The organism is Achromobacter sp. (assembly GCF_032102605.1).
Taxonomy (GTDB): domain Bacteria; phylum Pseudomonadota; class Gammaproteobacteria; order Burkholderiales; family Burkholderiaceae_B; genus Achromobacter.
Genome location: NZ_DAMDGT010000005.1, coordinates 171,453 through 229,123 on the forward strand (window position 1 = coordinate 171,453; position 57,671 = coordinate 229,123).

44 protein-coding genes (2 of these 44 cut by a window edge) are annotated in these 57,671 nt (G+C 65.7%); 28 read left to right on the top strand and 16 right to left on the bottom strand.

The window, feature by feature from the left end; genetic code table 11:
- From RT614_RS13590 to RT614_RS13610, 5 genes are all read right to left on the bottom strand, one after another.
- A protein-coding gene (locus tag RT614_RS13590) for an ABC transporter permease (RefSeq protein WP_313622634.1) crosses the window boundary here: on the bottom strand, nt 1-516 show its 5' portion. 462 nt of this gene lie to the left of the window's left edge; only the first 516 of its 978 coding nucleotides appear in the window; the start codon lies at nt 514-516; the stop codon falls past the left edge of the window.
- Nucleotides 513-2,750, bottom strand: coding sequence for an ABC transporter substrate-binding protein (locus tag RT614_RS13595; RefSeq protein WP_313622635.1), 2,238 nt, complete (start codon nt 2,748-2,750; stop codon nt 513-515). The genes RT614_RS13590 and RT614_RS13595 overlap by 4 nt, the downstream gene beginning before the upstream one ends.
- A 100-nt stretch (nt 2,751-2,850) precedes the next feature.
- Nucleotides 2,851-3,516: a thermonuclease family protein gene (locus RT614_RS13600; protein WP_313622636.1), complete on the bottom strand. Its 666-nt coding sequence runs from the start codon at nt 3,514-3,516 to the stop codon at nt 2,851-2,853.
- A gap of 112 nt (nt 3,517-3,628) precedes the next feature.
- Nucleotides 3,629-4,639: a magnesium and cobalt transport protein CorA gene (locus RT614_RS13605; RefSeq protein WP_313622637.1), complete on the bottom strand. Its 1,011-nt coding sequence runs from the start codon at nt 4,637-4,639 to the stop codon at nt 3,629-3,631.
- 84 nt (nt 4,640-4,723) lie between these two features.
- Complete coding sequence (locus RT614_RS13610; protein ID WP_313622638.1) at nt 4,724-6,865, bottom strand: ATP-dependent helicase; 2,142 nt, start codon at nt 6,863-6,865, stop codon at nt 4,724-4,726.
- Nucleotides 6,866-6,982: 117 nt separating this feature from the next.
- Between RT614_RS13610 and RT614_RS13615 the strand changes: the two genes are divergently transcribed.
- Nucleotides 6,983-7,897 (top strand): DUF72 domain-containing protein, encoded by a 915-nt coding sequence (locus tag RT614_RS13615; protein ID WP_313622639.1) that lies wholly within the window; start codon nt 6,983-6,985, stop codon nt 7,895-7,897.
- 17 nt (nt 7,898-7,914) lie between these two features.
- Here the strand turns inward: RT614_RS13615 and RT614_RS13620 are convergent, their stop codons facing one another.
- Entirely contained in the window at nt 7,915-9,447 is a 1,533-nt protein-coding gene (locus RT614_RS13620; RefSeq protein WP_409558465.1) for a PLP-dependent aminotransferase family protein, read from the bottom strand.
- 99 nt (nt 9,448-9,546) lie between these two features.
- On the opposite strand from RT614_RS13620, the gene RT614_RS13625 reads away from it, so the two are divergent.
- From RT614_RS13625 to RT614_RS13635, 3 genes are all read left to right on the top strand, one after another.
- Nucleotides 9,547-10,809: a 4-aminobutyrate--2-oxoglutarate transaminase gene (locus RT614_RS13625; RefSeq protein ID WP_313622640.1), complete on the top strand. Its 1,263-nt coding sequence runs from the start codon at nt 9,547-9,549 to the stop codon at nt 10,807-10,809.
- Between the two features lie 145 nt (nt 10,810-10,954).
- Nucleotides 10,955-12,424: an NAD-dependent succinate-semialdehyde dehydrogenase gene (locus RT614_RS13630; RefSeq protein ID WP_313622641.1), complete on the top strand. Its 1,470-nt coding sequence runs from the start codon at nt 10,955-10,957 to the stop codon at nt 12,422-12,424.
- A gap of 195 nt (nt 12,425-12,619) precedes the next feature.
- A complete protein-coding gene (locus RT614_RS13635; RefSeq protein ID WP_313622642.1) occupies nt 12,620-13,474 on the top strand; it encodes an inositol monophosphatase family protein in 855 nt (284 codons plus the stop codon).
- Nucleotides 13,475-13,635: 161 nt separating this feature from the next.
- Here the strand turns inward: RT614_RS13635 and RT614_RS13640 are convergent, their stop codons facing one another.
- From RT614_RS13640 to RT614_RS13670, 7 genes are all read right to left on the bottom strand, one after another.
- Complete coding sequence (locus tag RT614_RS13640) at nt 13,636-14,454, bottom strand: NAD-dependent protein deacetylase (protein WP_313622643.1); 819 nt, start codon at nt 14,452-14,454, stop codon at nt 13,636-13,638.
- 31 nt (nt 14,455-14,485) lie between these two features.
- Nucleotides 14,486-15,433, bottom strand: coding sequence for a serine O-acetyltransferase EpsC (epsC, locus tag RT614_RS13645; protein WP_313622644.1), 948 nt, complete (start codon nt 15,431-15,433; stop codon nt 14,486-14,488).
- 181 nt (nt 15,434-15,614) lie between these two features.
- Nucleotides 15,615-16,667, bottom strand: a complete 1,053-nt coding sequence (galE, locus tag RT614_RS13650) for a UDP-glucose 4-epimerase GalE (protein ID WP_313622645.1) — start codon at nt 16,665-16,667, stop codon at nt 15,615-15,617.
- Nucleotides 16,668-16,679: 12 nt separating this feature from the next.
- On the bottom strand, nt 16,680-18,347 hold the full coding sequence (gene pgi, locus RT614_RS13655) for a glucose-6-phosphate isomerase (RefSeq protein ID WP_313622646.1): 1,668 nt from the start codon (nt 18,345-18,347) through the stop codon (nt 16,680-16,682).
- A gap of 13 nt (nt 18,348-18,360) precedes the next feature.
- Nucleotides 18,361-19,764: a phosphomannomutase/phosphoglucomutase gene (locus RT614_RS13660; protein ID WP_313622647.1), complete on the bottom strand. Its 1,404-nt coding sequence runs from the start codon at nt 19,762-19,764 to the stop codon at nt 18,361-18,363.
- Between the two features lie 21 nt (nt 19,765-19,785).
- On the bottom strand, nt 19,786-22,047 hold the full coding sequence (locus RT614_RS13665) for a GNVR domain-containing protein (RefSeq protein ID WP_313622648.1): 2,262 nt from the start codon (nt 22,045-22,047) through the stop codon (nt 19,786-19,788).
- Between the two features lie 65 nt (nt 22,048-22,112).
- Nucleotides 22,113-23,249, bottom strand: a complete 1,137-nt coding sequence (locus RT614_RS13670; RefSeq protein ID WP_313622649.1) for a polysaccharide biosynthesis/export family protein — start codon at nt 23,247-23,249, stop codon at nt 22,113-22,115.
- Nucleotides 23,250-23,491: 242 nt separating this feature from the next.
- Between RT614_RS13670 and RT614_RS13675 the strand changes: the two genes are divergently transcribed.
- From RT614_RS13675 to RT614_RS13735, 13 genes are all read left to right on the top strand, one after another.
- Nucleotides 23,492-24,901 (top strand): undecaprenyl-phosphate glucose phosphotransferase, encoded by a 1,410-nt coding sequence (locus RT614_RS13675; protein ID WP_313622650.1) that lies wholly within the window; start codon nt 23,492-23,494, stop codon nt 24,899-24,901.
- A complete protein-coding gene (locus tag RT614_RS13680) occupies nt 24,891-25,400 on the top strand; it encodes an NUDIX domain-containing protein (protein ID WP_313622651.1) in 510 nt (169 codons plus the stop codon). The genes RT614_RS13675 and RT614_RS13680 overlap by 11 nt, the downstream gene beginning before the upstream one ends.
- A 5-nt stretch (nt 25,401-25,405) precedes the next feature.
- A complete protein-coding gene (locus tag RT614_RS13685) occupies nt 25,406-26,836 on the top strand; it encodes a mannose-1-phosphate guanylyltransferase/mannose-6-phosphate isomerase (RefSeq protein ID WP_313622652.1) in 1,431 nt (476 codons plus the stop codon).
- 118 nt (nt 26,837-26,954) lie between these two features.
- Entirely contained in the window at nt 26,955-27,317 is a 363-nt protein-coding gene (locus tag RT614_RS13690; RefSeq protein WP_313622653.1) for a VanZ family protein, read from the top strand.
- A 10-nt stretch (nt 27,318-27,327) separates the two neighbouring features.
- The gene (gene gmd / locus RT614_RS13695) at nt 27,328-28,437 is read left to right on the top strand and encodes a GDP-mannose 4,6-dehydratase (protein WP_313622654.1); all 1,110 of its coding nucleotides are present in this window, start codon (nt 27,328-27,330) and stop codon (nt 28,435-28,437) included.
- 6 nt (nt 28,438-28,443) lie between these two features.
- A complete protein-coding gene (locus tag RT614_RS13700) occupies nt 28,444-29,397 on the top strand; it encodes a GDP-L-fucose synthase (protein ID WP_313622655.1) in 954 nt (317 codons plus the stop codon).
- A gap of 32 nt (nt 29,398-29,429) precedes the next feature.
- Entirely contained in the window at nt 29,430-30,746 is a 1,317-nt protein-coding gene (locus RT614_RS13705) for a lipopolysaccharide biosynthesis protein (RefSeq protein WP_313622656.1), read from the top strand.
- Between the two features lie 20 nt (nt 30,747-30,766).
- Nucleotides 30,767-31,669 (top strand): glycosyltransferase family 2 protein, encoded by a 903-nt coding sequence (locus RT614_RS13710; RefSeq protein ID WP_313622657.1) that lies wholly within the window; start codon nt 30,767-30,769, stop codon nt 31,667-31,669.
- Nucleotides 31,670-31,699: 30 nt separating this feature from the next.
- The gene (locus RT614_RS13715) at nt 31,700-32,995 is read left to right on the top strand and encodes an O-antigen ligase family protein (protein WP_313622897.1); all 1,296 of its coding nucleotides are present in this window, start codon (nt 31,700-31,702) and stop codon (nt 32,993-32,995) included.
- Nucleotides 32,988-34,118, top strand: coding sequence for a glycosyltransferase (locus tag RT614_RS13720; RefSeq protein WP_313622658.1), 1,131 nt, complete (start codon nt 32,988-32,990; stop codon nt 34,116-34,118). Before RT614_RS13715 ends, RT614_RS13720 begins: the two co-directional genes overlap by 8 nt.
- A gap of 13 nt (nt 34,119-34,131) precedes the next feature.
- Nucleotides 34,132-35,019: a glycosyltransferase family 2 protein gene (locus tag RT614_RS13725; RefSeq protein ID WP_313622659.1), complete on the top strand. Its 888-nt coding sequence runs from the start codon at nt 34,132-34,134 to the stop codon at nt 35,017-35,019.
- Nucleotides 35,016-35,576, top strand: coding sequence for a putative colanic acid biosynthesis acetyltransferase (locus tag RT614_RS13730; protein ID WP_313622660.1), 561 nt, complete (start codon nt 35,016-35,018; stop codon nt 35,574-35,576). The genes RT614_RS13725 and RT614_RS13730 overlap by 4 nt, the downstream gene beginning before the upstream one ends.
- Nucleotides 35,573-36,844, top strand: a complete 1,272-nt coding sequence (locus tag RT614_RS13735) for a glycosyltransferase WbuB (protein ID WP_313622661.1) — start codon at nt 35,573-35,575, stop codon at nt 36,842-36,844. The genes RT614_RS13730 and RT614_RS13735 overlap by 4 nt, the downstream gene beginning before the upstream one ends.
- A 216-nt stretch (nt 36,845-37,060) precedes the next feature.
- On the opposite strand, the gene RT614_RS13740 is transcribed toward RT614_RS13735, so the two are convergent.
- The 3 genes from RT614_RS13740 to RT614_RS13750 form a co-directional block, all read right to left on the bottom strand.
- Entirely contained in the window at nt 37,061-37,723 is a 663-nt protein-coding gene (locus tag RT614_RS13740) for a response regulator transcription factor (protein ID WP_313622662.1), read from the bottom strand.
- Nucleotides 37,724-38,080: 357 nt separating this feature from the next.
- On the bottom strand, nt 38,081-38,830 hold the full coding sequence (locus tag RT614_RS13745; protein ID WP_313622663.1) for a response regulator transcription factor: 750 nt from the start codon (nt 38,828-38,830) through the stop codon (nt 38,081-38,083).
- Nucleotides 38,831-39,393: 563 nt separating this feature from the next.
- Complete coding sequence (locus RT614_RS13750) at nt 39,394-40,995, bottom strand: hypothetical protein (protein ID WP_313622664.1); 1,602 nt, start codon at nt 40,993-40,995, stop codon at nt 39,394-39,396.
- Between the two features lie 377 nt (nt 40,996-41,372).
- On the opposite strand from RT614_RS13750, the gene RT614_RS13755 reads away from it, so the two are divergent.
- The 11 genes from RT614_RS13755 to RT614_RS13805 form a co-directional block, all read left to right on the top strand.
- Nucleotides 41,373-42,056 carry a TetR/AcrR family transcriptional regulator gene (locus RT614_RS13755; protein WP_313622665.1) on the top strand — a complete coding sequence of 228 codons (684 nt, stop codon included), beginning with the start codon at nt 41,373-41,375 and terminating at the stop codon, nt 42,054-42,056.
- A 69-nt stretch (nt 42,057-42,125) separates the two neighbouring features.
- Nucleotides 42,126-44,471: an acyl-CoA dehydrogenase gene (locus tag RT614_RS13760; RefSeq protein ID WP_313622666.1), complete on the top strand. Its 2,346-nt coding sequence runs from the start codon at nt 42,126-42,128 to the stop codon at nt 44,469-44,471.
- A gap of 12 nt (nt 44,472-44,483) precedes the next feature.
- Nucleotides 44,484-45,776 (top strand): acetyl-CoA C-acetyltransferase, encoded by a 1,293-nt coding sequence (locus RT614_RS13765; RefSeq protein WP_313622667.1) that lies wholly within the window; start codon nt 44,484-44,486, stop codon nt 45,774-45,776.
- Entirely contained in the window at nt 45,773-47,740 is a 1,968-nt protein-coding gene (locus RT614_RS13770; protein ID WP_313622668.1) for a 3-hydroxyacyl-CoA dehydrogenase NAD-binding domain-containing protein, read from the top strand. Before RT614_RS13765 ends, RT614_RS13770 begins: the two co-directional genes overlap by 4 nt.
- Nucleotides 47,741-47,799: 59 nt before the next feature.
- Nucleotides 47,800-49,122, top strand: a complete 1,323-nt coding sequence (locus RT614_RS13775; protein ID WP_313622669.1) for an outer membrane protein transport protein — start codon at nt 47,800-47,802, stop codon at nt 49,120-49,122.
- Nucleotides 49,123-49,177: 55 nt separating this feature from the next.
- Nucleotides 49,178-51,568 carry a 3-hydroxyacyl-CoA dehydrogenase/enoyl-CoA hydratase family protein gene (locus tag RT614_RS13780; protein ID WP_313622670.1) on the top strand — a complete coding sequence of 797 codons (2,391 nt, stop codon included), beginning with the start codon at nt 49,178-49,180 and terminating at the stop codon, nt 51,566-51,568.
- A gap of 213 nt (nt 51,569-51,781) precedes the next feature.
- Nucleotides 51,782-52,981, top strand: coding sequence for an acetyl-CoA C-acyltransferase (locus RT614_RS13785; RefSeq protein WP_313622671.1), 1,200 nt, complete (start codon nt 51,782-51,784; stop codon nt 52,979-52,981).
- A 16-nt stretch (nt 52,982-52,997) separates the two neighbouring features.
- Entirely contained in the window at nt 52,998-53,543 is a 546-nt protein-coding gene (locus RT614_RS13790) for a PaaI family thioesterase (protein WP_313622672.1), read from the top strand.
- Nucleotides 53,507-54,097, top strand: a complete 591-nt coding sequence (locus RT614_RS13795) for a chalcone isomerase family protein (RefSeq protein ID WP_313622673.1) — start codon at nt 53,507-53,509, stop codon at nt 54,095-54,097. The genes RT614_RS13790 and RT614_RS13795 overlap by 37 nt, the downstream gene beginning before the upstream one ends.
- 23 nt (nt 54,098-54,120) lie before the next feature.
- A complete protein-coding gene (locus tag RT614_RS13800; RefSeq protein WP_313622674.1) occupies nt 54,121-55,830 on the top strand; it encodes an AMP-binding protein in 1,710 nt (569 codons plus the stop codon).
- Nucleotides 55,831-56,185: 355 nt separating this feature from the next.
- Nucleotides 56,186-57,671: the 5' portion of a TonB-dependent siderophore receptor gene (locus RT614_RS13805; protein WP_409558466.1), read on the top strand. 632 nt of this gene lie beyond the right edge of the window; only the first 1,486 of its 2,118 coding nucleotides appear in the window; its start codon is at nt 56,186-56,188; its stop codon lies off the right edge, out of view.

Here is a 57,671-nt window from a genome sequence, read left to right on the forward strand (position 1 = left end):
CTTGGCGAAGACCCATTGCCCGGCAATGATGTAGAACAGGCTGGATATCGACAGCAGCATCACGCAAAGCACCACGCCCCAGAAATCCAGCCGGGTGGCGCGGAAATAAACCAGCGTCAGCGAAAACACGATGCTGGCGAAAAGCCCCAGGAAGAATGTCGGCACGGCCAGCGCCAGGCTGGGCCCCATGCGCGTCTTGATTTCGCGGCCGATGTCGCGGCCGCCGTCGGACGCGCCGAAATCCATGACCAACAGCGGCACCGAGCGCCGATAGAACACGGTGTCGGTAAGCTGCGCCGTGCCCTGCGCCTGGGCATTGAAGAACAAGGGCTTGTCGTAGCCGCGCTCGGCCTTCCATTTTTCAACGGCGTCCTGGCTGACGCGCTGCCCGCCGATGGCCAGCCGCGCCATGTCGTCGGGCGTGTTCACCGCGAAGAACAGGATGAAGGTAAACAGATTCACGCCGATCAGAATCAGCACGCCATACAGCAGTCGGCGTATCACGTAGCCGATCATGATTGTTGCTCCTTGCGCTCGGGCGGCACGAACGCCGTCTGGCGTTCACGCCGCTTGAGCGCCACGTACGAAGGCCAGATCGCCAAACCCAGCAGCAGCACGAAGACGCCGATGGGCCACCAGATGGGCGAGTTCCATTCGTCGATCTTGCGCTGCCGCAGTTCCGGATCGATCTTCATGTATTGAAGGGTGTTGCGCACCATCTGCGTGGGCTTGGCGTTGCCCACCCACTGCTGGTAGGCGCCCCCGGACATCGGGAAATAGCCGAACATCCACGGCGCATCGCGCTGCACGACCGCGATCATCCGGGCGATCAGCTCGGCCTTTTCCGGGCCGTCGTCCAGGAACTTCATCTGTTCGAACAGCCGGTCGAATTCAGGGCTGGAATAGTTCGCGGCGTTCTCGCCGCCGCCCTTGGCCTTGGCGTTCGGGCCATAGAGCAGGAAAAGGAAGTTCTCGGCGTCGGGGTAGTCGGCGTTCCAGCCCCACAGGAAGATCTGCGCGGAGCCGCGCAGCATTTTGTCCTGGAAGCGGTTGTAGTCGGTGGCCCGCACGTCGAGCTGCACGCCGATCTTGGCAAGCTGGCGGCGCATCCAGTCGAACTGCGGATTGGATCCGCCCCCCGACATCGAGTCGTAGTACAGCACCAGCGGCGCCCCGGTCTGCGCATTGCGGCCGTCGGGATAGCCGGCTTCGGCCAAGAGGCGCTTGGCCACATCGATGGACTTGCGCACGGGCTTGCCGTCGACAACGTCGTAGACGACCGGATTGATGCCCTCGGGCGGATCGCGATAGCCCAGCACGCCGGGCGGCACCGGCCCGTAGGCCACGGAAGCCTGGCTGTTCTCGAACACCGCGACGTATTCTTCCCAGTCGAACGCGATGCTGATGGCCTGGCGCAGTTTGCGATTGCGCTCTTCCTGTTCGGGCGTATCGCCCTTGCCCACCACCGGGTCCAGCCAGTTGAAGCCCATGTACCAGTTGGCGGTTTCGACCGTGGTGGGCAGCTTGATGCCGTGCTCGCGGTACTTGCGCGCCTTGTCCTGGCTGTCGCCCGCGGCCACCAGCATGGCCACGCCGTATTCACCGCGTTCGATCTGCGGTACGTCGTAGTACCCCTGCATGAACTTGCCGGTCAGGGGAATGGCTTCTTTTTCGACGCTGAATTCCGCGCGATCGATGAAGGGCGTGGGCTTGCCGCAGTCGGCAAGAAGGCCGGCGGCCTGGTCGCCGGGCTCGCCTTCGCAGGGATAGGGCTCGCCATGGTAGTTGGGATTGCGACCCAGCACGTGGCGGCGGTTCTGCAGCGACTCCACCAGCATGTACGGGCCGGTGCCGACAGGCCAGGTGTTCAAGGACAGGTCATGCGCGGACATGCCGGGCTGGTTGTAGAAGCGGTCCGCCTCCCAGGGCACCGGCGCGGTGAAGGTCATGGCCAGCCAGTACTTGAACTGCGGATACTTGCCGTCGACGCGGATGCGCAGCGTGTGAAGATCCAGGGCTTCAACGCCCTTGAATTCATCGTCCTCGCGCAGGTCCAGCCAGGGCGCCGTGCCCGCGCCCCCAGGCATGTCGCGCCGCAGTTCCTGGTCGCGCTTGCGCAGGCGGTCGCCGTAGTCCTTCAGGCCCTGCACGTGCTCGGCCATCAGGGAATAGATGGGCGAGACCACCCGCGGGCTGGCAAGGCGGCGGAAGGCGTACACGTAGTCGTCGGCCGTGAGTTCGCGCGTGCCCGTCAGCGGGAAATCAGGAATGTAGAACTTGTCGTCCAGTTCGCCCGGCGCCAGCGGGAAGTACGCGTAGCTGCCGTCAGGCTTGCGGGCAAAGGCCGGATGCGGCGCAAAGCGGATGCCCGGCCGGATCTTGATGTCGTAGATGCTTTGTGCGATCTGGTCGCCGGGTGCGTCGGCAGGCAGCGTGTTGCCCTGGGCGTCCAGGTAGACCGGCGGGTCGATCGAAGCCGCGGCGCGCGGCACCAGTTCGTAGGGCCGCTTCAGGTAGTGATACCCGTAAAGCGGCTCATAGATGTTGTAGGTATAAGGGGTTTCGTCGCCGGAATAAGAGCTGGCGGGGTCCAGGTACTTGGGAGAGCGCTTGACGAAGGCGGAATACAGCGTGTTCTGGCTTTCGGCGCCGGATGGATAGGGGCTGTTGATGGGGCTTTCTTGCGAGCAGCCCGTCAATGCCAGCGACAGCAGCATGGCCGTCGCCCAGAGCCGCTTCAGTACACCCATGGAAACCTTCCCTTCGTTTCGTAGCGACAGAGGATAGCAAACGTGGGCCCGGGCCAGTACCCTGGCATCCACCTAGGGGGAGCGGGCCGGAACGCGCCGCTCAGCCGCACTGGCGCTGCCGCCAGCAGTCGTAGCGCCATTTCCAGGGTTGCGTGGGGTCCGGCCTGGCCCACAGGCCACGGCCGGCGGCCTTGGCCTGGCGTTGCAGGTCCGGCATGGCCTTGTCGCGCAGGTAATCACCCTTGCGGGCGGTGTAGGCCCAGGCATAGCCGGCTTCGACCTGCAGACGGTTGGCCGAGCGGCCGTCGTCCAGGATCAGCGCGCAGACGTCGCGGCCATATTGGTCCTGTTCATAACATTGGGCGGTGATCGTCTTGCCGGCGACCAGCCCCGCCAGGTGTTTGCGGGCCGCTTCGGCGTCAGGCTGACCGGGCTGGGCGTCGCCATGGCCCTCTTCCGGCGCGTCGATGCTGTCCATGCGGATACGCCGCTGGCCGTCCGGGGCGCGCAGGGTCACGGTGTCGCCGTCGGCCACGTTCACGATGGTGCCGGTAAGCGTGTAGCTGCCCGGCGGCACGCCCCCGGATGGGGCTTTGCTCCTGGCCGAGGGCGAGGACTCGGACGCTGCCGGGCGGTCGGGCTGGCGCGGCTCGTCCCGCCCCGACGGCTGCAGCCAGTTCACGATAGCGCCCGCCGCCGCGAGGATCAGGGCGACGATCAGGGCGGTCAGCTTGCTGCCGCCGCGAAAGGGAGGTTTGCTACGCACCGGCCGGGCTCCGGGATGAAAACGGGAGGAGTTTGCCACAAGCTGGCGTGCGGGAATGCGCGGAAACAGGCCGGGACAGGCGGGCGCAGGCCCGCCCAGGCCGCGCCGCGCGTCAGAGCCAGCCGGACTTGCGGAAGCGCCAGTAAAGCACCGAACAGGCGGATGCGATCACGCCCAGCGTGATCGGATAGCCCCAGGGCGACTTGAGTTCAGGCATGAATTCGAAGTTCATGCCATAGATGCCGGCGATGGCGGTGGGCACCGCCAAAATGGCGGCCCAGGACGCCAGTTTGCGCGTGGTGTCGTTCTGCGCCGCCTGGCCGATCATCAGGCTGGCTTCAAATGCGAACGCCAGCGACTCGCGCAGGGAATTGAACAGTTCGTCCACGCGCAGCACGCGATCGGCGACTTCGCCAAAGTACGGCCGGGCATGCTCGTCGACGGCGGACATCTCCACGCGCGCCAGACGGCGGCAGATCTCTGCCAGCGGCGACACGACGGTGTGGATGCGCAGCAGGTCCCGGCGTTGCCGGTACAGCCTGCGGATGTCGGAGTCCTTGGCGCCGCGGATCAGCAGTTTCTGCTCCGCGCCCTCCACCACCGATTCGATCTTGACGGCCGCCGCGACATAGCGGTCGACCAGCCAGTCCAGCAATTCGGACGCAACGTAGTCGCTGCCGCGCTTGAGCAGGTCAGGGGAGGCTTCCAGGCGTTCGCGCAACGGGCTGTGGCCGGCGGTGGCGCCGCGGCGCACCGTGACGAGAAATCCGTCGCCGATCAGGAACTGCGTCTCGCCGAAGATGGGACGCTCGGCTTCGACTTCGACCGTGACGGCGACGATCAGGATCATGTTGCCGTAGTCGATGATCTTGGGTCGCCGGTGGGTCTCCAGCATTTCTTCCTGGTTCTTGTCGCAGGCGCCCAGTTCGCTGGCCACCATGGCGACCGTCTCCGGGCGGGGATTGCGCAAGCCGATCCACAGCATGCTCTGGCCCTGGCGCTGGCTGACATACTGACCGGCTTCATTGATGGGGACCTCGCGATCCCGCCGTCCGTTCAAGTAGGCGATCGAGGCCACGACCTCGCTTTTGGGCGCGTCGGCGGCTTGTGCTTCAGTAGACATATACAACCTCGGACAAATCGATCCCTACCGGACAGCGTATGAATATCGACCGATGATAGCCCAGCCCGCGTGCCGCCCGCGCGGCTAGAACAGGCTGCGCACGCGCTTGGCCACGTCGATGCGCGGCGCCTGCGGCGCCTTGGGATCGCCGCGTCCGGCGGGCAGGTCGGGCAGCTTGGGCAGGTGGTCGAACAGCGGCAGCATGGCGTTGGTGATGTAGCGCGTGCGCGAGCCGTAGACGTGCCTGTCGCCCATGCCGGTCTGTTGATGCACGTAGAAGCGCTGCGGCACGATAAGCTGCAGCCGCTCTTTTGCGCGCGTCATGGCCACGTACAGCAGACGGCGCTCTTCCTCGATTTCTTCGGCGGTTCCGGTGCTCATGTCCGACGGAATGCAGCCGTCCACCACGTTCAGCACGTAGACCGCCTTCCATTCCTGGCCCTTCGCGGAATGGATGGTGGACAGGATCATGTAGTCCTCGTCGCGCAGCGGCGCGCCGGACTCGTCGCTGGTGGCGTCCGGCGGATCGAGCGTGAGCTCGGTCAGGAAGCGCTCGCGCGATGGATAACCTGCGGCGATGCGCACCAGCTGGTCCAGGTCGGTCTTGCGCACGCGCGCATCGTCGTACAGCCGTTCGATCTGGCCGCTGTACCAGCGCAACGCCAGATCCACGTCGGCAGGCCACTTGATGCCGGGATCGCACAAGGCGGCATAGGTGTCCGCGAAAGCGCCCCACTCTTCCTGCGCCGCCGCTCCCGGCTTGAATTCGCGCAGCGCGCGCAGGGGTTCGGCCGATGCCGACATGGCGTCCATCAGCTTGCCCGCCGTGGCCGGGCCGATGCCTGGCATCAGTTGCGCCACGCGAAAGCCCGCCATGCGGCTGCGCGGGTTTTCCGCCCACCGCAGCAGCGACAACAGATCCTTGACGTGCGCGGCCTCCAGAAAACGCAGACCGCCAAACTTCACGAAGGGAATATTGCGGCGAGTCAGTTCCAGTTCCAGCGCCGCACTGTGGCTGGCGGTGCGAAAAAGCGCCGCCTGGGACTTCAGCGTGGCTCCGCCCTCGCGTTGGGCCAACACCTGATCGGCCACCCAGCGCGCCTGCCCGGCTTCGTCGCTGACCGTCACCAGCTCGGGCAGCTGCGACGACTGACGGTCCGTCCAGAGGTCCTTGGCATAGCGTTCGGCCGCCAGCCCGATCACCGCATTGGACGCGTTCAGGATGGGTTGCGAAGACCGGTAGTTGCGGTCCAGCGTGATGACCCGGGCGGGCGCCGGAAACTGATTCGGAAAGTCCAGGATGTTGCGCACCGTGGCCGCCCGAAAGGAATAGATGGACTGGGCGTCGTCGCCCACCACCGTCAGGCCCCGGCCGTCGGGCTTCATCGCCAGCAAAATGGCCGACTGCAGGCGGTTCGTGTCCTGGTATTCGTCCACCAGCACGTGGTCAAAGCGCGCGCCCACGTCCGCGGCGATTTCCTCATCCGACATCATTTCCGACCAGTACAACAGCAGGTCGTCGTAGTCCAACACCTGCTGGTCCTGCTTGGCCGCCACATAGGCGCGGAAAAGATTCTTCAGTTCGTCTTCCCATTGCAGACACCACGGGAACGAAGTCTTGAGCACGTCGGCCACCGGGGTCTGGCTGTTGACCACCCGCGAATAAATGGCCAGGCAGGTGCCCTTGAGCGGAAAACGCGACTTGGTCGAAGACAGTCCCAACTCGTGGCGCACCATGCCCATCAGGTCCTCGGCATCGCCCCGGTCGTGGATGGTAAAGGCCTCGGACAACCCGATACGCTGCGCACAGTCGCGCAACAGGCGCGCCCCGATGGCATGAAAGGTGCCCGCCCACGGCAGCGACGGCGCCTGCTGCGACGAATGCAGGTTCATCACCCGCTGCAACACCGACCCCACGCGACGGTCCATCTCTTGCGCGGCGCGGCGCGAAAAAGTCAGCAGCAGCATGCGCTGCGGGTCCGCCCCGTTCAGAATCAGATGCGCAACCCGGTGCGCCAGCGTATTCGTCTTGCCCGACCCCGCCCCCGCGATCACCAGCAAAGGACCGTCATCCCCCGCCGCGCCGGCCACGCCAAATTCGGCCGCCTCGCGCTGCGCAGGATTCAGGTCGGCCAGCGGATCGGGCCGGCCAGCAGGACGCCCGGACGGATCGCCGTCGGAACGGGGTTGGTCAGGGGGAGACGAAAGATTGGTTTGATCGGACATGGAGCGCTGCCGCCGGGCTGCGGCCGCAAAAAAAGAGGGAGCCACGTCTGGCTCCGGATGAACACTGTATATTTATACAGAATTTTTTGACTTCCGTCTGAACTGCCCCCCGGCGCCATGCCCGAACCCACCCGCATCCTGACCGGCACCGCCTCCTGGACCGACCCCACCCTGCTCGCCTGCGGACGCTTCTACCCACCCGAGGCCCGCAGCGCCGAATCCCGGCTGCGCTTCTATGCCTCGCGCTTTTCGCTGGCCGAAGTCGATTCCAGCTTCTACGCCATGCCCACCCCGGAAAACGCCTACCTGTGGGCCTCGCGCACGCCGGATGACTTCATCTTCAACATCAAGGCCTTCCGCCTCTTCACCGGCCACCAGACCCCCCTATCCGCCCTGCCCGGCGACATCCGGCGCGAACTCCAGGACTGGCCGGAACCCATCATCTACCACGACCGCATGCCCGCCGACCTGCGCGACGAACTCTGGCGGCGCTACCAGCTTGCGCTGGAACCCCTGCGACTGCCCGGCAAGCTGGGCGCCGTGCACTTCCAGTTTCCGCCCTGGATCCGCCGCGACGCCCGCGGCAAAGCACGCGTCGCCGACTGCGCCCGACGCATGGAAGAACACCTGGTGTCCGTCGAATTCCGCCACAAAAGCTGGTTCGACGGCCCCACCGCCACCGCCGACACGCTGGCCTTCCAGCGCGACCTGCGCGTCGCGCATACCGTCGTAGACGCGCCGCAAGGCTTCGACAACACCGTGCCCCCCGTGTGGGAAAGCACCCATCCCGACCTGACGCTACTGCGCCTGCACGGCCGCAACACGGCCACCTGGAACGCCTCGGGCCCGGCGTCCTCCGGACGCTTCCAATACGAATACTCCGAACAGGAACTGGCCGACCTCGTGGCGCGCTTCACCCGCCTGGCCGAAAAGACCACGCAAGCACACGCGGTGTTCAATACCAATTTCGAAGACCAAGGCATGCGCAACGCAGCCGCCTTCGCATCCGCGCTACGGCTGCCCGGCTTGTAGAGGACAGCGCGACGGCATCAAATGCCTGGCGCTTCTCCAACCACCTGCCGCGCAACGCCCGCCGGCGCCGAACTCCGCGCCACCTCCGACAGACTTTCCAACAACACCTCAAACTTCCGCGCGATATCGTGCTCGGGCACACAGGCATATCCCAGCAGCAGCCCCGGCCGACGCCCCTCTTCATTCACGTAATACCGCGACAGCGCCCGCGTCAGCACACCCTTGCTGCGCGCCACCTCCACCACCCGCAGATCGTCCATATGCTCCGGCATCGTCAGCACCAGATGCAAACCCGCCATGCTAGCGTCGCGATGCAGCCAATCCGGGCCCAGCCGCCGTTCGATCAAGTTGACCAGCATCGCGCGCCGACGCCCGTACAGCATGCGCATGCGGCGGATATGCGCCGCGTAATGGCCCTCAGAGATAAACGTAGCCAGCGCCGCATGCGTCATCAGATGACCCTCCCGGTACAGCTCCGCATGCGCCGCCTGAAATGCCGCCGTCAGCGTCTTCGGCAGCACCAGGTACCCCACCCGTAACCCCGGGTACAGCGTCTTGCTGAACGTCCCCATGTAGATCACCGGCGCATCCGGCTCCAACCCCAGCAACGACGCAATCGGCCTGCCCGAAAAGCGGAACTCGCTGTCGTAGTCGTCCTCGATGATCCAGCTTCCGCACTGCCGCGCCACCGCCAGCAACTGGCGCCGACGCGCCAGCGACATGACCGGCCCGAGTGGATACTGGTGCGACGGCGTGACGAAGATGAACCGAGGCGGCGTGCCCACGCTCTCCGGCAGGCGCATGCCCTCTTCGTCCACCGGCAGGTGCACCGTATTCAGGCCGTTCGCCTGAAGGATCGTGCGCGCGCCCCAATAGCCCGGATCCTCGACCCAGGCCGTCTCGCCGACCTCGCCCAGGATGCGCGTCGTCAGGTCAATGGCCTGATGCGAACCTTCCGTGATGATGATCTGCTCGGGATCGCAGTCGATGGAACGCGTCAGCGCCAGATGCTGGGCCAGCGCCTCGCGCAGCGCCGGCAAACCGCCGCCATACGAATAAGTCAGCAGGTCCGGCGACGGATTGCGCCACAGCGCGCTGAAAATGCGCCCAAACTTCTTGTGCGGGAATTCCGTCAGGTCCGGCACGCCCGGCATGAAGGCGCCCCATTGATAGGGCGACGCCGACACGCTGTCCACGATCGCCGCGCCGCGCGGCGACAGGGCCGGACGGGATTGGGCGTGCTGGGCCTGGCGCGCGCGGCGGCCGCTGGCCAGGTAGGAATCCGGCACCGACGCATTGACGAACGTGCCATTCCCCTGCCGGCTGCGCGTATAGCCTTCGGCCAGAAGCTGGCTGTAGACATGGACCACCGTATTGCGGGCAATGCCCAGCTCGGCCGCCAGGTCGCGTGTTGCGGGCAGGCGCGAGTCCGCGGCAATGGATCCATCCAGGATGGCTTCACGTATGCCGCGGTAGAGCCGCTTGTTCATGGGATCGCCGGACCCGTCGGCCAGACGCAGCAGCAGCAAGTCACCTACGATGGACCGCAATTGGTTCTACCTGATTTATCAAAGTGGTTCCCACAAGTGGGGCCATCGTAGCATTAAATAGGACTTTTACCGCCCCCCCTCACGCCCTGCGAGACCGAGATGAAAAATCAGGACCTGAATACCCGCCGTTCCCTGGCCACGCCGCGCGGCGTCGGCGTCATGTGCGACTTCTACGCCGTGCGCGCGGAAAACGCCACGCTGTGGGATGCCGAAGGGAAGGAATACATCGATTTCGCGGGCGGCATCGCCGTCCTGAACACCGGCCACCTGCACCCGAAGATCAAGGCCGCCGTCGCCGCCCAGCTCGACAATTTCACGCACACGGCCTACCAGATCGTGCCCTATGAAGGCTACATCTCGCTGGCCGAGCGCATCAACCGCCTGGCGCCCATCGACGGCCTGAAGAAGACCGCTTTCTTCACCACCGGCGTCGAAGCCGTCGAAAACGCCGTGAAGGTCGCCCGTTCGGCCACCGGCCGCTCCGGCGTCATCGCCTTCTCGGGCTCGTTCCATGGCCGCACCATGCTCGGCATGGCGCTGACCGGCAAGGTCGCTCCCTACAAGCTGTCGTTCGGCCCCATGCCGGGCGACATCTATCACGTGCCGTTCCCCAACGCCACGCAGTCCATCAGCGTGGCCGACTCGCTCAAGGCGCTGGACCTGCTGTTCAAGGTCGACATCGATCCGAAGCGCGTCGCGGCCATCATCATCGAGCCCGTGCAAGGCGAAGGCGGCTTCAACATCACGCCGCCTGAACTGATGACGGCCCTGCGCAAGGTGTGCGACGAGCACGGCATCCTGCTGATCGCCGACGAAGTCCAGACGGGCTTCGGCCGCACCGGCAAGCTGTTCGCCATGGAACACCACACCGTCCAGGCCGACATCATCACGATGGCAAAGAGCCTGGGCGGCGGCCTGCCCATTTCGGGCATCGTCGGCCGCGCCGACGTCATGGACGCGCCGGCCGCTGGCGGCCTGGGCGGCACCTATGCCGGCAACCCGCTGGCCGTCGCCGCCGCGCATGCCGTGCTGGACGTCATCGCCGAAGAGAAGCTGTGCGAGCGTGCCGTCGAATTGGGCGACAAGCTGCGCGCGCACCTCGAAGGCCTGCGCGCCAAGGTCCCGGGCATCGCCGACGTGCGCGGCCTGGGTTCGATGGTCGCGGTGGAACTGAACGACGCCGCCGGCAAGCCGGACGCCGAAGCCGTCAAGCGCGTGCAAAAACTCGCGATCGACAAAGGCCTGATTTTGCTAAGCTGCGGTGTGTACGGGAACGTCCTGCGCTTCCTGTATCCCTTGACCATTCCCGACGCCCAGTTCGCACGCGCGCTGGACATCCTGTCCGAGGCGCTCACTGCCTGAGGCTCAGGCCCCGCATAACCGGTTATCTGGCCGGCAGGCACAACGATTGCGGGCGTAGCAGGCATCGCGGCTTGGATTGCAAGCCCCGAGGCCTGCCGCGCCCGTCGTCGCTTGGCTTGCCGCACCCATCAAGGAGACTCCCGAAATGACAGCATTGACTCATCCCCTCGCCCGTCCCGACCTGCTGCGCGACGCCTGCTACATCGACGGCAAGTGGGTCGGCGCCGGCGAAGGCGCGTCGATTCCCGTCGACAACCCCTCCACCGGCAAGACCATCGTGTCCGTGCCCAAGCTGGGCCGCAAGGAAACCGAGCAGGCCATCGCCAGCGCGCAGGCCGCGCTGCCGGCCTGGAGCGCCAAGACGGGCAAGGAGCGCGCCGCGATCCTGCTGAAGTGGGCGCAACTGATGATGCAGAACCAGCAGGACCTGGCCGCCATCATGACGTCCGAACAGGGCAAGCCGGTGACCGAGGCCGCGGGCGAAATCGCCTACGCCGCGTCGTTCCTGGAGTGGTTCGCCGAAGAGGCCAAGCGCATCGATGGCGACATCCTGCAAAGCCCCAAGGCCGGCCAGCGCCTGATGGCGCTCAAGCAGCCCATCGGCGTCACCGCCGCGATTACGCCCTGGAACTTCCCCGCCGCCATGATCACCCGCAAGGTGGGCCCGGCGCTGGCCGCCGGCTGCACCATGGTGGTCAAGCCTGCCCAGCAGACGCCGCTGACCGCGCTGGCGCTGGCCGTTCTGGCTGAAGAAGCCGGCGTGCCGGCCGGCGTGTTCCACGTCATCACGGGCAGCTCGCGCGACATCGGCGCGGCGCTGTGCGAAAGCGACGTCGTGCGCAAGCTGAGCTTCACGGGTTCGACCGAAGTCGGCCGCACGCTGATGGAGCAATGCGCGCCCACCATCAAGAAGCTGTCGCTGGAACTGGGCGGCAACGCGCCCTTCATCGTGTTCGACGACGCCGACCTGGACCGCGCCGTCGACGGCATCCTCGCATCGAAGTATCGCAACGCCGGCCAGACCTGCGTGTGCGCCAACCGCATCTACGTGCAGGCCGGCGTGTACGAAGAAGTCGCCAAGCGCCTGGTCGCCAAGGTCAACGCCATGAAGGTGGGCGACGGCTTTGAAGACGGCGTGACGCAAGGTCCGCTGATCGACCGCAACGCCGTCGAAAAGGTGCAGGAGCACATCGCCGACGCCACCGCCAACGGCGCCAAGGTCATCGCTGGCGGCAAGCCGCACGCCAAGGGCGGCACGTTCTTCGAGCCGACCGTCGTGCGCGACGTCACGCAGTCGATGCGCTTCGCCAGCGAAGAGACCTTCGGCCCGGTGGCGCCGCTGTTCCGCTTCGAATCCGAAGACGAAGTCATCCGCATGGCCAACGACACCATCTTCGGCCTGGCCGCCTACTTCTTCACCCGCGACTACGCCCGCATCTGGCGTGTGTCCGAATCGCTGGAGTACGGCATCGTCGGCATCAACACCGGCCTGATCTCCAACGAAGTCGGTCCCTTCGGCGGCGTGAAGCAGTCGGGCCTGGGCCGCGAAGGCTCGAAGTACGGCATCGAAGAGTACCTGGAGATCAAGTATCTCTGCGTCGACCTGGGCGCCTGATGCCTGGGTGCGCGCGGCGCCCGCCGCGCGCCCGGGGATAGGCGGGTTGCGCCCCGCTTATCCCCAACAACTGTGGACAACCCCGCAGATAAGTCCTGCACTACCGGGAAAAGTCCTTTTAAACCAGTGACTTGAAAATCGCGATCAAATGCCGCCCAGGCATGATAGATTTGCGCGTTCCCTGGACGAGTCAGTATGAGCAGAACCTTTACCCTTGAGGACACCCGCAAGCTGGCGGCCATCCTGGCGGAAACCGCGCAGACCGAGGTCATGCCGCGCTTTCGCAACCTGCCCGAAGGGGCGGTGCGGGGCAAGACGTCGCCGCGCGATCTCGTCACGGACGCCGATGAAGCCGCCGAACGCCTGATCGCATCGCGCCTCGCCAAGCTGCATCCCGGCGCCGTGCTTATCGGCGAAGAGGCCTCTTCCCGCAATCCCGCCCTCTTGAACATGCTGGTCGACGCCGACCTGGCGTTTCTCATCGACCCCATCGACGGCACGCGCAACTACGTCGCGGGTTTGCCGCTGTTCGGCATGATGATCGCCGCCTGCCACAAGGGCGACGTGATTGCCGGCGTGATCTACGATCCGGTCAGCCGCGACAGCGCGCTGGCCGTGCGCGGCGAAGGCGCCTGGCTGGAATATGAAAACGGCCGCCGCGCGCCCCTGGTCGTCGCGCCCCCCGCTCCGCCCGAAGACATGGACGGGTTGATAGCCACCGGCGCCCTGCCCGAACCGCTGCGGTCCGCCGTCAACGGCAACCTGTCGCGTTTGGGCAGCACGGCGTCTTTGCGCTGCGCCGCTCATGAATACCGGATGCTTGCCGCCGGGCACTGCCATGTCGCGCTGTACAACCAGCTCACCGCCTGGGACCACGCTGCCGGCTGGCTGCTGCACCGGGAAGCCGGCGGCTATGCGGCGCACTTCGACGGCTCTCCGTACAAGCCCACCCACCGTACTGGCGGACTGCTCTACGCCCCCGACGCGGGAAGCTGGCACGCCGCGCGCAAAGTGTTGTTGGGGGACGCAACGGAGAGCGTTGAGACTTGACAGGCGGGCGCCAGCGGACCCCAAAAATATGGGGTTATCCCTAGGAGTTATCCCCAGTTCCTGTGGACAACCCTATGGAAAGGTCTGTAACAGCGCCAAAAAAACCTTGCCGGGCGGGCACTTGCTTAGACCGGTCAAAAATCGGCCGGCCCGCCGGCCTGTTACAAGGCTTCAAGCGCCACGGCGCAGGGCAGTTCCACTTTCAGGGTCAACAGGCTGTCGCCGCGGGTCCGTCCCAGATTTATGGCGGCGATGGGAGTTCCGCTGCGCGATGCCGCGGTGACGAAACGGTAGCCTGAATACACCATCAGCGACGATCCCACCACGAGCACGGCATCGGCGCTTTCAAGAGCCGCATTGGCGCGATCCACGCGGTCTCGCGGCACGGTTTCGCCAAAGAACACCACGTCCGGCTTGATGATGCCGCCACAGCGCGGACACGGAGGAACGGCAAACCGCGAAAAATCCACCCCGTCCAGGTCGGCGTCGCCATCGGGCGCGACCGAGGCTTCTATTTGCGCCCAGTCGGGATTGAGCTGATGCAGCGCCTCCTGCCAGTCGTGCCGGTCCCCGCGCCAGTCGCAGTTCATGCAGCGCACGCGGTCCAGCCGTCCGTGCAGGTCCACGACGTCCCGGCTGCCGGCCGCTTCGTGCAGCCCGTCCACGTTTTGCGTCACCAGGATGGCCACGTGGCCACGCGCTTCCAGCCGGGCCAGCGCCAGATGCGAGGCATTGGGCTGCACGTGGCCGAAGCGGCGCCAGCCCACCATGCTGCGCGCCCAATAGCGCGCCCGGGCCAGCTCGGCGCCCATGAAGGTCTGCAGCGTCATGGGCGGTTGACGTTTCCATTCGCCTTCGGTGTCGCGGTAGTCGGGGATGCCGGAATCGGTGCTGACACCCGCCCCCGTCAGCACGAACAGCCGCGGGTGGCGGTCGATGAAGCCGCGCAAGGCGGCGAGCTCCGAGACAGCTGTATCCATCCGATTTCCTTCGTCCCGACCCGCGCGGTGGTCAGCCGCCCAGGCCGCAGTCGGGCATGTCGCTGACCAGGCTGGCCTGCGTCACGTTGCTGCCCGGCGGCACGCTGCGCGTGAGCCAGACGTTGCCGCCGATGGTCGAACCCTTGCCGATGGTCACGCGGCCCAGGATCGTCGCGCCTGCGTAGATCACCACATCGTCCTCGATCAGGGGATGGCGCGCCAGGCCTTTCTTGAGTTCGCCGTTTTCGCCAGGCGGGAAGCGCTTGGCGCCCAGCGTGACCATCTGATAGAGCCGCACGCGGTCGCCGATGATGGCGGTCTCGCCGATCACCACGCCGGTTCCGTGGTCGATGAAGAAGCTGCGGCCGATGGTGGCGCCCGGGTGGATGTCGATGCCGGTGTCGGCGTGGGCGATTTCCGCCACGATGCGCGCCAGCATCGGCACGTTCAGCCGGTACAGGACGTTGGCCAGCCGGTGATGGATCATCGCGGCCACGCCGGGATAGCACAGCAGGACTTCGTCGACGCTGTGCGCGGCGGGATCGCCCTGGTAGGCGGCCATCACGTCCAGATCCAGCGCGGCGCGCACTCCCGGCAGCTCGGCGCCGAACTGGCGCACGATCTCGATCGCGCGCTGTTGCGTATCCGCCAGCAAAGCCGGGTCGTGCCGGTTCACGTACTGAAGTTCCAGGCCAACCTGGTGCAGCAGCGCATCCAGCGCGGCGCCGATGGTGTGGCCGACATAGAAGTCCTCGACCTCTTCACGCAGGTCGATGGGTCCCAGCCGCATCGGGAACAAGGCGCCACAGAGATTTTTGATGATCTGGCGCAGGCTTTCCTGCGAGGGAAACTCGCGCAGGCCAGCGTCATCGCGCAGGCGGCCGCGCGGGCCCCGCCAGGCGACACGCGCGTCGCGCAGGCCGGACACGATGCTGTCCAGGTTCCAGTGGGCGGTGGGAATGTGGATGGGGCCGCTCATTGCCGCGGCCCCGTCAAAAAGCCGGTGATGTCGGCAGGGGTGTGAATGACAGACATGGAAGTGCCTCGCTGACGGTGCGCAGCCCCGGCCGGACCGCCGAGGCAATGCTGCTTCGCAATATTTCCGTCAACTGTAACCGCTCCGGCTCCTGCTCTGGAAGTCATCCGATATGGCGTCGGGGTTATGCAGCCGCGGGCTCCGCCTCGTACCCCTGCGGATTGCCTTGCTGCCAGCGCCATCCGTCCGCGCACATGGACTCGACGTTCTGCGTGCTGCGCCAGCCCAGCAGGGATGCCGCCAACGCCGGATCTGCCCACATGCGCTCCACGTCGCCCGCCCGCCGGGGCAGCGTGCGCAGCGGAATCTTGCAGCCGTTGACCCGTTCGAATGCATGCACCAGTTCCAGCACGCTGGTGCCCTGCCCGGTGCCCAGGTTGACGGCGACAAAGCCGGGATGGGTCTCTGAATACGTCAGCGCCTGCACGTGGCCGCGCGCCAGGTCCATGACATGCAGGTAGTCCCGCACGCCGGTGCCATCCAGCGTGTCATAGTCGTCGCCAAACACCCGCAGGAAGGGCTGGCGCCCCACCGCCACCTGCGTGATGAAGGGAAAGAGGTTGTTGGGCAGGTCACGCGGACTCTCGCCGATCTGCCCGCTGGGGTGCGCGCCGATGGGATTGAAGTACCGCAGCGTGACGGCGCTGAAGGCAGGATCCGCCGTGCAGACGTCGCGCAGCATTTCCTCGATCATCAGCTTCGTGCGGCCATAGGGGTTGGTGGGCGCCAGCGGATGGGCTTCCGTGAACGGCAGGTATTGCGGCTCGCCATAGACGGTGGCGGACGAGCTAAACACCAGCCGCGAAACGCCTGCCTCGCGCATGGCGCGCAACAGCACGAGCGATCCCTGGACGTTGTTGTCGTAGTACTTCAGCGGATCGGCCACGGATTCGCCTACCGCCTTGCAGCCGGCCAGGTGCAGCACCGATTGCACCGGCGTGCCGCGGGCCGCTGCGTCGGCCAGCACCGAGGCCACGAGCCCCGGCGTGCGGATGTCGCCTTCGATCAACGCGATAGGCGCGTCGCAAAGCTGCTCGACGCGGCGCACGGCCTCGCGGCTGCCGTTGCTGAAGTTATCCAGCACCAGCGGCCGCAGGCCGGCGGCCAGCATCGCCACCAGGGTGTGCGTGCCGATGTAGCCTGCGCCCCCCGTCACCAGCACGTGCGCGTGTGGCATGTCCGTCCTCCGTCAAAGATGGGAGGCCATGCCCGGCACCCACGCGTGGCGGGGCCGCGGGGCCTGCGCATGGCTGCGGTAGCGGTCGATCCAGTACGACGTGGAAGCATCGTGCCCCCAGTCGACCACGCCCGCCGATACCGGCACAGCGAGCTCGCGCTCGATGCCGGCGGCCAGCCGCTTGCCCAGCTCCACGCCGTATTGGTCGAACGGGTTGATGCCCCAGACCACGCTTTGCACGAACACCTTGTGTTCGTACAGGGCCAGCAAGGCGCCGAGCGCGCGCGGATCGAGCTGGCGCATGACGATCATGGTGGACGGCCGTCCGCCCGGATGCACCATGTGCTGCGCCAGGCTCAACGCGCGTTCCTGGTCGTCGATATGCGCCACGTCCAGCAGCGCCTGCTCCAGGCTCTTGCCGCGCAGCAGCGCCTGCCGCTGCGCCAGGCAGTTGGCCAGCAGCATCCGATGCGCGTCGGGGCTGTCCGCATGCCCCTGCAGGCTGGCGATGAAGTCCACCGGCGCGCCCTCTTCGCTTTGATGCAGCCACTGGAAGAAGGTGTGCTGGCCGTCGGTGCCCGGCATGCCCCAGATGATGGGCGCCGTCGGCACGCCGACCGCCACGCCATCGCCCGCCACACGCTTGCCCAGCGATTCCATCTCGAGCTGCTGCAGGTAGGTGACCAGATGCAGCAGACGGCCGCTGTAGGCCGCGACGTTCAGCGAGTTGTAGCCCAGCACGCTGCAGTTGACCAGGCCGGCCAGCGCCAGCTGCACCGGCGCGTTGGACGCGAACGGAGCCTGCTGGAAATGCTGGTCCATGGCCTCGGCGCCGGCCCGCATGCCGATCAGCACGTCTGCGCCCACGGTCAGCGCAATCGACAGCCCGGCGACGGACCAGACGGAATAGCGGCCGCCCACCCAGTCGCACATCTTGAACACCTGGCTGGACGGCACGCCCAGCGCGCGCGCGGCCGGGGCGTTGGCGGTCACGGCGGCCAGGTGATCGGAAACGTCGGCCACGCCGCCCTGCTTGAGCCAGGCGATGGCGGCGCGAGCGTTGTGCAGGGTTTCGGACGTGGTGAAGGATTTGGAGGAAATGACCACCAGCGTACGGCGCGGATCCAGGCCGGACACGGCGTCATGGAAGGCGTGCCCGCAGATATTGGAAATGAACCGGATCTGGCGGCGCTGGAGCGGGCCGCCAAAGGCCTGAACCGCCAGGCGAGGCCCCCAGTCGCTGCCGCCGATGCCGATATGCAGGACGGTGGAGAAATCGGCCGTCTGGTCCACGCGCCGCACGAAGTCGGTCATGCGCGAATACTCGCAAACGGAATCTGCGTCCTGCCCTTCGGGCTGTTCGCGTGTGCGTCCCGCGCGCAGCGCGGTATGCCATGCGGCCCGATTCTCTGTCCAATTGACCGGTTCCCCGGCAAACAGCGCGCGCCGCGCTTCGTCCAGACCGCGCGCCTGCAGCAGCGTCTGCGCCGCGGTGTCCAACGCCGACGACTGGCGCTGCATGGTCAGGTCCACGCACAGCCCTGCCGCTTCGATCACCTTGAGCGCGCTGGCGTCCAGGTCGGCGCTTTGCGCAGACTGCGCGAAAGCCACCCACTCCGGGCTTTCCGCAAGCCCGGAATCTGCCCTTAATGCCTCAATCGCTTGTTGAGCCTTTCCCATCGCGTGATGCTCCTTAGAACGGTAAACGAATGTGAGGTGCAACGCGTTTGAACGCCTTGCGGAAGTCCTCCTCGATACGAGCCAGCGCGGCTACGTTGTCTCCTTCGAACCGGAGTACCACCGAGGGCGTGGTATTGGATGGACGCGCCAGGCCAAAGCCGTCTGCGTAGTCCACCCGTATCCCGTCGAGATCGTTGATCGACACTGCGCCGGGGAACTCCCCGTGCTCGCGCAGCGCGTTCACCAGTTCGACGTTTTCGCCTTCGGCGGTCTCCAGCTTTAATTCGGGGGTGGCGCAGGACTGAGGCAGGCTTTCCAGCAAAGCCGACGGATCCGGCGCCGACGACAGGATTTCCAGCAGGCGGGCGGCGGCGTAGATGCCGTCGTCAAAGCCGTACCAGCGCTCCTTGAAGAAAATGTGGCCGCTCATCTCCCCAGCAAGTAGCGCTCCCGACTCGCGCATCTTGGCCTTTATCAGGGAATGTCCGGTCTTCCACATGGTGGGCGTGCCCCCCGCTTCGGTGATGGCGCGGGCCACGTGGCGGCTGCACTTGACGTCATAGATGACCTCGCCGCCCGGGTTGCGCGCCAGCACGTCGCGGGCGAACAGGATGAGCTGGCGGTCCGGCCAGATGATCTGTCCCGATTTCGTGACCACCCCCAGCCGGTCGCCGTCGCCGTCGAAGGCCAGCCCGACCTCGCAATCCGAGTAGCGCAGGCAATAGATCAGGTCCTGCAGGTTGTGCGGGTCGGATGGATCGGGGTGATGCCCCGGGAAAGAGCCGTCGACCTCACAAAACAGCTCGGTCACCTCGCAGCCCAGGGCGCGGAATATCGCCGGCGCCACCGCACCGGCCACGCCGCTGCCGCAATCGATGGCGATCTTCATGGGCCGGGCCATGCGGATGTCGCCTACCAGGCGCGCCGCGTAGCACGGCATGATCTGCATTTGCGTGCGGCCGCCGGCCGTGGGCGCGGATTCGATGGGCAGGCGCATGGCGTCGCGCAGCGCCGTGAGGCCTTCGCCATGCAGCGCGCCGCCCTCCAGCACGATCTTGAAGCCGTTGTACGCGGGCGGATTGTGGCTGCCCGTCACCGCGATGCCGGTGCCCGTGTCCATGAGCCGGGCCGTGAAATACACCATCGGCGTGGTGGCCATGCCGATGTCGATCACGTGCATGCCGGCCGAGCGCAATCCGGCCTGCAGCGCCGCGGCCAGTTCGACGCTGCTCAGCCTGCCGTCCCGCCCCACCACGATCGACCGCGCGCCCTGGGCATGGGCCTTGGTCCCCACCGCCATGCCCAGGCTGTGCGCGAATCTTGCGTCCAACTCGTCCGGTACCGTGCCCCTTATGTCATAAGCCTTGAAAACCGCATCCAGAATTTGCGGCGTGTCCCAGCCAAAAGTTCCGTGCATGCCATTCTCTCCGGGTGGCGTTCACTTGGGGCCGTTCTGTTTGAAATCGCCGTAGTACGCCGCACGGGAGTATCGATAACCGCCGTACTTGGACCGGAAGCCGAAGCGTTCCGGAAGGAGCTTGAGACCATTGAAGAGCACGCCATCGACCGGGGCGCCCGCCTGGATCAGGCGCTTGGCCGTCTCGCGGATCTCACCCACGGTGTTCATGCCGGAACGCACCACCACCATGACCGCGGCCGCGTGCGTGCCCACCACCGCGGCGTCCGGCGACGACAGCACGGGCGCCGTGTCCAGGATCACCATGTCGTACTGCGTGGCGAGTTCGCGCAGGGTTTCGCCGAACACCGGCGACGCCAGCAGCTCGGAAGGATCGAAGGTGACCGCACCCGTGGCGATGAAATCGACGCCCTCGGACACGCTGTGCTTCCTGACGCGCGTCAGCGGGATGGTGCCCGACAGCACTTCGAACAGGCCGTCTTCCTTCGGCACGCCGAAGTAGCGGTTGAGCTGCCCTTTGCGGAAGTCGGCGTCGATCAGCAGCACGCGCTTTCCGACGCCGCCCTGGATGAAGGCAAAGTTCGCGGACAGGAAGGACTTGCCCACGCCCGCCACCGGGCCGGTGAACATGACCATGTTGTTGGCGGACTGGCGCAGCGACGCCTGCAGCACATTGCGGAACGACCGCAAACTTTCAATGGGTGGAGAGTTGCCCTGGCTTTGCGCAAGCAACGCCGGCACGGTGGCGTTCTTGCGCCGGCTGCGGCGCCACAACTTGTCCTGCATGTCGCTGTACGGAATGGCGGCCAGCACCGGCAGGCCGGTATGGCGCTCGACGTCCTCGGGTTCCGACAGGCCGCCGAACAGGGCGTTGCGCACGAACGCGCACAGGATGGCGAAGATCAGGCCGACCGCCGTGGCCACGCCGATGATGATCGCGCCCTTGGGACGGACCGGCTTGTCGGGCTGCACGGCGGCGTCCAGGATGCGCACGTTGCCGACCTTGCCCGCGCGGATCAGCTTGAGCTGCTGGGTGTTGTTGAGCAGCGCGGTGTAGAGCTCGGTGTTGACGCGCACGTCGCGCACCAGGCGCACCACGTCCTGCTCCAGGTCAGGCAGCTGCTTGATGTTGTTGCCCAGCCGATTCACGTCGCCGGTCAGGGAAGCGATCTGGCGATCGATACCCACGATGCTCGGGTGCGTCGGCGCAAAGCGCGTGATCAGCTCCTGGCGCTTCTGGCGCAGTTCCATCACACGGGTCTGCGCGTCGACAGACTGCGCAAGAATCAGCTTGGCTTCTTCGCTGAGGTCAATCGTGCCGCGCTTGTTGCGCAGCGCGTTGTACTTGGTTTCCGCGGCGTCCAGTTCGGCCTTCAACTGCGGAAGCTGCTGCTCCAGGAAGACCAGCGACTTCTCGGCCTGCGCCGACTTCCGGTTTACGTTCTGCTGCACGTATTCCTGGCCGATCTGGTTCAGCACCGCGGTCGTCAGCGCGGGATCGTTGCCTTCCAGCGTGACCCCGATCACGCCGGACGCGCGGCCGCGTTCGAAGATGCCCATGTGCGACTGCACGTTCTCGATGGCCGCCAGGCGCGAGCTGCGCGACACGGTGAATTCCGTGCCCGGCCGGCCCGACAGCGCGTCGACGTGCACGTCCATGGCGCCGCCGCCAGGCAGCAGGAAGCGCTCGGGTTTGCCGACCGTTCCGGTGAAGGTGGCGCCCGTCAGCTTGTCGCTGAGCGTGTAGCGGCCTTCACCCAGCGTCGTAAGCCGGAACGGCTTTCCCAGCCACTCGTTCGGCACGTCCAGCTGCGATATCGCAATGGACTCGCCGCCCCAGGCATAGCCCCCGCGCGGCAGGCTCGACGGATACGGCAGGCTTTCATAGCGCTGCGCCAGCCACTCGCCCACCACCGGGAAATAACGCGGCTTGGCGTGGATGTACAGCAGGAACTTGTCGACGGCCGGACCGACGACCATGCGCGAGCGCAGCACTTCCATTTCGCCCGACGTCTCCGCCTTCGTGTCGAACATGGACGAGACATCCCCGAGAAGGCTGCGAGACTGTCCGTTAGGTACTTCTTCCTCGACCTGGACAATGATGTCGGCCGAATAGACCGACGGCGTCACCATCACGTAAGCCAACGCGCCAATGAACGCGATCATGGTGATCGCGATGATCATCCAGCGGTTGGAGAAAATGGCGTCCACGTGTGACGACAAGGGGGTTTCCTGCTGACGGGCCGGAACGGACGGCTCGAACGATTCGATGGGCAACGACATGCAGCTCTCCAGGAGAGGGCGCCGCCTCGGTCGCGGCGCCCCCAAAGGCGGGGTTTTCAGGCGAACTAATCGATGGACCTGACGGTCTGAACGGTCTGCGCGCTCGGGAAGAGGTTGCTGATGAAGCGGTTCCACCGCACCAGGCCAGCCGAATCCACGAACACGACATCCTTGGGTTGCAATTCAAACTTGGCGCCCACCGCGAGCGCTTGTGGCGATGCGGCGTTCAGGTGATACACCAAAGGCTTTGCCTCCTCCGTGGCGCGCACGACGAAAATCTGCGAGGTATCGGCGGTGATCTGGTTGGGCCCACCAGCCAAACCCAATGCCTCGGTCAGCGACATGCGCCCATCTCGCATGACGGAAGAACCCGGGATGAACACTTCACCCATCACGAACACCTTGCTGTCCTCGCGCGGCGTGACTCTCACGATGTCCCCTGCCTTGAGCATCACTTGGTTCAAGTCCTGGCCGCGCTCGATCAGCGCGGGAAGGTTCACGCGAGTACGCCGTCCATCGCGGATCACATAGACCGCACTGCGGTCGCCCGTCGGTAGAATGCCGCCGGCCCTGTTGATCCCTTCCAACAGGGTCATGGGGACGTCGTTTATCGCAACCGTGCCCGGCGTCGTCACCTCGCCATCGACAAAGATGCGCTTGCTGCGAAATCCCAGAACGCGAACGGTGATCTGCGGGTCCTGTATGTACTTGCCTGAACTATTGACTATGAGATTGCGGGCCTGAAGTTCCGTCAACCCCGCCACTTTAAGCAGTCCTGTATAGGGAAATTGGATATATCCAGTGGATGAGACCGTATAGCCCGGAATGCCCGAGGCGGTATCCCCGATAGCTAGTTCAGTTGCCCCAGACCCAATGGCGTAGGTTTGCGTCGGAAGCACGAGCTCGGGGTGATCCCACACGACGATGGAAAGGATGTCCCCCGGCCCGATTATGTAGGGCCCGGGCTTGCCGATCAGGTGACCGATGCCCTCGTTGTCCAGCAGCGCCTGGCGCGCTTGCTGTTCTTCAAGAACGAGGGAAGGTGTGATTTCTTTGATGACCGCCTTGCTATTCGGGTCCAGCGGATCCGCGAGCTGGTTGGCGTTGAAGGTCATACCGGGAGACAGGGCGCAAGCGCTCAGCGAGGACACGAGCGCGATAGCTGCTATGGCTCGGCTCAACGTTCCGAAAAATGTCGTCATGGCAAATCCACTATGAATGACTTCGTTGCTTGGAAAGGAGCCCGATGCGTAACGGGTTGCGACATTCCACACTCTTTTCCTAGGCCCGCACATTCGACGGATGCCTTAAGCCTTCTCCTACATCGTTTGGAGGTTTCGGGTAAACCGCGCTCTCAATAAGATTTTGTCGGTAGCCACATGCTTTGCGGCACTGCACAGTCATTGCTTGCCGCAGGGCGCTCCCACCGAAACAGGAGTGCGCGATGGACCCGTCCCAAACGGACACGTCGGCAAGATTCAGCGGGGCAAGCTATATCTATCGCTTGCTCGACGCCGCGATCGTCATCACCTGCGGCCTGACTGCCACCGGCTTGAAATTCTCGGATGAAGCACTGACGGATCCTCCGCAGATTCATCTGTTTCTGATCTATCTGTGCGGTCTGGGCACGATCGCGATCTTCCCGGCCTTCCGGCTGTACGTGTCCTGGCGCGGCCGCCTCCTTACCGACCTGGTGGTCCGCAGCCTGGCGGCATGGGCCACGGTTTTCGCGTTGGGCATATTTGTCAGTTTTCTCATGCACCAGACTGGCGCGGTATCCCGCTTATGGGCGGCTACCTGGTTTGGCATGACGGCGCTCGCCCTTGCTGGCGTACGCATCGCGGTCTATGCGGTGCTGGGCGCCGCGCGCGATCGCGGCCTGAACAAGAAGCACGTCCTGCTGGTGGGCTTTGGCGCCCTGGGCCACGACATGTGGCGCCGGGTGGAGAAGTACCGCGAAGCGGGCTATGAGATTTCCGGCATCTACGCCGAGCCGCACGAGATCCTGCCTCCGCAAGTCCGCCGCCTGCATGACCTGGACAACCTGCATGAATTCGTGCGCGAGAACCATGTGCGCGAGATCTGGATCGTGCTGCCGATGGAGGCGGGCCAGGAACTGCGCGAGGTGCTCTATCACCTGCGCAACGACTTGGTGGACATCCGCTGGATCCCCGATGTGATGTCCATCCAGCTGCTGGGACACCGCATCGGCGAATTCCTGGGCCTGCCCGCCATCCAGCTGAACAGCCTGCCCGCCGCCGGCGTGCGCGGCTGGGCCAAAGAGGCCTTCGACCGCAGCTTCGCGCTGTGCGCGCTGATCGGCCTGTCGCCCGTCATGCTGACCGTGGCGGCGCTGGTCAAGCTGACGTCTCGCGGTCCTGTCTTTTTCACGCAACCGAGGCTGGGCGTGGATGGCAAGGTGTTCCACGTCTACAAGTTCCGCACGATGACCGTGCACCAGGAGCAAGGCGTCGTGACGCAGGCCACGCGCAACGACAACCGCGTCACCCGCATCGGCGGCTTCCTGCGCCGCACCAGCCTGGACGAGCTACCTCAATTCCTGAATGTGCTGATGGGCGACATGTCGGTGGTGGGCCCGCGCCCGCACGCCCTGGAGCACAACGAGATGTACAAGGACCTGGTGCAGCGCTACATGATGCGCCACCGCGTCAAGCCCGGCATTACGGGCTGGGCGCAGGTCAACGGCTATCGCGGGCAGACGGACACGCTGCGCAAGATGAGCGACCGTGTCGAGCACGACATCTACTACATCCAGCACTGGACGTTCAGGATGGACCTGCTGATCATCGCCCGCACGGCGGTGTCGGGATGGACGGGCCGCAATGTCTACTAAACCGTTGGGATGGCCTGTGCGCGAAGCGCCCGCTCCGCGCGGCGGCGTGCTTGCCCGATCGGACTTCCGCCAGGCGGTGGAGATGCTGCCGCTGGTGTCCATCGACCTGCTGCTGCGCGACGGCGCCGGCAACTACCTGACCGGGCTGCGCGCGAATCCGCCGGCCCAGGGCGCGTGGTTCGTGCCGGGTGGCCGTATCCGCAAGAACGAGTCCTTGCGTGACGCGCTGCGGCGCATCGTCCACGACGAACTGGGCCTGTCCCTGCCCGACCTGCAGTGGAAGCCGCGCGGCGTGTACGAGCACTTCTATGGCACCAATTTCGCGGGTGAAGCCGGCCGCTCCACCCACTACGTCGTCCTCGCCTACGAGGCCGAGCTTTCCCTGGATACCGCAAGCCTTCCCCTGACCCAGCACAGCGGCTACCGCTGGCTTGCGGGGGAAGAGATCGCCGCCGATCCCGGCGTGCATCCGTACACCCAGGCCTACTTCAAGGAGTGAGAGCCATGACCAACCCCCCTCCCCCGTACCGGGCAGTGATTCTTTGCGGCGGTTCAGGCTCGCGCCTGTGGCCGCTGTCGCGCGAACTGCTGCCGAAGCAGTTCATCCGTTTGACCGATGACCGCAGCCTGCTGCAGAACACGCTGCTGCGGCTGGGTTCGGCGGGCGCGCAGGCGCGGCCCATGCTCGTGTGCAACGAGGCCCACCGCTACATTGCCGCGGAGCAGGCGCAGGAGCTGGGCATCAAGGACGTCGAAGTCATCCTGGAACCGTTTGCGCGCAATACGGCACCCGCCATCGCCGCCGCCACACTGCGCGCCATGCAGGACGGCGAGGATCCCATCATGCTCATCATGCCGTCGGACCACGTGCTGGAAGACGGCGAGGTGCTCAGCGCGGCGTTCGCCCAGGCGTACGAGGCGGCCCGCCAAGGCGCGCTGGTGACGTTCGGCATCAAGCCTACGGCCCCCCTCAGCGGATACGGCTACATCCAGGCCGACGAGCCCGGCGCCATGGCGCCCGCCCGCCGCGTGCGCCGCTTCGTCGAAAAACCGTCTCCGGAAGTCGCGCAGCGCTTCATCGACGACGGCGGCTATTACTGGAACAGCGGCATGTTCGCATTCCAGGCGTCGGTTTTCCTGTCCGAGATGGCCAGGCTGGCGCCCAAGATCCTGGAGCAGGCGCAGGCGGCCGTGGCCACCGGCCATGGCGAAAAAGGCCTCTTCCACCTGGACGGCCCGACCTTCGAGGCTTGCCCGAGCGACTCGATGGACTACGCCATCATGGAGCGCACGGACAGCGCCGTGGTCATCCCGCTGGCTGCATCGTGGAGCGACGTCGGCGCGTGGGACGCCGTCTGGGGCATCGCCCAGAAGACGCAGGAAGGCAATTCCACGACCGGCGACGTCATGGTCGAGGACTCGCGCAACTGCCTCATCCATTCGACCAGCCGCCTGGTCGCCTCGGTAGGCCTGGACGACATCGTGGTCATCGAGACCGCCGACGCCGTGCTGGTGGCCCACAAGTCCCGCTCGCAGGACGTCAAGCGTCTGGTGGAAGTGTTCAAGTCGCAGCACCGGTCCGAACTGAACCACCACCGCGAAGTCCAGCGGCCGTGGGGCTCCTACGACTCGGTCGGCCAGGGCCCGCGCTATCAAGTCAAGCGCATAACGGTCAAACCCGGGGCGCGCCTGTCTTCCCAGATGCATCACCACCGGGCCGAGCACTGGATCGTGGTGTCCGGCACGGCGCGGATCTACAACGGCGACAAGCAGTACCTGCTGACCGAGAACCAGTCGACCTACATCCCGCTGGGCGAGATCCACAGCCTGGAGAACCCGGGGAAGATCCCGCTGGAGATCATCGAGGTGCAGTCAGGCGCCTACCTCGGCGAGGACGACATCGTCCGTTTCCAGGACATCTATGGCCGAGTGTGAGACGCCCCCACGCGGCACGCGCTCCGCGCGCTTGCTGCCCCCCAAGGGGGCGTCCTTCGCCTTGGGGCGGCCCGGCGGCGATGGGGCTGGCGCCCGTGAACCCTTCTGGCGCCCCGGCATGGCAAGGATCTGCCTGCCGGTGGCGGCAGCGTTTTTTGTTGTGCTCATCACGGTGGGCAACCTGCCCGGGCTGGCGGCGGACATGTCGGATGCCTTTGGCGACAAGCGCCTGCATCTGGCCGCCTACGCCTTCCTGACCGGGCTGATCTACATATCGGTCAACCGGCGCCCTGCGCTGGTGGCCATGCTGGCGGTTACGGCCTTGGGACTGGTGGATGAATCAATCCAGTCCCTTTTTCCCTACCGGGAGGCTGAACTCTTAGACCTTTTGGCCGATATCTCAGCGGCTGGTGCAACAGTAATCTCCTTGCACATTGGTACCGCAGCCATCGGCTCCTTTCGTGCAGTCACTAAGTCTTAAGGACACAACCATGCCAAAACGGGCACTGATTACCGGCGTTACTGGCCAAGACGGGGCCTATCTGGCGGAGCTTCTGCTGGCCAAGGGCTACGAGGTCCACGGCATCAAGCGGCGCGCTTCGCTGTTCAACACCGCGCGGATCGATCATCTTTACCAGGATCCCCATGACCAGCCCCGCAATTTCGTCCTGCACCACGGCGACATGACCGATTCGTGCAGCCTGATCCGCATCGTCCAGTCGGTGCAGCCTGACGAGATCTACAACCTGGCCGCACAAAGCCACGTCGGGGTGTCGTTCGAGGAACCGGAATACACCGCCAACGCCGACGGGCTGGGCACGCTGCGCCTCCTGGAAGCCATCCGCATCCTGAAGCTGGAGAACAAGTCGCGCTTCTACCAGGCGTCCACCTCCGAGCTGTACGGTCTGGTGCAGGAAACGCCCCAGAAGGAAACGACCCCCTTCTACCCGCGCAGCCCCTACGCCGCCGCCAAGCTGTACGCCTACTGGATCAGCGTGAACTACCGCGAAGCCTATGGCATGTACGCGTGCAACGGCATCCTGTTCAACCACGAATCGCCCAAGCGCGGCGAAACCTTCGTCACGCGCAAGATCACGCGCGGCCTGGCTCGCATCGTGCTGGGCCTGCAGGAATGCCTGTACCTGGGCAACCTGTCCGCCCTGCGCGACTGGGGCCACGCCCGGGATTACGTCGAAATGCAGTGGCTCATGCTGCAGCAGGACACCCCGGAGGACTACGTCATCGCGACGGGCATGCAGTACAGCGTGCGTGAATTCATCAACACCGCCGCGCGCGAGCTGGGCATCCTGCTGGCATGGGAAGGCGAAGGCCTGGAAGAGACTGCAACCGTGCTGTTCTCGCCCGTCCATGACGTCAAGCCCGGCCAGGTCATCGTGCGCGTCGACCCGCGCTACTTCCGCCCGACCGAAGTGGAAACCCTGCTGGGCGATCCCACCAAGGCGCGCGAAAAGCTGGGCTGGTCGCCTCGCACCACGTTCGCGCAGCTGGTCAAGGAGATGATCGAGAGCGATCTGAAGGATGCCCGGCGCGATGCGCTGGTCGAACAGAACGGCTACGAAATCTACGCCTACAAGGAGTAGCCTGCCATGACGAACCTGGACCAAAGCGTGTTCGTCGCCGGCCACCGCGGCATGGTGGGCGCGGCGATCACCCGCGAACTGCATCGCCGCGGCTACAACAACGTGCTGACGCGCAGCCGGGAAGAGCTGGACCTGGAAAACCAAAACCAGGTGCATCGCTTCTTCTCGACGACGCCCGTCGACGTGGTGTACCTGGCCGCCGCGAAGGTGGGCGGCATCCTGGCCAACCAGAATCATCCGGTGGACTTCCTGTACAAGAACCTGATGATCCAGTGCAACGTAATCCGCGCCGCTTACGCGGCCGGCGTGCGCAAGCTGCTGTTCCTGGGTTCGTCGTGCATCTATCCCCGGGAAGCGCCGCAACCCATCCGGGAAGATGCGCTGCTGACTGGTCCGCTGGAATCCACCAACGAGGCCTATGCCATCGCCAAGATTGCGGGCCTCAAGCTGTGCGAGGCCTACCAGCGGCAGTTTGGCGCGCGCTTCATCTGCGCGATGCCCACCAACCTGTATGGCCAGCACGACAACTACGACCTGCACAGCAGCCACGTGCTTCCCGCGCTGATCCGCAAATTCCATGAAGGCCGCGAAGCCGGCCAGGAAAGCGTCACCATCTGGGGCACCGGCGCGCCGCTGCGGGAGTTCCTGTACGTGGACGACCTGGCGCAGGCCAGCGTGATGCTGATGGAGCATCCGGACGCCGAGGGCATCTACAACATCGGCGCCGGGCAGGACATCTCCATCGCGGATCTGGCGCAGCTGGTGGCGCGCGTGGTGGGCTACGACGGCAAGATCGTCTACGACACGACCAAGCCCGACGGCACGCCGCGCAAGCTGATGGATTCGTCCCGCGTCCAGGCGCTGGGGTGGAAGCCGGAAATCTCGCTGACGCACGGCATCACGCTGGCCTACGGACATTTCCTGCGTGAACGCACGCAGCAGGCGCTGCCGGTGGCCTGACGGCCGCGCCAGCATGACAGACAGGGTTACCGATGCTTGGATTCGTCAGGAAACACATCGCCGGCAATGCCTCATTCTGGGGGCTGGTGGAATACGGCATCGGTCCCGTCGCGGCGCTGGTGGCGTTGCCCATCCTCTTTCGCCAGTTGGGCACGGTGGGCTTCGGCCAGTATTCGATGATCATCGCGCTGGCCGGGTTCGGCAACGCCGCCAACCTGGGCGCTGCCGTCACCGCCACCAAGCTGGTTTCCGAGAGCATGCACCAGCCCGGCGGCGCCTACCGCGCCGCCGGGGTCAGCATGTCGCTGATCGGCTGTGCGCTGGCCGTCGTGACGCTGGCGGCCGTGCTGCTGTGGGGCACAGTTGGCCTGGGGTGGCCGGACGCCACGTTCGGCGGTGTCGCGGTGACGATGCTGGCCATGCCGGCGCTTGCCATCTACCTGACCCAGCAATACGACCAGCTGTTCTCGGGCTGCCTGAAGGGGCGCGAAGACTTCCGCGCCACGGCGTTGTGCGAAGTCTTCAGCCGCACCGGCACGATGGCCATGGCCTGCGCGGCCGCGTGGGCGACCGCGTCTCCCACCTGGACAGGCCTTGCCCAGGCGCTGGGCCTCTTGCTGGCCGGCAGCGTGAAGATGGGTGTCTTTTCCCGCGCCTACGGCCGCATCGTGGTGCGACCGGTCCGCGACCGCGGCGCCATGATGGACGCCTTCCGCTTTTCCCGCTGGTCCTGGCTGAACAGCCTGAGCGCGCTGGCGTTCGGATCGGTGGACCGCGTCTTGGTCGGCAGCCTGATGGGGCCGGCGGCGCTGGCGATCTACACCGTAGGCGTCCAGGTGGGCCAGATCATCCACACGGCGTCCGTCGCCATCTTCCAGAAGGCGATGCCGCGCGTCACCCGGCTGTCGGTATCGCCGCCGTATGCCGGCGCCGTCGAACGCGAGATCCGCCGGATGATGTTGTGGAACCTGGTCCTTTCCGCGGGCGCCACGCTGGCCGTCCTTGCGGTCAGCCAGCCGCTCTTGAACGTGCTGCTGGGCGACAACGTGGCCAGCGGCCATCTGGGCACCTTCCAGCTTCTGATCGTGGCGTCGGGCCTCTTGTCCTTGAACGCCGCGGCACACTTTTCCCTCCTGGGGCTTGGCAATTCCCGCGCCGTCGCGATCCTTAACGGACTGGGCGGCCTGGCAATGCTGTGCGTCATGGCGGGGCTTGTACACGTGGCGGGGGAACACGCCGCAGCCTGGGGCCGCATGGCCTACGCGGCGATCACGCTGGCCGGCGTGGCTCTCGCCATCCGTCAATCCCGCCCCGAATTTCCGGGCGCCATGCCTGCGGCCACCCGTTAACCAACATGCTGAGGTCCTACATGCGCAAGCGCCATAACGAGTATTCACGCCAGCTCATCGACTTCGTCCGCGAGCTCCGCCCGCCAGCGCCCATCGCCAGCGGCCTGATGCCCAAAGTGACGATCGTGACCCCCTCGTTCAACCAGGCCAAGTTCCTGGAGCGCACCATTCTTTCCGTGCTGAACCAGGGCTATCCCCGGCTGGAATACATCATCATCGATGGCGGGTCCACCGACGGCAGCGTGGACATCATCAAGAAGTACGAGCGTTATCTGACGTACTGGGAAAGCACCCCGGACCGTGGGCAGTCGCACGCCATCAACAAGGGCTTCGAGCGCGCCACCGGCGATTACGTGGGCTGGCAGAACTCCGACGACCTGTACTTTCCCGGCGCGCTGCGCAAGCTGGGCGCGGCGGCGGCGCGGGGTCGCGCGCCGATCGTCAGCGGCAACCTCTTCGTGGCGGACGCCGACAACCGCATCTTCCGCAAGATCCACTACACCCCCGTGAACCGCGGCACGTTGACAGTGGTGAAAGCCTCCATCCCGAACCAGTCCGCCATCTTCCGCCGCGACCTGCTGCGCAAGTACGGACTGCTGCAGGAAAGCATGCGCTATTGCATGGACCTGGAACTGTGGAGCCGCCTGCTGCGCGAGGGCAAGAATCTGATCGTCCCGGACGCATTGGGCGTCTACACCGCCCACGACGAAACCAAGACCGCGCTGATGCAGGACGTGCTGCTGGAAGAGCGCGAGCAGATCGTTTCCCGCATCCGGCGCACCGAGCCCGGGCTGGGACGCCTGTTCGAGCTGTCCTGCCGCGCCTCCAAGGTGGCCGCGCACGCCCGTCAGGGAGACCTGACGTACCTGCTCGAAAAGCTGACGACCAAGATATTCGGTCGCGACGACTGGGCCTCGCACTAGGCCCGGCCCTTATCAAACGGAGCCGCAATGATTCAGCGTCGCCGCAGACTGTCCACCCTGCATTTGCTGGGCCTGTTCGTGTTCACCGCCCTGGCGTTGAACGACGACCGGTTCATCGTCGGGGTGGGCAGCTTCAAGCTGTCGCCCTTCGACCTGCTGTTCGTCGCCATGCTGGGCGTGAAGGCGCTACGCCTGGCCGATCCGGGCGCCTATGCGCTGCCGCGCGGCGCGCTGGGCATGCTTCTGGGCATCCAGGCCATCTCCGTCATCTACCTGCTGCTGGTGTCCATGCACCATCCCGGGATCGAGACCGGCGACGTCGCGCGCGACCTGCGCATCGTGTTCTATTTCCTGTGCACGCCGTTCCTTTGCTACAAGGACATCGACAGCCCGGGAGCCTATGCGGTCCTGCAGAAATACATCGTTGCGGCCTGCCTGGCGGTGGCCACGTTGATGCTGCTGGAGCAGGCCACGGGCTTCAGCGTCGCCAATCCCCTGCGCAACGTGCGGCTGGGCGTCTGGGCCATTCCGATGGGCGTGGTGTCGCTGCTGTATTTCCGCCGCACGCTGAACGTATCCGGCCCCAAGGCTTATGCGCTGACGCTGTACATGGTGATGGCGCTGGTCTTCTCGCTGAACCGCAGCCAGTACCTGCAGCTTGCGATTTCAGTGTTCATCGCCGTGATGCTGGCGGGCAGCGCCGACATCCGGCGCCGCGCGGTGATGATCTTCGCGCCGGCTGCCGTGGCGGGGGTGCTGATCTTCGCCAGCATCGGTTACCTGGACGTGCTGACCAACCGCATCTTCAGCGTGGAAAGGCTGGATGAGGATTCCAGCTACGGCGCGCGGGTCCAGGAAATGGAAGGCCAGATGGACTTCTTCGCGGAAAGCCCCGTATTCGGCAAGGGCGCGGGGTTCCGCAGTTGGGTCATGGGCGAGAACGGCTTCGAACTGAGCACGTTCGCGCACAACTCGTGGGCCTTCTACCTGATGAAGTTTGGCGTGGTGGGCACGATCATGATCATGCTGCCGCCCCTGCTCATCCTGCTCTTCTCGCTGTTCAGGCGGTACGCCCATCCAGGCCTGGAAATGCACAGGCGCTATCTGCTGGCCACCGCCCCGATCTACATCTTCATCGATTCGATGTCCGGCGGCCTGGCCTACGCGCCCAAGACCGCCTTCACCGGATTCCTGCTGTGCTATTGCCTGTCGCTGCTCCGCAATGCGCAGGTCATGCCTGTGCCTCCTCGTAACGAACCGCCCGTTCCCAGCCCTCGCCCGGACGTCGTGCGCCGGGCGCCAACGCGAGTAATACCCCATGCCTGATGTTCTGTTTGTCGCACCGGACTTGCACGGCGGCGTCGGAAGATGCGTCGCCTTCATTGTGGATGCGTTGCCGGAACAGGGGGTGGACTCGGCCCTGTTCCTGCTGCGCTCCCGCAATCGCGAGTACCCCATCGCCAACCCCAAGGTCACGCGCGCGCTTCCCATCATGGAGTCCCCCACCAAGCTGCGGCTGATGCTGCCCGTGGCCTTTTTCCAGTTGCTCAAGCAGATACGCCGCGACAAGCCGGCCATCGTCTGCTCGCACGGCCTGCTGTGCAACATGCTTGTCGTGCTGGCCAAGAAGATCCTGCGCGGCAAGTTCAGCACCGTGGCCTTCGAGCACAGCAGTCCCGCCATCCATTACGGCGCGTCCAAGATGCGGCGCCTGAAGTGCTGGCTGGTCAGCCAGACCTACCGGCGGCACGACGCCGTGGTGGGCGTATCACGCGGCGTGAAGGAAGACCTGGTCAGCATGTTTCCGCCCCTGCGCGGCAAGGTGCACACCATCTACAACGGCGTGCCGCTCGACAATGTGCGCCGCCAGGGCGCCCAGACGCACGCGGCCGCCGACGTCGACTCGTCCCTTCAGGTCGTGGCCGTCGGCCGGCTGGAGGCCGTCAAGGACTACGCCACCCTGATCGACGCCGCCGCCTTGCTGGATGATCCGCGCATCAGCTTCACCATCCTGGGCGAAGGATCGGAACACGCCGCCCTGCAGAAGCGGATCGACGACAAGCCGTCGCGCAGCGCGGTGACGCTGGCGGGCCACATCGACAATCCGTTCCCGATGATCGCCGGCGCGGGCGCCTTCGCGCTTACGTCCGTGCGCGAGAGCTTCGGCAACGTGCTGGTGGAGGCGCTGTGCCTGGGCGTGCCCGTGATCTCGACGGACTGCCCCCACGGACCGGCGGAAATCCTGGACGCCGGCCGCTATGGGCTGCTGGTTCCCGTCGGCGACGCCGAAGCGCTGGCCGAGGCGGTGCGCCGCCTGGCCTATGACGGCGCCATGCGCGAAAAGCTGGCGGCCGAAGGGCCGGAGCGCGCGGACGCCTTTTCCCTGGAGCGGCACTGCCGCAACGTTATCGAGCTCTTCCAGCCGCTCATGCAGCGCGGCACGCCCTGAACAGGACAGCATCATGCAGAAGATACCGGTTTCCGTCGTTGTGATGACGAAGAACGAGGAACGCAATATCGCGAAGTGCCTGAAGGCGCTGGTGGAATTCGACGAAGTGTTCGTGGTGGATTCGAACAGCACCGACGCAACCTGCTCGATCGCGACAGCCATGGGCGCGCGCGTCTCCAATTTCCAGTGGGACGGCAAGTACCCGAAGAAGAAGCAATGGTGCCTGGAGCAACTGCCCTTCACGCATCCCGTCGTGCTTTACGTGGACGCCGACGAGGAAATGACGCCGGGGCTTGCGGCCGAGATCCGTGAGGTGCTGCCGCGCTTTGCCGCCGGCGCCGGCGGCGCCTTCGTGCCTTTCGACTACGTGTTCTGCGGCAAGAAGCTGGAACATGGCCACCGCGTCTACAAGCTGGCCCTCCTGGCGCGCGACCGCTCCCGGTTCCTGGATTACGACGATCTGGACGTCGCCAACATGTGGGAGGTCGAAGGCCACTACCAGCCCCAGGTCCAGGGCGACACCTTCGCCCTGCGCCAGCGCATGGTCCACAACGACCACGACTCGCTCTATCACTACTTCGACAAGCACAACCGCTATTCGGATTGGGAAGCGAACCTGCGCACCAAGGGCTTGATGAACGATCCGCGCGAAGCCAACGTGGGCGGACGCGCGCTGCTCAAGCGCATTTTCCAGGCGATGCCGTTCAAGGCGCCGATCTCGTTCCTGCACTCCTACGTGTTCAAGCTGGGATTCCTGGACGGCAAGGCCGGCTACGACTACGCGGTCGCGCGGGCCATGTACTACTGGCAGATCCGCATCAAGACCGAAGAGATCCTGAAGGCACGCCAGGCCAACGAGGCCGCTTCGCGACGCGACGCCGTTGCGGGAGCGGCCAAATGAGCACACTGCAACGGCTAGACCAGTTCGCGCTGGCGCCGGGGCAGCGAGGCCGTTCCGCGCTCACCGTACAGCTGTGGTGGCTGGTGCAGGGAACGCTGTTCCGTTGGTCGCCACAGGTGGCCTATGGCTTTCGCCGCTGGCTGCTGCGCCGCTTCGGCGCTCAGGTCGGGCGCAAGGTATTGATCCGGCCGACCGCCACCGTTACGTATCCCTGGAAAGTGGAGATCGGGGACTACGCCTGGATCGGCGACGACGCGGTGATCTACAGCCTGGGGCCCATCCATATCGGCGCGCATGCGGTGGTGTCTCAACGCAGCTACCTGTGCGCGGCGGATCACGACGCCGGCCGTCCCGACTTTCCGCTGCGCGAGCGCGCCGTGCGCGTCGAGGAAGGCGCGTGGGTGGCGACGGACGTATTCGTGGGCCCCGGCGTCACGATCGGACGCGAGGCCGTGGTGGGCGCGCGCAGTTCGGTGTTCCGCAACATGCCGTCCGCGATGGTGTGCCATGGCAACCCCTGCCGTCCCATCCGCCCCCGGACGGCGACGCCAACATGAAAATACTCATTTATGGCATCAACTACGCGCCGGAACTGACGGGCATCGGCAAGTACAGCGCGGAGCTGGCCGAATGGCTCGCCGCGCGCGGCCACGAGGTCAGCGTGGTGACGGCGCCGCCCTATTACCCGCAGTGGCGGATTCATGACGGCTACCGCGGCTCGCGCTATGCCAAGGAGCAACGCCGCGGCGTGACGGTCCGACGCGCGCCATTGTGGGTGCCCGAAAAGCCGGGCGGGGCCAAGCGCCTGCTCCATCTGGCCAGTTTCGCCATGTCCAGCCTGCCGTCGCTGCTGCGCGCCGCGGTGCGCAGGCCGGACATCATCCTGGTGGTGGAACCCGCCCTGTTCTGCGCGCCTGGCGCATGGCTGGCGGCGCGGCTTTGCGGCGCGCGCGCATGGCTGCACATCCAGGACTACGAAGTGGACGCCGCCTTCGAACTCGGTCTGCTCAAGGGCGCGGGCCTGCGCGCGCTGGTCAAGCGCGCAGAACGGTGGCTGATGCGCCGCTTCGATCGCGTGTCGACCATTTCGAATCGGATGCTGGATCTGGCGCTGGCCAAAGGCGTCGATCCCGGCCGCGCCGTGCTGCTGCCCAACTGGATCGACGTCAATGCAATCGCACCGCTGGCCGAAGGTGGTGATTACCGCGCCCAGCTTGGCATCCCCGACAACGCCATCGTTGCGCTCTATTCCGGAAACATGGGTGGCAAGCAGGGTCTGCAGACGTTGGCGGACGTGGCGCGTCGGCTGAACCGGGAAGACCGGCTGTGGTTCATCTTCTGCGGCCAGGGCCCCGAACGCGCGCCGCTCGAGGAAAAATGCAAGGGCCTGACGCGCGTCATCTTCCTGGACCTGCAGCCGGCCGAGCGGCTGGGCGCGCTGCTCAGCACGGCGGATATCCATTTGTTGCCGCAACGCGCCGGCGCGGCGGACCTGGTCATGCCGTCCAAGTTGACTGGCATGCTGGCCAGCGGCCGGCCGGTGGTATGCGGCGCGGCCCGGGGCACCGAGCTTGCCAACGTCGTGGCGCGCTGCGGACTGCTGACGCCGCCAGAGGATGCGGTGGCCATGGCGGAAGCCGTGCGCAAACTGAGCTACAACTCGCAGATCCGCGAAACACTGGGCGCCGCCGCGCGCCAGTATGCGCTGGCGCATCTGCACGTGGACGCCGTGCTTGGCGCCGCGGAGCGCGAATTCGCCGCCATCATCGCCTCGAAGGGCCGGCCCGCCGCGGCCGGCACGCGCGCCAGCGAAGGCGACGTCTGATCGCGTTTCGCTTGACCTCTTCCACGTAGTCCGCCGCGCCCCATCGGGGCCGCGGCGCGCCGCTCATCCGACAGGGCTTGCTGCGGGCGTCCTTCGCCGGTCCACTACGCGTGGCGTGGTGGCGCCGCCTTGCATTTCATGCCGCAGAATGAACAAGGCGACATGCGGACAGCAGCGCCGTCCGCATGTGGCCTTTATGCGAGACACCCGCTCGTGTCAGCTCGCGTCGCCTTTGCCCGGCGTCGGTCCCGTGGCGCTTCTGACAAGCCCCATCTGCACCGCGATATACGCGGCCTCGGCCTGGTTGCGCGCATTCAGCTTCCAGTACAGCGTGCGAGCGTGGCTTTTGACGGTGGCGACCGATATGCCCACCTGCTGGCCGATCTCTCGCATGGTCTTGCCCTGCACGAGCAGCTGCAGGATTTCCTCCTGCCGCTGTGTCAGTTCGCGCAGTTCCTGTGCGGACGCGTGCGAGGCTGTTGGCGGCCTGCCGGCGGGCTGCGGGTAGCATTCGCCCCCCGCAATCACCAGGCTGACTGCCGCGGCCAGCGCGTCCGGACTGGACGCCTTGGGCAGATAGCCCGCCACGCCGGCTCGTGCACACGCAGCCATGACGCTCTGGTCCAGCGTCGAATACAACACCAGCACCAGTCGGGGCACGAAAAAGGCCATTGCCTGCGACAAAAGCCCGATGTCCTGCTCGGCCGAGCCGCTGCAACCGATCACCAGCAATTCCACTGGGCGGTTGATGGAGCTGGACATATTGAGCAGGTGGGCTGGCGAAATGGCCAGGATATCGTCGGCATTGCGCACACGTTCCAGCACATGCTGAATTGCGACACGAAGCAGAGCGTAGTCTTCGATCAGTACGGTTGTCATCCCGGGAAGAACCTTGTGACGCATGGCCCACTTACGGTTCCCATGTCACTGGCGCAACGCGGCCCGCAGCGCGGGTGCACGCGCGTCGCCAGCTCAAGGGAATCCCGTCCGCTTCATCTGGATTGCAGTGGCGAGACTAAGTGATTCGCCCTATCAATCCATGCTTGCGGACACAACCCATGCTATCAGCGGCTACGTCCGCTGAATCTCGTTCAGGAGGATGATTGGTGGCGGAAAGGCAAATGACAGCCGCCTCGAACACTGCTTTCTATGCCTTAGCCGTATTGGCTATGCGCGGACCCGGCAGCTGCGGAACGGGGCGTTCCAGGCTGCCGGGCAGGCAGCGCAAACCGTCACTTACCCGAGCTTGCGCCCATAGATCTGCCCGGCTTCCACTTCGCGACCATTCGGTTCATGCCATTCCAGCGTCGCACCGCGTTGCAGCGCTGCGTATACGGCCTCGCCCTTGTTCTTGACGTGCAGGCGTTGGTACAGCGTGCAAGCATGCGTCTTGGCGGTTGCCACGGAAATGTTCAGCATGCGGCTGACGGTCTTGATCGGATAGCCCCTGGCCAACAGCACCAGGACTTCGTATTGACGCGGGGTGATCTGGAGCAGTTGCGCACCCGCGCTGACGGGCATGGCGCCCTTGGAGCCGGAATCGTCCGCTTCCCGCGACGGCAAGGCGCACACCGTCGATGCGGGGGCCTGGAGGGCCTGTTCGCTGGGGAAGCATTGTCCGCCAGCCATGACCAGGCGAATGGCAGCCTCGAGGATCTCGACCGAGGCCGTTTTCATCAGGCAACCGTACACGCTGGCGCCAGGCAGGCCTTGCACCGGCATGGGCAAGGGCATGACGTCCGTCAAAAGCAGAATCCGCTTGGGCGTCAGCACGCGTTGAATCTCGTGCAAGGCGCTCCAGGCCTCATCGGTGTCCACAGGCAACCCGTAAATCAGGAGATCGGCGCCAGCATGGACGCCATCGGCCTTGGACACGTCCGCAAGGCCCATCCCCTCGATCTCCCAAACATCATCCAACTTGCTAAGAATCTGCCACAACCCCAACCGCAGTAGCGGATGGGCTTCAATCAGGACCATCTTGGCCATGGTGTCCTCCCGGTTTTTCGACGGGCCTCGAAGGGATCTTCGCTGTGCTGAAGACTATTATTTATCCAGCCCCGCGGGGGTGGTCCGCATATCCCGGAATATCTAATGAAGCAGGACCGGGACATTTGGGCTGGGCGACTTTGGTAGCCAACATATTGGATGGCATGAACCCATCTTATGGTTCGGATTTGTCAAAATCAAGACGTTTCAGGGCGATATAATCCGATAAAATCAGAAATCATTCGTTAGCCTTAATCACGATCCTAAATATGGATGAGACTCGCGCCTCGTCCTTTTTGCCGCTAGGGTTTTCACCAGCGCATCCCCGGGTAGACCCGTAGTCTTCCCTATGAAGAGCCCCGGAAACAAGCCCTGCAAAGGGCCGCCCGCCCGTGTTACAGACGGAAAAAAGCCGCGCCGGGGCATCTGCCTGACGCGGCCTGTACGAGCCGGATTTTTAGGGGAAAGCTGTCTATATGTATCCACGGACACACTAAGCCCGTGAACAGTCCCTGTATTCGAAATATAGGTAACATTTTTTATTTTCCCGTCGCCGGGTGAATTTACTCCATGTAGGCGAAGTCGAAAACCGTGTGCCCACCCTGATGATGCCAATGGTGCATTGAAGCATGGCGTTTTCTCAGGAAGTTGGCGTAGTGGATTTCGCCGTCGGTTTCGACGTAAGTGGAAGGCGTCAGCTCATCGATCCGGTTGAGCGACACCCCCTTGCCGTAGTGACAGAAGCCCTGGTACTGCGCGCAACGGATGACCTCTCCCCCAGGCGACACAACGATTCCCGCGTTCCGGGCCCGCATCGGGTTGCGCACGATCGGATTGCAGGCGTGCGGCGTCCAGGTCGTCGAGCGCGGGGAATCCGAAAAAAACGCGAACAGCTCGTCGCAGTGACTCTGGCCGTCCGTGCGGTCGATATTTGTTAATAACCACCAATATTCGCCGTGCTTGAAAATAATGGTGTCGACGGCCGATATATTCGTCATCAGATTAACGTCGAGCTCCCATTTCAGTGGAAATTCAGTGCATTTCCAGAGCTCGATACTACGATTTCCACACGTTTCCGGCACCATGTATGTCACGCCTTCGTGCTCGAAAATATACGGAAACGAAAGGTGATACGGCAGATTCAGCGCGGTGCCCAACAGCCGGAAAGCCCCGTCGGAGTAGGTCGCAACCGAGATCGTGCCCTTGCGCGACGTAAAATCATAATCCTCGAAGAAAATATATGGCTTCTTGTCGTGGGTATATACAAACGGGTCCGCGAAAAACCTGCCCTTCGGCGGCTGTAATACCATTGCCTCGGAAACCACCGCCTGTTGCCTTGCGGAGGGGAACATACCAATCCGCCATCGGATATTGCGTTTCATGACGCGCCGCACAACGAGATCCGACATTAACCACGCCTGACGCGCAATATATGCGGCGCTGTCCCACTCCGCCGGGTCCGCCCGCCGCGGGCCGCTCATGATCTGCATGGCGGGCGGCGCAACCCCCGGCAACTCGCGGGCCAGCGCCTGCAAGGCGTCGTACACCATGAAGTTTCCCAAACTGAACGCGCGGGCCTGATTCTTCAGCCAGAACACTTCCGTGTTGAAACTGCGCTGGTCCAGAAGTTCGTCCTCGGCTTCATTTGCGCCGACGCGCCAGAGTTTCACCGTGGTGTGGTCCGCGCGTTGGAACACCTCCCAGAAACCCGCATAACGGCTGGTCGCCACCGCAATATCGGAATAGCTCAGCTGCCATATGCCCATGGGCGCCCAGCCTGCCATCTGCGAGCGCGTTGCAAGCGACGCACCCAAGGTAATCACCAGGTCCAGGGCCAGCGCCGCGACCTCGTTCTGCGCTTGCGGATCCTCGTTGCCCGGCGCCAATGGCACCACCGACGTTCCATCCGGCAACAATTCGCGCATGTCGCGGCATGCCAGCATGGCCCGCTGCTTCTGCGGCAGCAGTTTGGCCTCCAGCCGGGAAAGCGTACCGAACAGCGCCTTGACCCCCAGCCGGGGCGCCTTGTCGACGCCGTCGCTATTCATCACCAACAGTGCCGTCAGCTCGAAATCCTGGCTATGGACGAGCCACTCAACCATCTCATGCATCCAGCCGGGTTGCTCATACCCGTCAACCAGCAGTCCCACCTTGTAGCGCTTCATATCTCGTGCTCCTGTCTCAGGGCGATTGGCCGGCCGCGCCGTGACTGCGAAGGGCTTTCGCCAGGCACACACTCGGGGCAATGCATTCATGTCCTCGCGCTGATACTGCGGTGTTTTCCGCCTGCCTTCCAGAGCACATTCATCCTAGGGCCGGTGTCCGAGGACGAACGGCCAAACCTCAACCTCATGCATTGCAGACCGCTCATCCATCTGCCCGGCACGTCTTCATCCGTCCGGCCGAGTGGGCGCGCACATCCTTGATTTACCGATATGCCGACGCTTCAGTTAGGGGTAAACCCTATTGGGGATAGCCGATGCTCGCTTCTCCTCCATCCCTCACGCATAATGCTTTAAAACAAACGTTTGAATTCAACCTTATGCAAGAAATCAAATCCACGTCCACCCGGGAAACCATCCTGGACACCGCCGAAGCCCTGTTCGCGCAACAAGGACACGAGGCCACTTCGATGCGCCAGATCACCGGCGCAGCCGGCGTGAATCTGGCGTCGGTGAACTACCACTTCGGCTCCAAAGAGTCACTCGTGCACGCGGTGCTCAAACGTCGCCTGGAAGTGCTCAATCGCGAGCGCATGCGGCTTCTGGACGAACTCGAGGCGCAATCCGCCGGCAAGCCTCTCAAGCCCTCGCAGATCGTCGATGCGTTCTTCGGCACGCTGCTGCGCCTGGCCGCCGATCCCGCGCAGGCCGGCAGCACCTTCCTGCCACTGCTTGAACGCACCATGACCGACCCCGCGGACTTCATCCGCGCGCTGTTCGCCGAGGAATACACCGACGTGCTGAACCGCTACCGCAACGCGCTGTTCGCGGCGCTGCCCGACGTGCCCCGCGCCGAAATCATCTGGCGTTTCCAGTTCATGCTGGGCGCCACCTCGTACGCCATCATGGGCACCGACCTGCTTCGGTCCGTCACCGGACTGACCTTCGACGACGCCGAGCAGCCCAACAACCGGGATCTGCTGCTGCCTCGCCTGATGAGCTTTTTGCTTGGGGGCCTGCGGTCTCCGCTGCCCAGCCTGCCCGCGAATCCCGGAGGCGCCTGACGCCCTGCCCCGCTCGCCTGGCCAACGCCGGGTGTCAGCCCCCCTTCAGAAGAACAAGGAGACAAGAAAATGAACGCAGTCCTCGTCGCGCTGGTTGTCATTGCGCTCCTCGCGGCCCTGTTGGGCGTGCGGCCGCTCCGGCGGGCCGTGCTGTCCGCGCCGATCTTCAACATGTATCGCAAGGTGCTGCCGCAGATGTCGGACACCGAGCGCGATGCGCTGGAGGCCGGCACTGTCTGGTGGGAAGGCGAACTCTTCCGCGGCCGCCCCGATTGGAGCCGCCTGCTGGCCTACCCGCGGCCGCGCCTGACCGACGAAGAACAGCGCTTCCTGGACAACCAGGCCGAAGCCGCCTGCCGCATGGTCAATGACTGGAGCGTCACGCAAGAACGCTTCGACCTGCCCGCCGATGTCTGGAACTACCTGAAGGCCGAAGGCTTCCTGGGCATGATCATTCCCAAGCAATACGGCGGCCTGGCGTTTTCCGCCTATGCGCATTCCGAGATCGTGACCAAGCTGTCCACGCGGTCGTCGGCGCTGGCCGTGTCCGTGATGGTGCCCAACTCACTGGGCCCGGCGGAATTGCTGCTGCACTACGGCACCGAAGAACAGAAGAACCACTACCTGCCGCGCCTCGCGCGCGGCGAAGAGGTCCCCGCGTTCGCGCTGACCAGCCCCTGGGCCGGGTCCGACGCGGCCGCCATTCCCGACAGCGGCATTGTCTGCAAGGGCGAATGGCAGGGCCGCGAAGTCATCGGCATGCGAGTCACTTGGGACAAGCGCTACATCACGCTGGCGCCCGTCTGCACTTTGCTGGGCCTGGCGTTCCGGCTGTACGACCCCGACGGCCTGCTGGGCGGCAAGAAAGACCTGGGCATAACGTGCGCCCTGGTGCCGCACGACCATCCCGGCGTGGACACCGGCCGCCGCCATTTCCCGCTGAACGCCATGTTCATGAACGGCCCCACGCGCGGCGCCGACGTCTTCATGCCGCTGGACTTCATCATCGGCGGCCCCGCGATGGCCGGCCAGGGCTGGCGCATGCTGATGGAGTGCCTGGCCGCGGGCCGCTCGATCTCCCTGCCGTCGTCCAATACCGGCATGTCCAAACTGACGGCTCGCGCGGTGGGCGGCTATGCACGCGTGCGCAGCCAGTTCCGCATGCCGGTCGGCAAGTTCGAAGGCGTCGAAGAGGCGCTGGCCCGCATCGGCGGCCACACCTACATGATGGACGCCGCGCGCACCATGACGGCGGGCGCCGTGGACCTGGGCGAAAAGCCCTCGGTGGTGTCTGCCATCGTCAAATACCACGTCACGGAACGCGCGCGACAGGTCGTCAACGACGGCATGGACGTGATCGGCGGCAAGGGCATCTGCCTGGGGCCGTCCAACTTCCTGGGCCGCGCCTACCAGCAGATTCCCATCGGCATCACCGTCGAAGGCGCCAACATCCTTACGCGCAGCCTGATCATCTTCGGCCAGGGCGCAATCCGTTGCCATCCGTATGTGCTTGCCGAAATGCAGGCCGCCCAGTCGCCGGACCGCAAGCAGGGGCTTGACGATTTCGACAGCGCGTTCTGGGGCCACGTGCGCTTTGTCGCCGGCAACACGCTGCGCGCGCTGGGCACGTCCTTGACGGGCGCCCGCCTGGTCGCCGTGAATGCCGACGTCGCACCTGAAATGAAGCGCTACTACCAGTCGCTTGGCCGCTATTCGGCTGCCTTCGCGCTGATGGCCGACACGTCCATGCTGGTGCTGGGCGGCAGCCTGAAGCGCCGCGAGCGCCTGTCGGCGCGCCTGGGCGACGTGCTGTCGCAGATGTATCTGATCAGCGCCACGCTCAAGCGCTTCGAAGACGAAGGCCGCCAGGCGGCCGACGCACCGCTTGCGCACTGGTCCATCCAGGACGCGCTGTTCAAGGCGCAAGAAGCCTTCGATGGCGTGCTGGAAAACTTCCCCAACCGCGCCGTCGCTTGGATACTGCGGCGCATCGTGTTCCCGTGGGGCCACAGCCAGGTCCAGCCCTCGGACCGCCTAGGCCAGGATGTCGCCCGGCTGCTCATCAGCCCCAGCGCGACCCGCGACCGTCTGACGGCCGGCTGCCACCTGCCCGACACCGCCGACGAGCCCGTCGGCGCGATCGAACAGGCGCTGGCCGCCACGCTGGAGGCCGAACCCATCGAGGCCAAGATCCGCGAACTTGAAAAGCGCGGCGCGCTGGATGGCAATCCGCAAGCCAACGTGCGCGATATCGCCGATGCCGCGGTCACCACCGGCGGCATCACCGCCGAGGAATACGCGGTGGTCAAGCGCCGCAACCGCTTGCGCGATACCGTGGTGAAAGTGGATGATTTCCCCTTTGACCTCGGCGCCGCCGACGCGGACACGCCCACGGCCCAACGCAAGGTCGCCTGAGGGAGGGAACGGATGGCATTCAAACCGGTATACGTCGTCGATGGTTCGCGTACGCCCTTCCTGAAGGCCCGCACGGGCCCCGGCCCCTTCTCCGCCGGGGACCTGGCGGTGCAGGCCGGACGGGCACTGCTGCTGCGCCAGCCTTATGCGCCCACGGACCTGGACGAGGTCATCGTGGGCTGCGCCGCGCCATCGCCAGACGAAGTGAACATCGGTCGCGTGATTTCGTTACGCCTGGGTTGCGGCAACCGCGTACCCGGATGGACCGTCATGCGCAACTGCGCATCAGGCATGCAGGCGCTGGATTCCGCCATCGTCAACATCCAGTCGGGCCGCTCGCACCTGGTGCTGGCCGGCGGCACGGACGCCCTCTCGCGCGCGCCCGTGCTGTTTTCCGACGACATGGTGCGCTGGCTGTCGCGCTGGTACGCCGCGCGCGGCGTGGGCGCAAAGTTCGCCGCGATGCGCGGGTTCCGACTCAAGAACCTGGCGCCCGTCATCGGCCTGCTCAAGGGCCTGACCGACCCGGTTGTCGGACTGTCGATGGGGCAGACCGCCGAAAACGTCGCCACGATGTTCGGCATCGATCGCGCGGCCATGGACGCGTACGCGGCCCGCAGCCATCAGCGCGCGCTTGCCGCCCGGACAGCCGGCATGCCCGAGATCACGCCGCTGATCGACACGCAGGGCAAGCTGTACGCCGACGACGACGGGGTGCGCGAGGACTCCACGCCGGAAAAACTTGGCAAGCTCAAGCCCGTCTTCGACAAGCCCTGGGGCAACATCACGGCGGGCAACAGTTCGCAGGTGACGGACGGCGCCGCCATGCTGGTGCTGGCCTCGGAAGAGGCCGTGCGCAAGTTCAACCTGCGCCCCGTTGGCCGCATCGTCGATGCGCAATGGGCGGGCCTTGATCCCGCCATCATGGGGCTGGGTCCCGTGCATGCCGCCACGCCGATCTTGCAGCGCCATGGCCTGGGCCTGAACGATCTGGACTTGTGGGAAATCAACGAGGCCTTCGCAGCCCAGGTGCTAGGCTGCCTGGCCGCCTGGCGCGACGAAGCCTACTGCCAGGAAAACTTCGGCACGCCGGCCTGGGGCGACCTGGACACGGCCCGGCTCAACGTCGACGGCGGCGCGATCGCCATTGGCCATCCGGTAGGCGCATCCGGCGCCCGCATCGTGCTGCACCTGCTTGCAGCCCTCAAGCGCCGCGGCGGCGGACGCGGCATGGCCGCCATCTGCATCGGCGGCGGTCAAGGCGGCGCGATGCTGGTTGAAACCCTGGACGAGGACCGCCCATGACGACACTGGACACGCTTTCCCACTGGCGCCTGGACCGCGAGCCGGACGGCCTGGCCTGGCTTACGTTCGATCGCGCGGGCAGCGCCGTGAACGCCCTGTCGGCCGACACCATGTCGGAACTGGTGGTCGTGTTGGACGCGCTGGACGCCGAACCGCCCAAGGGGCTGATCATCCAATCCGGCAAGACCACCGGCTTCATCGTTGGCGCCGACGTCAACGAATTCGCCAGCCTGGACACGCCCGAACAGGGACGCGCCCTGGTGTCCCGCGGATGGAATCTCATGAACCGCCTGGCCGCCGTGCGTTATCCGACGCTGGCACTGATCCAGGGCCACTGCCTGGGCGGCGGCCTGGAGCTGGCGCTCGCGTGCCGCTACCGCCTGGTGGCGGACCAACCGGGCACATCGCTCGCGTTGCCCGAGGTCATGCTGGGCATTTTCCCCGGCTGGGGCGGCATGCTGCGCCTGCCCCAGGTGATCGGCGCGCCCGCCGCGCTGGACATGATGCTGACCGGCCGCGCGGCCGACGCGCGCCGCGCGGCGTCGCTGGGCCTGGCCGACGCGCGCGTGCCGGCCCGCCTGCTGCTGGCGGCCGCGCGCCAGACCGTCCTGTCCCGAAAGCCGCCACGCCGCGCGCGCGGTCTTGGCGGCCTGATGAACCGCTGGCCGCTCAAATCGATCGTGGCCAACCGGGCCCGCAAGCAGATCGCTGACAAGGATCCCCTGGGCCACTACCCCGCCGCGCCCGCCATCGTCGACATCTGGGAAAAACACGGCGGCAACGCCCTGAAGGCGCCCGAACTCATCGATCGCATCATCGCGTCCGGCACAGCCCGAAACCTGCTGCGGGTGTTCCGCCTGCAAGAGCGCCTGAAAGCCAATGGCAAACAGCACGGCGTCACGCCGGCGCGTCACGTGCACGTGGTGGGCGCCGGCGTCATGGGCGGCGACATCGCGGCCTGGTGCGCGCTCAAGGGCATGACGGTCACGCTGCAGGACCAGGACATGGCACGCATCGCGCCCGCCATCAAGCGCGCCGCCGACCTCTACGCACGGCGCCTGAAAGACCCGCGCCAGGCGCGCGCCGCCTTCGACCGGCTGGTGCCGGACACGGCCGGCGGCGGTGTCCCGCTGGCGGACATCGTCATCGAGGCCATCAGCGAACAGCCCGAGGCCAAGCGCGCGCTGTACCAGTCGCTGGAACCGCGCATGAAAGCGGGCGCGCTGCTGGCCACCAACACGTCCAGCCTGTCGCTCGAGACACTTCGCCAGGGGCTGGCGCGTCCGGACCGTCTGGTGGGCATCCACTTCTTCAATCCCGTCGCGAAGATGCCGCTGGTCGAGGTGGTGCATGCAGAGGGCGATGACGACACCGCCGCGGCCCGTGCCTGCGCCTTTGTCGGCCAGATCGACAAGCTTGCGCTGCCGGTCAAGAGCGCGCCCGGTTTCCTCGTCAATGCGGTGCTGGCGCCCTACATGTTGCAGGCGATGCGCAGCGTGGACGAAGGCGTCGCGCCCGAAACCGTGGACGCCGCCATGGTGGCGTTCGGCATGCCCATGGGGCCGCTGGAACTTGCGGACACTGTCGGCCTGGACATCGCCCGCGCAGCGGGCCAGGAGCTTGCCGGCGGCGCCGAGCCGCCTCGTTGCCTGGCCGACCGGCTGGCCCGCAACGAACTGGGCAAGAAGAGCGGCAAGGGCTTTTACACCTGGCGCGACGGCAAGCCGGTCAAGCAGCGCGGCGCCGATGTCGCCAGCGCGCCGTCCGGCCTGGCGCAGCGCCTGATCCAGCCGCTCATCGACGCGACGCGGCAGCGCGTTGCGGCCGGCGTCGTGGCCGATGACGACCTGGCCGACGCCGGGGTGATTTTTGGAACGGGATTCGCGCCGTTCACGGGCGGTCCCCTGCATTACCAGGAAAGCAGCACCATGCAGCAAGGCAGTAAAGCGGCTCGCGCCGATTAGACCGGGGCAGACCGGCAGTGGAAGAGAGAGACACACATCCAACTCGAGGAGGCAGTACCATGCGCAGACGTCCATTGTCCCTGAGCGCCCTGTCGGCCATTGTGGTCGGCCTGGGCGCATCCGCAACGTCCTACGCTGCCGGCTTTCAGCTCTTGGAGCAGAACGCCAGCGGCCTGGGCAACGCGTATGCAGGCTCGGCGGCAAATCCGGAGAATGCCAGCATCATGTATTTCAACCCGGCAGGCTTGACCTATCTGCCGGGCCTCAATTTCTCCGGCGGGGTAAACCTGATCAAACCGTCGTTCAAGTTCTCGGACAACGGCAACAGCCGCAACCCCAGCGTTCCCGGCATTCCCGGATCCGGCCTGAATGGCTCGGTGCCCACGGGCGGCAACGGCGGCGACGCCGGCCACCTGGGTGTCGTCCCCAACATCTACGCCTCCTGGCAACTGAACGAGCAGTGGTACATCGGCCTGGGCGTCGGCGCGCCGTTCGGCCTGATGACCGAATACGACGACGGTTGGGTGGGCCAATACCACTCGAACAAGTTCGACATCAAGACCATCAACGTCAACCCGTCCATCGCCTACAAGGTCAACGAGAAGTTCTCGATGGGCTTCGGCGTGAACTGGCAGCACATCGACGCCACCTACAAGAAAAAGACCGTGGTGCCCATCGCCGGCCTGCCGCTCGCGACGAACGGCGACGCGGACCTGAACCTGAAAGGCGACGCCTGGGGCTGGAACGTCGGGTTCATGCTTCAACCCACGGAGGACACGCGCATCGGCCTGTCGTACCGCTCGAAGATCAAGCACTCGGCCAAGGGCGATACCGACATCGACAATATCGCGCCGACCGGCCAGTCCGTGTCTTTCGATGCCAAGGCCAACGTCGACCTGCCCGACACGCTGATCCTCAGCGCCGCGCACCAGCTCAACGAGAAGTGGGAACTGCTGGGCGATCTGTCGTGGACCGGCTGGAGCAGCATTCCCGAACTGAAGATCAAGAACTCGGGACCGGGCGCGCGCGACGACGAGCTTCCGCTCAATTTCCGCGACACGTGGCGCGTCGCGGTGGGCGCGAACTACAAGTTCGCCCCGGCCTGGAAGTGGAAATTCGGCCTGGCGTTCGACCAGTCGCCGGTGCACGACGCCGCCGACCGTCCGACGTCCCTGCCGGACAACGACCGCTACTGGTTCTCGACCGGCGTGCAATGGGCCGCCACCAAGGACACCACGATCGACGTAGGCTACACCTACCTGTACCTGCGCAAGACGGACATCGACACCACGTCCGGCAGCCAGGCCACCAAGGGCCGCGTGGCGGGCACGTACGACAGCAACGGCCACATCTTCGGCCTGCAGCTCTCGTCCCGCTTCTAGGCTTGAGCGGTCGGACGGCCGCCGCGCCGTCCGACCGATTTTTCAGGAGACTTCCTTGAGCAAGTTCGTCGTCAAACACGTCGCCGTCCTGGGCGCCGGCGTCATGGGCGCGCAGATCGCCGCCCACCTGGCCAATGCCGGCGTGCCTGTCACGCTGTTCGACCTGGCCGCCCCCGAAGGCGACCGCAACGGCACCGTCAAGAAAGCGCTGGCTGGCCTGAAGAAGCTCGAGCCCGCCCCGCTGGCCGGCGCCTCCCGCATCGCGCTGATCACTCCCGCGAACTACGATGACGACCTGGAGCGCCTGCGCGGCTGCGACCTCGTCATCGAAGCCATCGCGGAACGCATGGACTGGAAGACCGCGCTGTACGAGCGCATTGCGCCGCACGTCGCGCCCGGCGCCATCATCGCCTCCAACACGTCCGGCCTGTCCATCGACGCGCTGGCCAACGCACTGCCCGCCGCGCTGCGCGACCGCTTCTGCGGCATCCATTTCTTCAATCCGCCGCGCTACATGCGCCTGGTGGAAATCATCGCCACGTCGCACACGCAGGCGTCCGTGCTGGACCAGCTTGAAACGTGGCTGACGTCGGCCCTGGGCAAGGGCGTCATCCGCGCGCTGGACACGCCCAACTTCGTCGCCAACCGCATCGGCGTGTTTTCGATCCTGGCCGCAATGCACCACACCGCGCGCCTCGGCCTCGCCTTTGACGAGGTAGACGCGCTGACCGGCCCCAAGATCGGCCGGCCCAAGAGCGCCACGTACCGCACCGCCGACGTGGTGGGCCTGGACACGCTCGCCCACGTCGTGGGCACGATGGAAAAGAACCTGCCGGACGATCCGTGGCACACGTATTTCGCGCTGCCCGAATGGCTGTCCGCGCTGATCGCCAAGGGCGCGCTCGGCCAGAAAAGCGGCGCCGGCGTCTACCGCAAGCAGGGGCGCGAGATCCAGGTGCTGGACCTGAAGGCGCAGGACTACGTGCCCAGCGCCGGCAAGCTGGCCGACGAGGTCGCGGCGCTGCTCAAAGAACGCGATCCGGCCAAGCGCTTCGCGGCGCTGCGTGCAAGCCAGCACCCGCAGGCGCAGTTCCTGTGGAGCCTGTTCCGCGACATCTTCCATTACAGCGCCGTGCAGCTTGAGCACGTCGCCGACAACGCCCGCGACCTGGACCTGGCGATGCGCTGGGGATTCGGCTGGTCGCAAGGCCCCTTCGAAACCTGGCAGGCCGCTGGCTGGCAGGACATCGCCGCCGCCGTGGCCGAAGACATCGCCGCGGGCCGCGCCATGAGCAACACCCCCCTGCCCGCCTGGGTGCTGGAACCCGGCCGCCAGGGTGTGCACGCCCCCGAAGGCTCTTACTCGGCGCGCACCGGCCAACTGCACCCGCGTTCCACGCTGCCGGTGTATGCCCGCCAGATATTCCCCGAGCGCGTCTTTGGCGAGGCCCGCGACGACCGCGGCGTCACCATCTGGGAAAACGAAGGCGTGCGGCTGTGGCACCTGCCGCGCGTGGACGCGGGCATCGCGATCCTGTCCGTCACCTCAAAGAATCACACCCTTGGCGCCGAAGTGCTGGAAGGCGTGTTGCAGGCCGTCGCGAAGGCCGAGCGCGAATTCGACGGGCTGGTCATCTGGCATGAGGCGCCCTTCGCCGTGGGCGCCAATCTGCAGCAGGTGGTCGAAGCGTGCGCGGCCGGCCAATGGGAAATGCTGGAAGCCACGGTCGAAAAATTCCAGCGCGCCTCGCTGTCCTTCAAGTACGCGCAGGTTCCCACCGTGGCGGCCGTGCAAGGCATGGCGCTGGGCGGTGGCTGCGAGTTCCTGATGCACGCCTCGCACCGCGTGCTGGCGCTTGAAAGCTATATCGGCCTGGTCGAAGCCGGTGTCGGCCTGATCCCGGCGGGCGGCGGCAGCAAGGAATTCGCCGCGCGCGCCGCAGCCCTGGCGGCAAAGACCGCCACGCCGGGCGAGGTCTTCCCGTATCTGCAACCCGTATTCCAGACCATCGCCATGGCGCAGGTGGCCAAGAGCGGCCTGGAGGCCATTGAGGCCGGTTTCGGACGCGAACAGGACATCGTGCTGTTCCATCCCGACGAACTGCTGTTTGTCGCAATCGGCCAGGCCCGCGCCGCCGCCCAGGCAGGCTACACGCCGCCCCCGCGGTTGCAGGGCGTCCCCGTCGCGGGCCGCAACGGCATCGCCAACTTCGAAATGGTGCTGGTCAACATGCGTGAAGGCGGCATGATCAGCGCCCACGACTACCGCGTGGCCCGCAGCGCGGCCGTAGCGCTGTGCGGCGGCGAGGTCGAGACCGGCACGAAGGTGGACGAGGAATGGCTGCTTGCCGTGGAGCGCAAGGAATTCGTCGCGCTGCTGCGCACGTCCGAAACCCAGGCACGCATTCGCCACACCCTCGAGACCGGGAAGCCGCTGCGGAATTAGCCCCCCGGCGCCTGCGGCGCTCCCCCCAGGGGCGCCGGCTGCGGACCGGCGGAGCCGCTGTATGGTGCCCCCCCCAGCGCCTGCGGCGCTCCCCCCTGGGGCGCGGACTGCGGACCGGCAAAGCCGGATCCGCGCCGCCCCGCCTGAGAGGGCCTGTTAAACGCGGGGGAGTCGGATTGATTCTTCTCGCTGTTGATATATGAGGAAATGGATATGACCAAGCAGATCCAAGACGCCTACATCGTCGCGGCCACGCGCCTGCCGGTGGGCAAGCGCAACGGCGCCTACATCACCACGCGCCCCGACGACATGCTTGCCGCCGCGCTGAACGGCGCGCTGGCGCAGGCGCCCGGCCTGGACGCGGCGCGCATCGACGACGTGATCGCCGGTTGCGCCATGCCGGAGGCCGAGCAGGGCATGAACGTGGCGCGCATCAGCCTGCTGCTGGCGGGCTTGCCGCAGAGCGTGGCGGGCGTCACCGTCAACCGTTTCTGCGCGTCCGGGCTGCAGGCGGTGGCCGACGCCGCCGCCCGCATCCGCCTGGGCGAAGCCGACATCATGATCGGCGCAGGCACGGAATCCATGAGCGCCATGCCGCAGATCATGGGCAACAAGGTGTCGATGAACCCGGCCATTTTTGCCCACGAGGAAAACATCGGCATGGCCTTCGGCATGGGCCTGACCGGCGAAAAAGTCGCCGAACGCTGGAAGGTGTCGCGCGAAGACCAGGACGCCTTTGCCCTCGCCTCGCACCAGAAGGCCTGCGCCGCCATCGCCGCGGGCCACTTCCGCGCCGAGACCACGCCCTACGAAGTGGTGACCCACCTGCCCGACGACGCAAGCGGCGCGATCAAGGTGGTGCGCCGCCTGGTCGAGGTGGACGAAGGCCCGCGGCCCGACAGCAATGCAGCGGCGCTGGCGCGGCTGAAGCCCGTGTTTTCCACGCGGGGCAGCGTCACGGCGGGCAACAGTTCGCAGATGTCGGACGGCGCCGCCGCCGTGATCCTGGTGTCCGACCGCATTCTGCGCGAGTTCAACCTCAGCCCGCTGGCCCGCTTTGTGAGTTTCGCGGTGGCGGGCGTGCCTCCCGAGGTCATGGGCATCGGCCCGGTCGCCGCCATTCCCAAGGTGCTGGACCGCGCGGGCATCAAGCAGGACGCGCTGGACTGGATCGAACTGAACGAGGCCTTCGCGGCGCAATCCCTGGCCGTCATCCGAGAGCTCAAGCTGGACCCGGCCAAGGTCAACCCGCTGGGCGGCGCCATCGCGCTGGGCCACCCGCTGGGCGCCACGGGCGCGATCCGCACCGCGACCATCACGCACGGACTGCGCCGCACGGGCGGCAAGTACGGGCTGGTCACGATGTGCATCGGCACGGGCATGGGCGCAGCCGGCTTGTTCGAAGCCCTGTAGCAGACCGGCGGACAGCGTGAAGCCTTACTGGTTCAAGAGCCTGTCGCCCCAATGGCGCGCACGCCTGATGCGGGTGGGATTCAACCTGCATCCGGCATTCCGCGCCACCGGCGGCCGCGTGATGCACGTGTCGCCGGATTTCCAGCACATACGCATCAAGCTTCCGCTGCTGCGGCGCACCCGCAACATCGTGGGCTCGATGTATGGCGGGTCGCTGTTCGCGGTAACCGACGGCGCCCATCCGACGATGCTGATGTCCGCATTGGGCGCGGACCACATCGTGTGGGACAAGGCCGCGTCCATCCGCTTTCGCAAGCCGGCCTACACGACGCTGTACGTGGATTTCCGGCTGCCGCACGGCGAGATCGCCGAGATCCGCAGGATCCTTTCGCGCGATCACGAGACCACCCGCACGTATACGGTGGAACTGAAAGACAAGGACGACGTCGTATACGCCGTCGTGGAACGCACGATCTACATCGCAGACAAAAAGTTCTACAAGCAGAAGAACACTGGAGGAGACAAATGCGTTGCATCCCCGGAGGGCGAACCGCCGCCCTGAGCTTGATCCTGGCGGCCTGCCTGGCGGGCGCGCCCGCCTTTGCCGCCGATGCGGAAGTCGCCGGCGTGCGTGTGCCCGATCACCTGTCCGAAGGCGCCCACGCGCTGGTGCTCAATGGCGCCGGCCTGCGCACCCGCTTCGTCGTGAAGGTCTACGTTGCCGCGCTGTACGTCACCACCAAGTCACACGACGCCGCGGCGCTGATCGACAGCAACGAACTGCGCCGCATGCGCTTGCAGCTTCTGCGCGACGTGGACAGCAACAGCCTGGACAAGGCGCTGCAGGACGGATTGCGCGACAATACGTCCTCGCAGGAACTTGCCGCGCTGAACGAGCCCGCCCGGCGCCTGTCGGCCTTGATGGCCGAGATCGGCGCCGCCCGCGAAGGCGACGTCATCGATCTGGACTTCGACGCCCGAGGCGTCGCCATCGTCAGCAACGGCAAGCCGCAAGGGCGCATCGACAATCCGGCCTTTGCGCGCGCCTTGCTGCGCGTCTGGCTGGGCGACAGCCCCGCGCAGGCTTCCCTGAAAAAAGCCCTGCTGGGCAACTAGCCCGCTGAACGGAACCGCACGATATGGAACGAATCTGGCACAAGAGCTATCCCTACGGCGTGCCCGCGGACATCGAAACCGACGGCAGGACGACTCTGGTCTCCATCGTCCAGGAAAGCTGCCGGCGCTTTCCGGACAAGACCGCCTACATCAGCATGGGCAAGTCGATCACCTACGCCGACCTGGACGACCTGACGCGCCGCTTCGCGGCCTGGCTGCATGCCAATGGCCTGGGCCGCGGCGACCGCGTCGCGCTCATGATGCCCAATCTGCTGCAGTATCCGGTCTGCCTGTTCGGCGCCCTGCGCGCCGGCTGCATCGTGGTGAACTGCAATCCGCTCTACACCGCGCGCGAACTGGAACACCAACTGGCCGACTCCGGGGCCCGCGCCATCGTGGTCGCCGAGAATTTCGCGGCAACCCTTCAGAAGGCCTTGCCCAACACCCAGCTTGAACGCGTGCTGGTCACATCCATCGGGGAAATGCTGGGTCCGGTAAAGGGGCGCCTGGTCGACTTCGCGGTGCGACGCGTCAAGCGCATGGTGCCGGCCTGGTCCCTGCCCGGCTCGGTTCGGCTGGGTGACGCGCTGGCCGCCACGCGCGGCGCGCCGTTCACGGAAGTCCCGCTGACGCCCGACGACCTGGCCTTCCTGCAGTACACGGGCGGCACCACCGGCGTGGCCAAGGCCGCCATGCTGTCGCACGGCAACCTGGTGGCCAACGTCAGCCAGGCGTACGCCTGGGTGCGCCCCCTGGTGAAAGACGGGCAGGAATGCATCGTCACGGCCTTGCCGCTGTATCACATCTTCGCGCTCACGGCGAACTGCCTGACCTTCATGAAGCTGGGCGCCAGCAATCTGCTCATCATCAATCCGCGAGACATCCCGACGCTGGTGAAAGAGATGGGCAAGGTGCCGTTCTCGGCCTTTACCGGGGTGAACACGCTATTCAATGCGCTGCTCAACCACCCGGGTTTCGCCAGGCTCGATTTTTCCCGCCTGCGCCTGACCATGGGCGGCGGCATGGCGGTTCAGCGGTCGGTCGCGGACCGCTGGCGCGCGGTGACCGGGATCTCCATCGCGCAGGCCTACGGCCTGACCGAAACGTCGCCTGCCGTCACCATCAACCACCTGGACACGAAGGTCTTCACGGGATCGATCGGCCTGCCCGTGCCGTCCACCGATCTCTCGATCCGCGATGACGCGGGCCGCGAACTGGGCATCGGCGAAAGCGGCGAAATCTGCGTGCGCGGACCGCAGGTCACGCAGGGCTACTGGAACCGGCCCGACGAGACCGCGCTTGTCATGTACCCGGACGGCTTCCTGCGCACGGGCGACGTCGGTTACGTCGATGAAACCGGCTACGTCTACCTGGTGGACCGCAAGAAGGACATGATCCTGGTGTCCGGCTTCAACGTCTATCCGAACGAGGTCGAGGACGTGGCGGCGCTGCACCCCGGCGTGCGCGAAGTGGCGGCCGTGGGGGTGCCCGACGAACGCTCCGGCGAGGCCGTCAAACTGTTCGTGATCCGCAAGGATCCCGCGCTGGACGCCGAGACGCTCATCGCGCATTGCCGCACCCAGCTGACGGGGTACAAGGTGCCTCGCTACATCGAATTCCGCGACGATCTGCCGCGCACCAACGTGGGCAAGATCCTGCGCCGGGAGCTTCGCCCGGACGCGTCCGCCGCGGTGCAGGCAACGCCTTCGGACCAGACGCCGGCCAAGGCCTGAGCGGGCATCCGACGCCGGTATCCGACGCCGGCATCTGACGCGGGTATCTGACGCCTGTAGGTTCGCCCGAAGGCAAGCCCGTCGGGTCGCCCCGGTTCGCTGCAAGCGTCGGCCGGTGTCGCGCGGCGCCAACAACGCGCGCGCAAGGCGGCGCGCGGCGGTCCGGTCTCAAGCCGCTGAAATCACTGGACTTTCCCCTTTCTTTCCTGTCGCCGCGCCGCCGCGCGGCCTTTTTTTACATCTTCATCGCATCGGGGCGCTTGGCTGGTCTCATCACCACAATTAATAATAGTTATCGTTGTCATTTCTATACGTAACTGGCTGCACTTGTCCGACGCCAGTGGGGAGACCTTTCTTGAAACGCCACCACAACCAGGCCGCCCTGCGCGCGCGGCTCCGTCCGCGCGTACCCGCCGCGGCTGCACTGGCCGCCTGCCTGGGCGCCGCCGCCGCGCATGCGCAGCCTGAACAGCCCGCCACCCTGCCCGCCGTGCAGGTCGTGGGCACCGGCGAAACCGCCACCGGGCCCGTCGATGGGTACGTCGCCCGGCGCAGCGCGACCGCCACCAAGAGCGACACGCCGCTGTCCGAGACCCCGCAGGCCATTACCGTCATTCCGCGCGAGCAGATCGTCGACCAGGGCTCGCAAAACGTGCAGGACACGATGAACTACGCGGCCGGCGTCCGTCCCAATGCCTACGGCGTGGACAACCGCGGGGATTATGTGCGCGTCCGCGGAGTCGAGCCGGTGCAATACCTGGACGGCCTGCGCCAGTTCTTCAACTACAACAATCCGCGCACCGAGGTGTATGGCCTGGAGCGCGTGGAAGTCCTGCGCGGCCCCTCGTCGATGCTTTACGGGCAAGGCAGCACCGGCGGGATCGTGAACCTGATCAGCAAACGCCCGCAAGCCGAACAGCAGGGCGAGATCGGCGTGCAGCTTGGCAACTTCAATCGCCGTGAAATCCAGGCCGACTTCACCGGCCCGCTGACCGAAGACGGCCAGTGGCTGTATCGCGTGGTCGCGCTGGGACGCGACAGCGACACGCAGGTCCAGTATGCGCCGGACGATCGCCTGTTCCTTGCGCCGTCGCTCACCTGGCAGCCCAGCGCAGCCACTTCGCTCACGCTGCAGGCCTCCTGGCAGAAGGACAAGTCGGGCACGACGCAATCGTTCCTGCCGTGGAGCGGCACCGTCGAGCACAATCCCAACGGCCGCATCCCGACGCGCCGCTTCGCCAGCGAGCCGGGTTTTGACGCCTACGACACCGAGCAATTCAACGTGGGCTGGATGTTCGAGCACCAGTTCAACGACACCTGGAAGTTCCGCCAGAGCTTTCGCAACACGGTCAGCAGCGTGGACTACAAATCGCTCTACCCGAACGTGTATGGCGACCGGCGCGGCGATTCCTACATCGACGCGGAACAGACCACCGTCGACCGCTTCTATTACATCAACAAGCCGCGCATGCGCACCCTGCTGGCCGACCAGAACCTGGAAGGCAAGCTGAACTGGGGCCGCACGCAGCACACCGTCATCGTGGGCATGGATTATTCGCGCTATCGCGAGACCAGCAGCACGGACAGCGGACTGGGCTCGCCGCTCAACCTGTACCACCCGGCCTACGGCAACGCGCCGGACTACACGCTCACCGACACGCCCAAGCAAAGGCAGCAACAGCTTGGCTTCTACGCGCAGGACCAGATCGCGTTCGACAAGAACTGGATCCTGCTGGCCGGCATCCGCCGCGACCGCGTCGAGAGCACGACCGAAGGCCAGGACAAGGAAACGGACCAGGCGACCACCAAGCGCTTCGGCCTGATGTACGCGGCCGACAACG

Bases quoted from the DNA above. Each gene is read 5' to 3' on its own strand.
- RT614_RS13595 (WP_313622635.1), bottom strand. From the start codon at position 2,750: ATGGGTGTACTGAAGCGGCTCTGGGCGACGGCCATGCTGCTGTCGCTG.
- RT614_RS13605 (WP_313622637.1), bottom strand. From the start codon at position 4,639: ATGTCTACTGAAGCACAAGCCGCCGACGCGCCCAAAAGCGAGGTCGTG.
- RT614_RS13610 (WP_313622638.1), bottom strand. From the start codon at position 6,865: ATGTCCGATCAAACCAATCTTTCGTCTCCCCCTGACCAACCCCGTTCC.
- RT614_RS13615 (WP_313622639.1), top strand. From the start codon at position 6,983: ATGCCCGAACCCACCCGCATCCTGACCGGCACCGCCTCCTGGACCGAC.
- RT614_RS13625 (WP_313622640.1), top strand. From the start codon at position 9,547: ATGAAAAATCAGGACCTGAATACCCGCCGTTCCCTGGCCACGCCGCGC.
- RT614_RS13630 (WP_313622641.1), top strand. From the start codon at position 10,955: ATGACAGCATTGACTCATCCCCTCGCCCGTCCCGACCTGCTGCGCGAC.
- RT614_RS13635 (WP_313622642.1), top strand. From the start codon at position 12,620: ATGAGCAGAACCTTTACCCTTGAGGACACCCGCAAGCTGGCGGCCATC.
- RT614_RS13640 (WP_313622643.1), bottom strand. From the start codon at position 14,454: ATGGATACAGCTGTCTCGGAGCTCGCCGCCTTGCGCGGCTTCATCGAC.
- epsC (WP_313622644.1), bottom strand. From the start codon at position 15,433: ATGAGCGGCCCCATCCACATTCCCACCGCCCACTGGAACCTGGACAGC.
- galE (WP_313622645.1), bottom strand. From the start codon at position 16,667: ATGCCACACGCGCACGTGCTGGTGACGGGGGGCGCAGGCTACATCGGC.
- pgi (WP_313622646.1), bottom strand. From the start codon at position 18,347: ATGGGAAAGGCTCAACAAGCGATTGAGGCATTAAGGGCAGATTCCGGG.
- RT614_RS13660 (WP_313622647.1), bottom strand. From the start codon at position 19,764: ATGCACGGAACTTTTGGCTGGGACACGCCGCAAATTCTGGATGCGGTT.
- RT614_RS13665 (WP_313622648.1), bottom strand. From the start codon at position 22,047: ATGTCGTTGCCCATCGAATCGTTCGAGCCGTCCGTTCCGGCCCGTCAG.
- RT614_RS13670 (WP_313622649.1), bottom strand. From the start codon at position 23,249: ATGACGACATTTTTCGGAACGTTGAGCCGAGCCATAGCAGCTATCGCG.
- RT614_RS13675 (WP_313622650.1), top strand. From the start codon at position 23,492: ATGGACCCGTCCCAAACGGACACGTCGGCAAGATTCAGCGGGGCAAGC.
- RT614_RS13680 (WP_313622651.1), top strand. From the start codon at position 24,891: ATGTCTACTAAACCGTTGGGATGGCCTGTGCGCGAAGCGCCCGCTCCG.
- RT614_RS13685 (WP_313622652.1), top strand. From the start codon at position 25,406: ATGACCAACCCCCCTCCCCCGTACCGGGCAGTGATTCTTTGCGGCGGT.
- RT614_RS13690 (WP_313622653.1), top strand. From the start codon at position 26,955: ATGGCAAGGATCTGCCTGCCGGTGGCGGCAGCGTTTTTTGTTGTGCTC.
- gmd (WP_313622654.1), top strand. From the start codon at position 27,328: ATGCCAAAACGGGCACTGATTACCGGCGTTACTGGCCAAGACGGGGCC.
- RT614_RS13700 (WP_313622655.1), top strand. From the start codon at position 28,444: ATGACGAACCTGGACCAAAGCGTGTTCGTCGCCGGCCACCGCGGCATG.
- RT614_RS13705 (WP_313622656.1), top strand. From the start codon at position 29,430: ATGCTTGGATTCGTCAGGAAACACATCGCCGGCAATGCCTCATTCTGG.
- RT614_RS13710 (WP_313622657.1), top strand. From the start codon at position 30,767: ATGCGCAAGCGCCATAACGAGTATTCACGCCAGCTCATCGACTTCGTC.
- RT614_RS13720 (WP_313622658.1), top strand. From the start codon at position 32,988: ATGCCTGATGTTCTGTTTGTCGCACCGGACTTGCACGGCGGCGTCGGA.
- RT614_RS13725 (WP_313622659.1), top strand. From the start codon at position 34,132: ATGCAGAAGATACCGGTTTCCGTCGTTGTGATGACGAAGAACGAGGAA.
- RT614_RS13730 (WP_313622660.1), top strand. From the start codon at position 35,016: ATGAGCACACTGCAACGGCTAGACCAGTTCGCGCTGGCGCCGGGGCAG.
- RT614_RS13735 (WP_313622661.1), top strand. From the start codon at position 35,573: ATGAAAATACTCATTTATGGCATCAACTACGCGCCGGAACTGACGGGC.
- RT614_RS13740 (WP_313622662.1), bottom strand. From the start codon at position 37,723: ATGACAACCGTACTGATCGAAGACTACGCTCTGCTTCGTGTCGCAATT.
- RT614_RS13745 (WP_313622663.1), bottom strand. From the start codon at position 38,830: ATGGCCAAGATGGTCCTGATTGAAGCCCATCCGCTACTGCGGTTGGGG.
- RT614_RS13750 (WP_313622664.1), bottom strand. From the start codon at position 40,995: ATGAAGCGCTACAAGGTGGGACTGCTGGTTGACGGGTATGAGCAACCC.
- RT614_RS13755 (WP_313622665.1), top strand. From the start codon at position 41,373: ATGCAAGAAATCAAATCCACGTCCACCCGGGAAACCATCCTGGACACC.
- RT614_RS13760 (WP_313622666.1), top strand. From the start codon at position 42,126: ATGAACGCAGTCCTCGTCGCGCTGGTTGTCATTGCGCTCCTCGCGGCC.
- RT614_RS13765 (WP_313622667.1), top strand. From the start codon at position 44,484: ATGGCATTCAAACCGGTATACGTCGTCGATGGTTCGCGTACGCCCTTC.
- RT614_RS13770 (WP_313622668.1), top strand. From the start codon at position 45,773: ATGACGACACTGGACACGCTTTCCCACTGGCGCCTGGACCGCGAGCCG.
- RT614_RS13775 (WP_313622669.1), top strand. From the start codon at position 47,800: ATGCGCAGACGTCCATTGTCCCTGAGCGCCCTGTCGGCCATTGTGGTC.
- RT614_RS13785 (WP_313622671.1), top strand. From the start codon at position 51,782: ATGACCAAGCAGATCCAAGACGCCTACATCGTCGCGGCCACGCGCCTG.
- RT614_RS13795 (WP_313622673.1), top strand. From the start codon at position 53,507: ATGCGTTGCATCCCCGGAGGGCGAACCGCCGCCCTGAGCTTGATCCTG.
- RT614_RS13800 (WP_313622674.1), top strand. From the start codon at position 54,121: ATGGAACGAATCTGGCACAAGAGCTATCCCTACGGCGTGCCCGCGGAC.